This window comes from Anaerolineae bacterium (assembly GCA_013178015.1).
GTDB lineage: Bacteria > Chloroflexota > Anaerolineae > DRVO01 > DRVO01 > Ch71.
Map to the genome: position 1 here is coordinate 1 of JABLXR010000021.1, position 57,361 is coordinate 57,361.

General features: G+C 67.1%; 53 protein-coding genes and 1 pseudogene (1 of these 54 cut by a window edge). 25 read left to right on the forward strand and 29 right to left on the reverse strand.

Translation table 11 applies throughout. The annotated features are described in order from the left end of the window. The first annotated feature begins 57 nt into the window (after positions 1-57). A complete protein-coding gene (locus tag HPY83_09565) occupies positions 58-996 on the forward strand; it encodes a sugar phosphate isomerase/epimerase (GenBank protein NPV08191.1) in 939 nt (312 codons plus the stop codon). An 84-nt stretch (positions 997-1,080) separates the two neighbouring features. Here HPY83_09565 and HPY83_09570 read toward each other — a convergent pair whose 3' ends face one another. The 3 genes from HPY83_09570 to HPY83_09580 all read right to left on the reverse strand — a co-directional run bounded on the left by HPY83_09570 (position 1,081) and on the right by HPY83_09580 (position 5,228). Next, the gene (locus HPY83_09570; GenBank protein ID NPV08192.1) at positions 1,081-2,190 is read right to left on the reverse strand and encodes an NAD(P)-binding domain-containing protein; all 1,110 of its coding nucleotides are present in this window, start codon (positions 2,188-2,190) and stop codon (positions 1,081-1,083) included. A 104-nt stretch (positions 2,191-2,294) separates the two neighbouring features. Next, entirely contained in the window at positions 2,295-4,001 is a 1,707-nt protein-coding gene (locus HPY83_09575) for a methionine synthase (GenBank protein ID NPV08193.1), read from the reverse strand. A 483-nt stretch (positions 4,002-4,484) separates the two neighbouring features. Next, positions 4,485-5,228: an MBL fold metallo-hydrolase gene (locus tag HPY83_09580; GenBank protein ID NPV08194.1), complete on the reverse strand. Its 744-nt coding sequence runs from the start codon at positions 5,226-5,228 to the stop codon at positions 4,485-4,487. A 352-nt stretch (positions 5,229-5,580) separates the two neighbouring features. Here HPY83_09580 and HPY83_09585 point away from each other — a divergent pair, with 352 nt between their 5' ends. Together HPY83_09585 and HPY83_09590 are read left to right on the forward strand one after the other, a co-directional pair. Beyond that, positions 5,581-6,984, forward strand: coding sequence for an MATE family efflux transporter (locus HPY83_09585; GenBank protein NPV08195.1), 1,404 nt, complete (start codon positions 5,581-5,583; stop codon positions 6,982-6,984). A gap of 5 nt (positions 6,985-6,989) precedes the next feature. Further along, the gene (locus tag HPY83_09590; protein NPV08196.1) at positions 6,990-7,463 is read left to right on the forward strand and encodes an NUDIX domain-containing protein; all 474 of its coding nucleotides are present in this window, start codon (positions 6,990-6,992) and stop codon (positions 7,461-7,463) included. 133 nt (positions 7,464-7,596) lie between these two features. On the opposite strand, the gene HPY83_09595 is transcribed toward HPY83_09590, so the two are convergent. Beyond that, positions 7,597-8,676: a hypothetical protein gene (locus tag HPY83_09595; GenBank protein NPV08197.1), complete on the reverse strand. Its 1,080-nt coding sequence runs from the start codon at positions 8,674-8,676 to the stop codon at positions 7,597-7,599. Between the two features lie 173 nt (positions 8,677-8,849). Here HPY83_09595 and HPY83_09600 point away from each other — a divergent pair, with 173 nt between their 5' ends. Beyond that, entirely contained in the window at positions 8,850-10,109 is a 1,260-nt protein-coding gene (locus HPY83_09600; protein ID NPV08198.1) for an MFS transporter, read from the forward strand. Positions 10,110-10,266: 157 nt separating this feature from the next. Here the strand turns inward: HPY83_09600 and HPY83_09605 are convergent, their stop codons facing one another. From HPY83_09605 to HPY83_09615, 3 genes are all read right to left on the reverse strand, one after another. Further along, the gene (locus HPY83_09605) at positions 10,267-10,569 is read right to left on the reverse strand and encodes a nucleotidyltransferase domain-containing protein (GenBank protein NPV08199.1); all 303 of its coding nucleotides are present in this window, start codon (positions 10,567-10,569) and stop codon (positions 10,267-10,269) included. 109 nt (positions 10,570-10,678) lie between these two features. After that, the gene (locus tag HPY83_09610) at positions 10,679-12,064 is read right to left on the reverse strand and encodes a sulfatase-like hydrolase/transferase (protein ID NPV08200.1); all 1,386 of its coding nucleotides are present in this window, start codon (positions 12,062-12,064) and stop codon (positions 10,679-10,681) included. A 209-nt stretch (positions 12,065-12,273) separates the two neighbouring features. Next, positions 12,274-14,187, reverse strand: coding sequence for a DUF3604 domain-containing protein (locus tag HPY83_09615; GenBank protein ID NPV08201.1), 1,914 nt, complete (start codon positions 14,185-14,187; stop codon positions 12,274-12,276). A gap of 168 nt (positions 14,188-14,355) precedes the next feature. On the opposite strand from HPY83_09615, the gene HPY83_09620 reads away from it, so the two are divergent. The 8 genes from HPY83_09620 to HPY83_09655 all read left to right on the forward strand — a co-directional run bounded on the left by HPY83_09620 (position 14,356) and on the right by HPY83_09655 (position 22,080). After that, positions 14,356-16,071 carry a fused MFS/spermidine synthase gene (locus HPY83_09620; protein ID NPV08202.1) on the forward strand — a complete coding sequence of 572 codons (1,716 nt, stop codon included), beginning with the start codon at positions 14,356-14,358 and terminating at the stop codon, positions 16,069-16,071. Between the two features lie 49 nt (positions 16,072-16,120). Beyond that, entirely contained in the window at positions 16,121-16,732 is a 612-nt protein-coding gene (locus HPY83_09625; protein NPV08203.1) for a DNA ligase, read from the forward strand. A gap of 216 nt (positions 16,733-16,948) precedes the next feature. Next, a complete protein-coding gene (locus HPY83_09630; GenBank protein NPV08204.1) occupies positions 16,949-17,110 on the forward strand; it encodes a DUF1328 domain-containing protein in 162 nt (53 codons plus the stop codon). A 331-nt stretch (positions 17,111-17,441) separates the two neighbouring features. Continuing rightward, a complete protein-coding gene (locus tag HPY83_09635) occupies positions 17,442-18,419 on the forward strand; it encodes a Gfo/Idh/MocA family oxidoreductase (GenBank protein ID NPV08205.1) in 978 nt (325 codons plus the stop codon). A 271-nt stretch (positions 18,420-18,690) separates the two neighbouring features. Continuing rightward, positions 18,691-19,497: a class I SAM-dependent methyltransferase gene (locus tag HPY83_09640; GenBank protein ID NPV08206.1), complete on the forward strand. Its 807-nt coding sequence runs from the start codon at positions 18,691-18,693 to the stop codon at positions 19,495-19,497. Between the two features lie 3 nt (positions 19,498-19,500). After that, positions 19,501-20,670 (forward strand): putative sulfate exporter family transporter, encoded by a 1,170-nt coding sequence (locus HPY83_09645; GenBank protein NPV08207.1) that lies wholly within the window; start codon positions 19,501-19,503, stop codon positions 20,668-20,670. Positions 20,671-20,704: 34 nt separating this feature from the next. Continuing rightward, positions 20,705-21,859 (forward strand): aminotransferase class V-fold PLP-dependent enzyme, encoded by a 1,155-nt coding sequence (locus tag HPY83_09650; protein NPV08208.1) that lies wholly within the window; start codon positions 20,705-20,707, stop codon positions 21,857-21,859. Then, positions 21,856-22,080: a DUF3343 domain-containing protein gene (locus HPY83_09655; GenBank protein NPV08209.1), complete on the forward strand. Its 225-nt coding sequence runs from the start codon at positions 21,856-21,858 to the stop codon at positions 22,078-22,080. The genes HPY83_09650 and HPY83_09655 overlap by 4 nt, the downstream gene beginning before the upstream one ends. 433 nt (positions 22,081-22,513) lie before the next feature. Here HPY83_09655 and tnpA read toward each other — a convergent pair whose 3' ends face one another. The 3 genes from tnpA to HPY83_09670 all read right to left on the reverse strand — a co-directional run bounded on the left by tnpA (position 22,514) and on the right by HPY83_09670 (position 28,033). Beyond that, complete coding sequence (tnpA, locus tag HPY83_09660; protein ID NPV08210.1) at positions 22,514-22,927, reverse strand: IS200/IS605 family transposase; 414 nt, start codon at positions 22,925-22,927, stop codon at positions 22,514-22,516. A 227-nt stretch (positions 22,928-23,154) separates the two neighbouring features. Further along, positions 23,155-26,469 carry a DNA methyltransferase gene (locus HPY83_09665; GenBank protein ID NPV08211.1) on the reverse strand — a complete coding sequence of 1,105 codons (3,315 nt, stop codon included), beginning with the start codon at positions 26,467-26,469 and terminating at the stop codon, positions 23,155-23,157. A gap of 484 nt (positions 26,470-26,953) precedes the next feature. After that, complete coding sequence (locus HPY83_09670) at positions 26,954-28,033, reverse strand: hypothetical protein (protein NPV08212.1); 1,080 nt, start codon at positions 28,031-28,033, stop codon at positions 26,954-26,956. Positions 28,034-28,435: 402 nt separating this feature from the next. Here HPY83_09670 and HPY83_09675 point away from each other — a divergent pair, with 402 nt between their 5' ends. The 3 genes from HPY83_09675 to HPY83_09685 all read left to right on the forward strand — a co-directional run bounded on the left by HPY83_09675 (position 28,436) and on the right by HPY83_09685 (position 32,163). Next, positions 28,436-30,319 carry a hypothetical protein gene (locus HPY83_09675; protein ID NPV08213.1) on the forward strand — a complete coding sequence of 628 codons (1,884 nt, stop codon included), beginning with the start codon at positions 28,436-28,438 and terminating at the stop codon, positions 30,317-30,319. Positions 30,320-30,346: 27 nt separating this feature from the next. Then, positions 30,347-30,985 carry a beta-phosphoglucomutase gene (gene pgmB, locus HPY83_09680; GenBank protein ID NPV08214.1) on the forward strand — a complete coding sequence of 213 codons (639 nt, stop codon included), beginning with the start codon at positions 30,347-30,349 and terminating at the stop codon, positions 30,983-30,985. A gap of 74 nt (positions 30,986-31,059) precedes the next feature. Continuing rightward, complete coding sequence (locus tag HPY83_09685; protein ID NPV08215.1) at positions 31,060-32,163, forward strand: Gfo/Idh/MocA family oxidoreductase; 1,104 nt, start codon at positions 31,060-31,062, stop codon at positions 32,161-32,163. Between the two features lie 40 nt (positions 32,164-32,203). Here the strand turns inward: HPY83_09685 and HPY83_09690 are convergent, their stop codons facing one another. Both HPY83_09690 and HPY83_09695 read right to left on the reverse strand, forming a co-directional pair. After that, positions 32,204-32,566 (reverse strand): DUF5615 family PIN-like protein, encoded by a 363-nt coding sequence (locus HPY83_09690; protein NPV08216.1) that lies wholly within the window; start codon positions 32,564-32,566, stop codon positions 32,204-32,206. Continuing rightward, positions 32,554-32,961, reverse strand: coding sequence for a DUF433 domain-containing protein (locus tag HPY83_09695; protein NPV08217.1), 408 nt, complete (start codon positions 32,959-32,961; stop codon positions 32,554-32,556). Before HPY83_09695 ends, HPY83_09690 begins: the two co-directional genes overlap by 13 nt. 286 nt (positions 32,962-33,247) lie before the next feature. Here HPY83_09695 and HPY83_09700 point away from each other — a divergent pair, with 286 nt between their 5' ends. Both HPY83_09700 and HPY83_09705 read left to right on the forward strand, forming a co-directional pair. Continuing rightward, positions 33,248-33,664 carry a YccF domain-containing protein gene (locus tag HPY83_09700; protein ID NPV08218.1) on the forward strand — a complete coding sequence of 139 codons (417 nt, stop codon included), beginning with the start codon at positions 33,248-33,250 and terminating at the stop codon, positions 33,662-33,664. Between the two features lie 26 nt (positions 33,665-33,690). Further along, positions 33,691-34,677: a hypothetical protein gene (locus HPY83_09705; protein ID NPV08219.1), complete on the forward strand. Its 987-nt coding sequence runs from the start codon at positions 33,691-33,693 to the stop codon at positions 34,675-34,677. 68 nt (positions 34,678-34,745) lie between these two features. Here HPY83_09705 and HPY83_09710 read toward each other — a convergent pair whose 3' ends face one another. Further along, complete coding sequence (locus HPY83_09710; GenBank protein NPV08220.1) at positions 34,746-35,729, reverse strand: hypothetical protein; 984 nt, start codon at positions 35,727-35,729, stop codon at positions 34,746-34,748. A gap of 123 nt (positions 35,730-35,852) precedes the next feature. Further along, complete coding sequence (locus HPY83_09715; GenBank protein NPV08221.1) at positions 35,853-37,526, reverse strand: c-type cytochrome; 1,674 nt, start codon at positions 37,524-37,526, stop codon at positions 35,853-35,855. 506 nt (positions 37,527-38,032) lie between these two features. Here HPY83_09715 and HPY83_09720 point away from each other — a divergent pair. After that, positions 38,033-39,370 carry an FAD-dependent oxidoreductase gene (locus HPY83_09720; protein NPV08222.1) on the forward strand — a complete coding sequence of 446 codons (1,338 nt, stop codon included), beginning with the start codon at positions 38,033-38,035 and terminating at the stop codon, positions 39,368-39,370. Between the two features lie 99 nt (positions 39,371-39,469). Here HPY83_09720 and HPY83_09725 read toward each other — a convergent pair whose 3' ends face one another. The 4 genes from HPY83_09725 to HPY83_09740 form a co-directional block, all read right to left on the reverse strand. After that, positions 39,470-39,715, reverse strand: a complete 246-nt coding sequence (locus HPY83_09725) for a hypothetical protein (GenBank protein NPV08223.1) — start codon at positions 39,713-39,715, stop codon at positions 39,470-39,472. 49 nt (positions 39,716-39,764) lie between these two features. Beyond that, positions 39,765-40,697, reverse strand: a complete 933-nt coding sequence (locus HPY83_09730) for a cation transporter (protein ID NPV08224.1) — start codon at positions 40,695-40,697, stop codon at positions 39,765-39,767. 184 nt (positions 40,698-40,881) lie between these two features. Continuing rightward, positions 40,882-41,439 (reverse strand): hypothetical protein, encoded by a 558-nt coding sequence (locus HPY83_09735; protein NPV08225.1) that lies wholly within the window; start codon positions 41,437-41,439, stop codon positions 40,882-40,884. Positions 41,440-41,494: 55 nt separating this feature from the next. Beyond that, on the reverse strand, positions 41,495-42,916 hold the full coding sequence (locus HPY83_09740) for a B12-binding domain-containing radical SAM protein (protein NPV08226.1): 1,422 nt from the start codon (positions 42,914-42,916) through the stop codon (positions 41,495-41,497). A gap of 402 nt (positions 42,917-43,318) precedes the next feature. On the opposite strand from HPY83_09740, the gene HPY83_09745 reads away from it, so the two are divergent. From HPY83_09745 to HPY83_09765, 5 genes are all read left to right on the forward strand, one after another. Further along, a complete protein-coding gene (locus tag HPY83_09745; GenBank protein NPV08227.1) occupies positions 43,319-43,759 on the forward strand; it encodes a nucleotidyltransferase domain-containing protein in 441 nt (146 codons plus the stop codon). Continuing rightward, a complete protein-coding gene (locus HPY83_09750) occupies positions 43,752-44,168 on the forward strand; it encodes a DUF86 domain-containing protein (GenBank protein ID NPV08228.1) in 417 nt (138 codons plus the stop codon). Before HPY83_09745 ends, HPY83_09750 begins: the two co-directional genes overlap by 8 nt. 39 nt (positions 44,169-44,207) lie before the next feature. Next, a complete protein-coding gene (locus HPY83_09755; GenBank protein ID NPV08229.1) occupies positions 44,208-44,381 on the forward strand; it encodes a hypothetical protein in 174 nt (57 codons plus the stop codon). A 95-nt stretch (positions 44,382-44,476) separates the two neighbouring features. Further along, positions 44,477-44,752: an AbrB/MazE/SpoVT family DNA-binding domain-containing protein gene (locus HPY83_09760; protein NPV08230.1), complete on the forward strand. Its 276-nt coding sequence runs from the start codon at positions 44,477-44,479 to the stop codon at positions 44,750-44,752. Next, positions 44,745-45,200 (forward strand): PIN domain-containing protein, encoded by a 456-nt coding sequence (locus HPY83_09765; protein NPV08231.1) that lies wholly within the window; start codon positions 44,745-44,747, stop codon positions 45,198-45,200. The genes HPY83_09760 and HPY83_09765 overlap by 8 nt, the downstream gene beginning before the upstream one ends. A gap of 94 nt (positions 45,201-45,294) precedes the next feature. Here the strand turns inward: HPY83_09765 and HPY83_09770 are convergent, their stop codons facing one another. The 4 genes from HPY83_09770 to HPY83_09785 all read right to left on the reverse strand — a co-directional run bounded on the left by HPY83_09770 (position 45,295) and on the right by HPY83_09785 (position 48,369). Next, the gene (locus HPY83_09770) at positions 45,295-45,663 is read right to left on the reverse strand and encodes a hypothetical protein (GenBank protein ID NPV08232.1); all 369 of its coding nucleotides are present in this window, start codon (positions 45,661-45,663) and stop codon (positions 45,295-45,297) included. A gap of 120 nt (positions 45,664-45,783) precedes the next feature. Continuing rightward, on the reverse strand, positions 45,784-46,773 hold the full coding sequence (locus HPY83_09775) for a zinc-dependent alcohol dehydrogenase family protein (GenBank protein NPV08233.1): 990 nt from the start codon (positions 46,771-46,773) through the stop codon (positions 45,784-45,786). A gap of 151 nt (positions 46,774-46,924) precedes the next feature. Then, positions 46,925-47,095 (reverse strand): histidine kinase, encoded by a 171-nt coding sequence (locus HPY83_09780; protein ID NPV08234.1) that lies wholly within the window; start codon positions 47,093-47,095, stop codon positions 46,925-46,927. A 53-nt stretch (positions 47,096-47,148) separates the two neighbouring features. Continuing rightward, on the reverse strand, positions 47,149-48,369 hold the full coding sequence (locus tag HPY83_09785) for a methyltransferase (GenBank protein NPV08235.1): 1,221 nt from the start codon (positions 48,367-48,369) through the stop codon (positions 47,149-47,151). A 320-nt stretch (positions 48,370-48,689) separates the two neighbouring features. Between HPY83_09785 and HPY83_09790 the strand changes: the two genes are divergently transcribed. Next, the gene (locus tag HPY83_09790; protein ID NPV08236.1) at positions 48,690-49,814 is read left to right on the forward strand and encodes a DUF362 domain-containing protein; all 1,125 of its coding nucleotides are present in this window, start codon (positions 48,690-48,692) and stop codon (positions 49,812-49,814) included. A 281-nt stretch (positions 49,815-50,095) separates the two neighbouring features. Here HPY83_09790 and HPY83_09795 read toward each other — a convergent pair whose 3' ends face one another. From HPY83_09795 to HPY83_09820, 6 genes and pseudogenes are all read right to left on the reverse strand, one after another. Further along, positions 50,096-51,361, reverse strand: coding sequence for a DegT/DnrJ/EryC1/StrS family aminotransferase (locus HPY83_09795; GenBank protein NPV08237.1), 1,266 nt, complete (start codon positions 51,359-51,361; stop codon positions 50,096-50,098). Between the two features lie 32 nt (positions 51,362-51,393). Further along, positions 51,394-51,762 (reverse strand): annotated as a pseudogene (locus HPY83_09800) (DUF5615 family PIN-like protein). Next, positions 51,759-51,989: a DUF433 domain-containing protein gene (locus HPY83_09805; GenBank protein ID NPV08238.1), complete on the reverse strand. Its 231-nt coding sequence runs from the start codon at positions 51,987-51,989 to the stop codon at positions 51,759-51,761. Before HPY83_09805 ends, HPY83_09800 begins: the two are co-directional and overlap by 4 nt. Positions 51,990-52,250: 261 nt before the next feature. After that, complete coding sequence (locus HPY83_09810; GenBank protein NPV08239.1) at positions 52,251-53,093, reverse strand: carbohydrate ABC transporter permease; 843 nt, start codon at positions 53,091-53,093, stop codon at positions 52,251-52,253. Between the two features lie 105 nt (positions 53,094-53,198). Then, the gene (locus HPY83_09815) at positions 53,199-54,104 is read right to left on the reverse strand and encodes a sugar ABC transporter permease (protein ID NPV08240.1); all 906 of its coding nucleotides are present in this window, start codon (positions 54,102-54,104) and stop codon (positions 53,199-53,201) included. 112 nt (positions 54,105-54,216) lie between these two features. After that, positions 54,217-55,605 (reverse strand): extracellular solute-binding protein, encoded by a 1,389-nt coding sequence (locus HPY83_09820; GenBank protein NPV08241.1) that lies wholly within the window; start codon positions 55,603-55,605, stop codon positions 54,217-54,219. A gap of 220 nt (positions 55,606-55,825) precedes the next feature. Here HPY83_09820 and HPY83_09825 point away from each other — a divergent pair, with 220 nt between their 5' ends. Beyond that, complete coding sequence (locus HPY83_09825) at positions 55,826-56,998, forward strand: response regulator (protein NPV08242.1); 1,173 nt, start codon at positions 55,826-55,828, stop codon at positions 56,996-56,998. Here HPY83_09825 and HPY83_09830 read toward each other — a convergent pair. Next, on the reverse strand, positions 56,916-57,361 hold the 3' end of the coding sequence (locus HPY83_09830) for a hybrid sensor histidine kinase/response regulator (GenBank protein NPV08243.1). Its footprint extends 1,744 nt past the window's final position; 446 of the gene's 2,190 nt are visible here — the last part of the coding sequence; the start codon falls outside the window, past its right edge; its stop codon occupies positions 56,916-56,918. The two genes, HPY83_09825 and HPY83_09830, sit on opposite strands and share 83 nt — an antisense overlap.

The following is a 57,361-nucleotide window of genomic DNA, read 5'->3' on the forward strand; positions in this document are numbered from 1 at the left end:
TATCACGCATCACGTATCACGCATCACGACCCACTAGCGTCGGCTAAGGAGCACGGTATGGACATAGGCATGTCGCTGTTCGACCTGAACTACGAGCAGCTGGGCAGGGCTCTCTCGATCATCGCCGATTCGGGCGTCAGGGCCATCGAGGTAAGCTTCATCCCCTTCACCGCCACCGACGAGCAGCTGCGGCACCTTTCGCGCCGCTACGCTAATGCCGGCGCCCCCTGGCGCTCCATACACGCCCAGTTCGGAGAGGACGGCGACCTGGGGTCCACCATCGAGAGCTTGCGCCGGCACGGCGTCGAGGTCCACAAGGACCTCATCCGACGGGCGCACGTGGTGGACGCCCCCTACATAGTCGTGCATCCTGGGAGAGGTGTGCGGGACCTGACTCGCATTCCGGCGCAAGAGGTGAGCACCCGGCGCAGCCTGGAGGAGCTGGTGCCCCTGGCAGAAGAGGCCGGGGTGGTGCTGGCGCTGGAGAACATGCTGCCGCACCATTCTTACGAGCAGTCGGAGCGGATGCGGGCCCTGGTGGAGGAGTTCGACTCACCAGCACTTAGGACCTGCTTCGACAGCGGCCACGCTCACGTGGGCGAGGGAGTGCCGCACGTGGTGCAGGCTCTGGGGGAGACCATCGTGACCGTGCATCTGGCCGACAATGACACTTCCGGGGACCTGCACCTGCAACCGCCCTACGGCACCATCAACTGGGCTCAGGTCTTCCGAGGCCTGGCGGACGCCGGCTTCCAGGGGCCGATGACGGTGGAGACCCGCCCCTGGGGCGCCTCCAGACCTAGCCGCTTGGTTCTGGAGCTGCAGGCCCTGCACCACACGTCCACGGGCATAGAGGGTGCTCTGCCCCAGATTCGGCGCGACAATGGCACGGGCGCATGGCTGCGCTGCCCGCTGTGTGGGCACTACACGGTGGAGACACGCGAAGGCCTCTCCTGTGCCTGCGGTGAGGACAAGTTGGACTACCGGCAGATATAGGGCCCGGCGAGGCCTATCCGATCAAGGCGCGGGACACCTGGGGCGCATTCACGGCATCTCGCCTTCCCGTGGGCCCTCGCTCGTCTACTCCGGCCGCACGCCCTCGTTCACGAAGGCGGTTAGCTCTCCCACAGTCAGGTTCTCTAGGCCCAGCCTGTCCAGGGTGCGGCCGCGGCGCCAGTAGTCGGTGTGGTGGATCACCGACGCCAGCCGGATGATGGCGTCCATCATGCCGACGGCCACCCCGTAGCGCTGCCCCAGAGCGGCGATGGGCACCAGGCTCATGGGCACATCCTCGGTGATATAGCGATGGTTGAGGGATGAGGGTCCCTTGATGCCGTAGTACCCGGGCTGGTTGTGGATGGCCTCGTAGAGGTCGTCGCCCCGGGCGTCATAGGCCATCTGCAGCCACTCCTGAGCCGTCTGCGCCCGCACTCCTAGCGCCGCCGCTACCGTCACCCTCTCCCGGTCCAGGACGTCGAGGACGCGCGCCACCGAAGGGCTGGCGCCGTCTATGTAGAACTGGAAGTCCCCATGGGTGGCCTCGATCCAGCCGGCATTCAGGATGGTGAGGGCAGGGTGGAAGATGGCACCCATGTTGTCCAGACTGGTCTTGAGAACGTTGCCGCCGTCTATGAACTGGGGGTAAGCAGGGCGCAGGGCCTCCAGCACTCTCTGGGTGCGAGTGGCCGGGAGGGCCGCCAGGGGCACGGCCTCCTTGATACGGAAGATGCGGGCCTGAGCCGGGCCCTCGCTGCGGCTGGCGTAGATGAGGGTGGCGGCCTCGGCCACGGTGACGTCCTTCTGGCAGCCGGAGTCGCGCAGCATCTTCTCGAACTCGATGGCGCCGCAAGTGCGGCCCGGATTGAGCACCACCACCTGACCGTCGGCCAGATGAGGGGCGGCCTGGGTGGCGATCTCCCGGTGAGCCGTGGAAGGAGTGGCCACCATCACCACTTCGGCACCGTCGAGGGCCTCGGCGTAGTCCGAGGTCACGCCGGCCAGGCGGCCGAAACCCCCGCGTTCGCCGCCGTTGATCACCAGGTCTATCCCTCCCCGTTGGCGGATGGCGGCTACGCGCTCGGGGGTGCGGTTGAACAGGGTCGTAGGAAAGCCCATGAGGGCCAGGTGGGCGGCCATGGCTTTGCCCCCGTGGCCGGCTCCCAGAACGGTGAATCTGGTGTTGTTGCCCATGTTGAGTGCTGCTCCTTGTTTGGTGGTCCCCCACGAGTCCTGTCCTCACGCGAAGCCGCCAAGCTGCGCTCGTTGGGCGTCTTCGCGTGAGTTCTGCGGCGCTCTCAGCGACGACTGTCACCTCCGGCAGCGGCGGACCGGCGAGCCCGCTTCGCCCGTACGCGCACCGGCAGCAGATCCGCCAGACGCTCGCGCTCCCGGAGGGGCTGGCCCGATTCCGGGTGCACGGCCACGCAGGCGCCCCGCTCGTCTATGCGGCTGACGATGCGGCCGCAGGCATAGAGGTTGTTCTTCAGGTGGGGCGCATCCAGGATGCCCGCGGTCACCGCCCGCGTCAGTACCGCAGCGTCCGCCAGCGGGTCCCGCACCTCGGCAGCAGCCAGGGCCTTGATGGCCTCTAGAGTCACCCTCGCCTCCGCCACCAACTCCTCCTTGCGCTCGCGGACGCGGGGGTCCACGGTCATGTCGGGCTGGCCGCGGACGGCATTCTCAACTGCCCGGCGGGTGACCTTGCTAGCGGCGATGACGTCTTCGGCGGTGGCGGCGTGGTGAGCCTCCGTGTGCCCCACCACGTGGACGATGTGCGGGTTCACCGCCATCTGCAGGTAGGTTGCGGCACCGAGGTGGCCTCGAGCCGCCTCGTCATCCAGGGGGTGGCTGAGCAGGCCCACGCGAGTCTGCCGCCAGATGCGGAAGTCCGGTCCGGCCAGGGGCTCGATGATCTCCAGGCAGGCCAAGGCTTTGGCCAGGTCCATGGTGTCGGAGACGCCGGGCGGGCTGTTGAACATGAGCTGGGCGACGTAGTCCCGCACCCCGTAGGCCTTGGCGTTGTAGGCGGAGAGGTAGGCGGACACCACGTAGATCACGTCGGGGGCATCGCGCATGCCCCAGTGGTGGGGCTCGTTGAGCTCCACCGGAATGCCCCGCTCGCCGTACCAGGCGATCAGCTTCTGGTGCTCGTGGACCGACTGCTCCAGGCTGTGGGGCCCGCGTCCGTCCATGGCGTTGAACCAGTAGAGGGGCACGGCGGGCCAAGCGATGTTGATGGTATCCACGTACATCTCGGCCAGCCGGATGAGGTCGTCGGTGCCGGAGTAGGTGCGCATGAGGGGGTAGTTGCCCCGGCGCGAGGCCCGGTACAGGGCTCGGTAGTCGTCCGCACTGCGTACAGGCACGCCGCCGGCCCCGGCCCGGCCCGGGTCCTGGCGCTCGGGGTGGAAGAAATTGGCTTGTGCGTCCTGGTCTGTGCCCAGGGAGATGACATCCAGGGTGCGCGATTCGGCGATCTTCTCTATCCCCTCGACCGTCTCCTGCATGGTGGGCAGGCCGAAGTGATGCCGCAGTAAGGGGTAGGGCGCCTTCCAGGCGATGCGCTCCAGGAGCGTGTGAGGGAAGTCCTCCTCCAGGGTGGGCAGGCGACTACCCCGCACGTAGGCGAGCACCTCGTCCAGCGTCTGAGAGCCATCGAAGACCGCATCGAAGAAGTCGCCCAAAGCCCGAGCCTGGTCGGCCACGGGCGGCGTACCGCCGAAGGCGAAGCGCACGCCCCGCCCCCGCAGATCGGCCCCCGCCTCGGCCAGCTGCCGCAACAGCCTCTCGCCCGTCTCTGGGGTGAGCCGGTAGGAGACGCCCACCAGATCGGCGGCTTCGGCCCGAGCCACTTCGATGACCCGCTCCACGGGCACGGCTGGGCCCAGGAACACGGTCCGCCAGCCGGCCTGCTCGGCCAGCCGCAGGAAGTTCACCACACCGGCGACGTGGACGCACTCGCCCAGGGCCGCACCCACAACTACCTTCTGCTTTTCGTTCATGGTCTACACTCCACTAACTGAGATATGGCGAACACTCGGCGTCACAATCGAACCGGATCGGGGAAGGCAAGATGCCTCTGGCCCGAAGCCTGAGCCGGCCCAGCCGGGGCACGGCCAGATGCGGGGACCCTGGGGACGCTCTTCGGGCCCTGAGGCTCAATGGCGGGGCCACTTCCCCCGTTCTTCCGGCTGCCTACGAGGTTAGCTGACGGGTTCGGGCTGGAAGAGCTGCCCTACGCGCCTGCTCGGCGGGGATGGCACTTCCATCCCCGTACCTAAGCGCGACTCACCCCGGCTGGTTGGATCCCCCGCCTCCCACTCGGGAGTTCGGCGCCGGTAGTATACCACGAGCAGAGCCGCCGCGCGCGGCAAGTACCGCCGCCGGGGCAGCCCAGGTTGTGCCGAACCGGGCGGGGCCAGACCCCATCTTCGTGCAGACCGCGATAGCCCGTCACCCGGAGGGACAGGCCCTACATCCGCGACCTAATGGTAGCTCTCCGGCACCAGCAGCCGATCCATCCGGGCCAAGGCCGCCTGAAGGTGCCGGTACCCTTCCCTGAGGGCGGGCATGGTGTGGCCGGGCAGGAAGACTTCCACGTCCAGGGCGGCCAGGCGGCGCACCGTCTCCAGGTGGGCTTGCAGGTCGCAGTCGGGGATGTTCTGCAGCAGGATCTTCCCCCCGGCGAATACGTTGTCCCCCCCGAACAGGTGCAGCTTGCCATCGCGCCGGAAGGTGAAGGCGCAGTGGCCGGCGCAGTGACCGGGCGTCTCCAGCAGCTCGAAGGTGACGTCTCCCACCGTCAGGGCCTCACCGTCCTCCAGCACGCGGTCCACCGGGCAAGCGCGGAAGACGTAGTCGGGGTCGTAGAGGCCGGCGCGCTTGGCGGCGCCCATGCTGATCATCTCTTCGTCCCCCCGGCGCAGGGCCTCGGCCGTGTGGGACGTGGCCACCACCTGCACGCCCAGCCTCTCGTAGAAGTCCGCCGCCCCGCCGCTGTGGTCGGCGTGCTTGTGGGTGACGAGCAGGTGAGTCACCGCCTCCGGATCCAGTCCGTCGCCCCGCAGGTGACGCAAGATCAGGTCGGTGCCCTCGCCACCCACGCCGGCGTCCACCAGGGCAATGGGCCCGTCGCAGTCCACGGCGTAGACGGTGCAGTCGCTGCGGTGAGACAGGAACAGACCATTGGCGCCGCTTCCCACCAGGTACACACGATCGGTCAGGCGCATTAGGAGCCTCCTCGGGAACCTCATCTGCTCGCATTATACAGAGCTTTTGCCTGCCGGGAGCGCCCGGATCGCACCGCGGCGGGAACACCGAGGAGAACCGGGTAGAGCAGAGGCTCGCAGGGGGCTGGTGAGGAACTGGAGCAGATGTCCTTCCCTATCTGTCCTCTGCGATCTCCGCGGTCTCGGCGGTGAATCCCCCGTTCGGCTTTCCTACGCTAAGTATTGGATGTACAATACACTGAACTAGCGCCTCGCCGGTGACTTCCTGGTGAGCGTCTGGGGGCACGTCCGTGGCCCGGCCGCCATCACCAGCCAGCCCCCGCGCATCGGGCCTCATCTCGGGAGAGAGACAGTGACTTCCGAAGCAGAGATCATTGCTCCGGCCCGGCCGGCACGCGCCCGTCGAGCGGTGACCATCCCTCTGGACGACAAGTCCGTCGGCTCTGCCGTCAACAAGCTGGCCTGGCCCATCATTCTGGAGAACCTCTTCCAGACCGCCCTGGGAACCACCAACATGCTCATGGTCTCCCGGCTGGGGGCGGCCTCGGTGGCCGGCATTGGCAGCGCCACCCAGCTCCTCATGGTGATGCAGGCCGCCTTCGGAGCCATCACCACCGGCACCACCGTCATGGTGGCGCGGGCCGTCGGGGGCGGCGACTACCAGATGGCCAGCCGGGTGGCCAAGCAGTCGGTCAGCCTGGGGGTGATGGTCTCGGCCCTTATCGCCCTGGCGGGCCTGTTCTTCTCCGACCTGGCCGTTCGGGCCATGGGCACTGAGCCCGAGGTAGCCGCCCTGGGAGGCGCCTACCTGAGGGTGGTCACGGCTGCCTCTCTGGTGATGGTGATGATGTTCGTCGTGGGCGCTGCTCTGCGTGGAGCGGGCGACACGCGCACACCGATGAAGGTAACCGGCCTCATCAACCTCATCAACGTGGGTGTATCGTACGTTCTCATCTTCGGCAAGCTCGGCTTCCCCGCCCTGGGAGTAGTGGGTTCAGCCTGGGGTGCCACTGTGGCCCGCACCGTGGGTACAGCTATCCTCATGACGGTGCTCATTCGGGGCCGCGGGCCGGTGAGTATCCGCGGACGAGACGGGTGGCGGCCGGACCTCGGGATAGTGTCGCGGCTCTGGCACCTCGGCTTCCCCACCATGGTGGAGCAGTTCCTGCTCCGGGGCGGGGCGCTGCTCTACGGCGTCATCGCCATCAGCCTAGGGACAGTGGTGTACGCCACCCAGCGCATCACCTTCCAGGTGATATCCTTCTCCTTCATGCCGGGCATGGGGTTCGCCATGGCCGCCACTACCATGGTTGGTCAGTGCCTGGGTGCGGGCCGGCCCGACTTGGCGGAGCGTTCCTCTTGGTATGCAGTTCGGGTGGCCCTGGCGATCATGCTGGCGGCGGCCGTCGCCATGTCGGTGCTGGGTCGGTCCATCATGGCCCTCTTTACCGATGACCCCGAGATGATCGCCATCGGCTCCCAGGCACTGATTGTTATCGCCATGTCCCAGCCGTTCCAGGCTCTGGGGCAGGTGCTGGCCGGCAGCCTGCGGGGCGCAGGCGACACCCGATTCCCCATGATCGCCACTTTCACCGGCATCTGGCTCATCCGCCTGCCTCTGGGCTACCTGTTCGGGGTCATACTGGGTTGGGGACTGTCCGGAATCTACATTGCCAACGTACTGGACGCCGCCGGCAGGGCCACGGTGAACTACCTCCGCTACCGCACCGGGCGGTGGCGCAGTATCAGAGTCTGAATTCCATGAGCACTCCGGAAGCCCGCCGCGATGCGGAGCCGCACCTCTACACCGTCGCCGTCGAGGGCGCCGTGTTCCACCGAGGCCGCTATCTCTTTGTGGTACGCTCCCGTCGAGACCGGGTCTACCCCGGCGTCCTCACCCTCCCGGGCGGCAAGGTGGAGATCGAGGCCGAGGGCGAGTCCGTCCTGGAGCGAAGCGTCCGGCGCGAGGTGAGTGAAGAAGCCGGCGTGGAGGTGGAGGACGACGTCCACTACGTCGAAAGTAAGACCTTCCGCCTGGACGATGGGCGCCACGTGCTGGACGCGGTTTTCCTCTGCCGCTATCGGGCCGGCGTCGCCCGCCCCGATGCCCGAGAGACGGAAGCGGTGGTCTGGCTCTCTCCCGAGGAGCTCGCCCGGCGGCCGGACGCCCAAGACTGGCTCATCCGCAGCGTGGCCCTGGCCGAGGTCAAGCGCCGCGCCCTAGGCTGGCAGTAACCCAGAAGAGGGGGAGAGGGGGAGACAGGGAGACAGGGAGACGGGGAGGCGTGAGCAGCGTCTCCGTGTCTCCGCGTCTCCCCCTCTCCCCGTCTCCCCCTCTCCGCGTCTCCGCGTCTCCCCTGTCAGTCGTTCACGCTCGGTCGGCGCGGCCGTCCCACCAGAAGGTGCGGAAGCGCTCCAGAGCCTCGCATACGGCATCTACGTTTTCTGGCGGTGTGGGCGGGTAGATGCCGCAGATGAACTCCAGCCCCCCGGCCGGTGAACCCAGCTTCCGCACTTCCTCCTCGATGAGCTCGTGGATCTCCTGCCTCGTCCCCCAGGGCACTACGCTCTGTCGGTCCACATCCAGCCGGATGCACATGCGGCCCTTGACCTCGCGGGCCAGGTCATCAATCCCGTTGAGCAGGTCCTGAGGATTGATTATGTCCACTCCGGCCTTCACGAACTCGTCCATGAAGTCCATAATGTAGCCGTCGCTGTGGAGGGCGACTATGGCTCCTGCGTCGTGGATCAGGTCGATCAGGGTCTTGTAGGCGGGGGTAACATAGCGGCCGAATTTGGCCGGGCTAATGAGAGTGGCCTTCTGGGTACCTAGGTCGTCGCCGAAGTTCATCACGTCTATGCCCAGGCTCAGCCACTGCCGCAGGTAGCGCTGGTTCTGTTCCAGCAGCACGTCAATGAGCTTCTGCAGTCGGGGATCATCGGTGGCCACGTCCACCATGAAGTTCTCGAAGCCCCGCAGGTAGTAGAGACGCATGAAGAGGAACCCGTGAGGCAAGCTGCCTGCTGCCACCTTGCCGGCCGCTCTGGCCTCATCGACCTGCCGCCGGGCACCCTCCCAGTCCGCCGGACCTCGGTCCCACCGAACGAGGGGATCGGGCGGGGCGAACATCTCCAGCGCTTCCCAGTCGGCCAGGGGAGCGTTGATGACCACCCCTTCGATGCCGTCCATGTCGGTGCGCCAGATGCAGCCCCAGGCGTCGGTGAAGTCCTCGCCCGCACGGTGCCCGGGCCCGAAGTCGTAATTCTCGTAGTCTATCTGCCCCACCTGGAAATCGGGGAAGAGGGTCGGGTGCCGGGCCAGGACCTCCTCCAGCTCTCGGCCCAGCTGTACACGGGAGGCACCGGAGATAGAGACGGCCATAGGTATCCATTCCGGGCCCTGGAAGCGGGCGTTGCGCAGGTAGTTTTCACGTTCGGTGAGCGCCACGTTCCTCTCCTCGTGGGACTACAGGGATGCGCCCCGATTGTCTGCCGGGAGCCTCGGGCTGTCCAGCGAAGGCGAGGCATCCCGGTGCGGCTGGCCAGCCCCTCCCTATGTGCTGTACCCTGGCTACTGCCCGGCGCGGCCCCGACCGTCCGCCGCAGCGCAGGGGATGCCCAATGACAGCCACCCACCGCAAGCGCATAGTGTGGACCCTTGCCCTCTGCACGTCGCTGGCCCTCTTCGGCGATGCCACTCTGTACGCGGTGCTGCCCGCCCAGTACGGCCTCCTGGCTGTGAGCACGGCTCAGGTAGGCTGGCTCCTCAGCGTGAACCGCCTCGTCCGGCTCCCCCTCAACCTGGTGAGCGGCTGGCTGGCCGATCGGCTGGGGTGTAGGGGCCCGTACGTGATCGGCGTGGCCGTCGGGGCTCTGTCCACCGCTGCCTATGGCCTCCTGCGGGGGTTCTGGCCCCTCTTGATCTCGCGCGCCCTCTGGGGCTTGGCCTGGTCTCTGCTCACCGTGGCCGCCTATGGGATGATTCTAGATGCCAGCCGGGCGGACGATCGGGGGCGTCTCACCAGCATCTACGCCTCCTACTCCTACTTCGGCGGGTCGGTGGGCATGCTGCTGGGCGGCTTCCTGGTGGACTGGCTGCAGCTTCCCCGCGCCATGGTGGCGCTCAGCCTCTTCAGTGCCATCGGGGTGATGGGCGCGCTCACCCTGCCTCAGACGCCGCCGGCGCCCCGGAGGACCGTCGAGCCGGAGCGTCCCTCCCTGGGGGCGGCCGTCCGCGCCTCCTGGCAGGGGATGGTGGGCGCCGACCTGCGCCTCTGGGTTATCGCCGCGTTGAACTTCGCCCATCGCTTCTTCTTCGCCGGGGTGTTCTACTCCACGTTCGGGCTCTACCTCCGGCAAGCCGTGGGGGAAGAGGCTCACCTGGGCGCCTGGGTTATCGGTGTCGCTTCCCTCACCAGCCTCCTTCTGTTCGCCCGCAACGTCACCACCATCGTCACCTCCCCGGCCTTGGGACATCTGAGCGACAGGTTGGGGGATCGAGTGCGCGTCCTGGTACTGGGCGAGGTGCTGGGAGTAGCCGGGCTGGCCGCCTTCGCCGGCAGCACCGCGCCCGCCTACATCGGGGCGGGAGTGCTGCTGGCCGCGGTGGCGTATGGGGTAGTGCCGCCGCTACTGGTGGCCTGGCTGGGCGACCTGACCCGAGCCGGATCCCGCGGGCGACACGTGGGTGGTTACCAGACCGCAGGGGACCTCGGGTCCGGCCTCGGCCCCCTGGCGGCCTACGCCTTCCTGCCTCTGCTGGGCATTCGGTGGGTGTACGGACTCAGCGCCGCCTTCCTGGCTCTGACCGTCCCTCTCATCCTGTGGGCCAGAACCAGGGCCGCCCAGGCAGAGAAGCCCCTTGTTTCAGAGCCTGCGTGACCCGGTCAGGCGATCCCGTGGTAAGAGGGTCCGGGGGCTGAAGCCCCCGGCTACCTAGGCGAAGCCCGCCTTCGCGGGCTGACCGACCGGGTCGGCAGTGCCCACGAGACGGAGGCAGACCTAGAGCTGACGGAGCAAGTGACGATGACGGCATCGGTCATACGGGGTAAGCCCTGCCCGTCTCGCGAAACGCTGCCAGGATCTCTTTCCGCTCCTCATTCAGCTTCTGATAGAGCGAGAGCGTCAGCATCTCGAATTCGGGTACGCCGGTGGGGTCGGCGCAATAGAGGAGGCGACCGGCGCTGATGATCTCCTTCTGGAACACGGTCGAGACCTCACGGGCGTTCAGCAGATCCACCGGTCTGCGGAGGGCGTCTTCCAGCGCCAAATGAGAGGGGGTCAGCATCAGCGAGGGCTGCTGCCGGGACTGGTCAGGAGGTAACAGAACCGCGATGTCCACGTCGCTGTCGGGTCACTCATCCCGCGTCCCGTAAGTCCCAAATGGGCCGGCGAAGCGGCCGGAGAGGGCCGTGGCACCGGCCATCAAACGGCAGCGGCGCCTTGCTGCCCTACTTCGCCTCAGGCCCCCACCACTCCCGCCTCGGCAGAAGCCTGCGACCGTCGCTGAACCCGTCCCCGCGCTCGGCCAGCACTTGCACCAGACGCTCCCGCCAGCGCGCCACCTCATCTGCGTGACCGGGGTCCCCTGCCAGGTTCCTCAGCTCCTGCCGGTCGCTCTCCAAGTCGAAGAACTGCTCCTCGTCGGTGGCCGGGAACCAGATGTACTTGCGCTTGCCGTCGGTCAGGTAGTGCATGGCCGGCTCCAGGGCGTAGCAGGGGGAGTGCTCGCCGTGCAGGAACTCCCGCCAGGGCTCCCCGCGGGCCGCTGCCAGGGCGCTGCGGCCGGTCATCCCGGGAGGCGGTTCCACCTCGGCTACCTCTAGGATGGTGGGCATGACATCCTGCAGGCCCACCACCCGATCGCAGGTGCCCGTGGGCCCCTCGTATCCCTGGGGGTAGCCTATGACGAAGGGGATGCGAGCCGAGCCCTCGTAGGCGTAGGTCTTACGGTGGAGGTGATGGTCGCCGAGCATGTCCCCGTGATCGGCGGTGTAGACGAACAGCGTGTCCTGGGCGAGGCGACTACGGCGCCACTCCTCCAGCATGTAGCCGAACTGGAAGTCGATGTGAGTGATCAGCCCCATGTAGCCGATGCGCCCCCTCCGGGTCTGCTCCGGAGTAAGCCGACCGTGCCAAGCCGTCACAGGCAGGCCAGGCCCTGCCACGTCATACCTTTCTGCCCAGTCCCCCACAGGCACCGGCGGCTGCTCCCGATCGGCGTACATGTCCCAGATGGCCCCCGGCGGGTCGTAAGGCGAGTGAGGGGCGTGGTGAGAGACCCACAGGAAGAACGGTCGGGTGGGGTCTCGGCGGCGGAGCATGTCCATGGCCACCTCGGTGGTCCAGTTGGTGCGATGGTACTGCTCCTCCTTGTCCCAAGGCCGCGCCGTCCACCCGTTGGCGTCCACTCCATGGGAGCGCTCGTGAGCCCAGGGCCCCAGACGAGCCCTCAGCCATTCCCGATGGTCCAGTTCGCCTGGCGAGACCTCGTGGAAGCCGTAGAGCTTGCGGACTGGGTGCAGGTTGCGGAAGCCCACGTTGAAGCAGTGGTAACCGTTGTCGGCCAGGACGTGGGCCAGCGTGTTGGGCTCGTGCCACTCGGTGGCGGAGTAGCCCACCAGCCCGCAGTGGTAGTTGCCCTTGCCCGACAGCAGGATGCGCCGGGCCCCGGTGGTGGACGGGATCTCAGAGTAGGCGTTGGGGAAGTAGAGCCCGTGTTGCACCAGGCTATCCAGGTTGGGCGTCTCCACCAAGGGGTGCCCGGCCAGGCCGAAGAAGTCGCCCCGCTGCTGGTCGGTGGTGAACAGAACGATGTTGGGTCTCTTCACAGACATGAGATGCTCATCTCCTCAGGGCCTCGACCGAGGTCGGGGCTAGGGGGCCTGACGGCCGGATGTCCGCCTGCGCGGACACCGGTGCTGGTGAGCAGCTTGCCTCGGCACAGGCCGACGCTCGGCGGCAAGGCCCTACAGCCTCGAATTCCATTCGAGGGCCTGCTGCTCGAGTGCGTTGGCGTCGTCACCGACTTCGGTACCCTTCAGGGTCATGACACCCACACCGGGCTAGACCAGGCCTGGTGCCGGTCCGGCTGGCGCACGCGCACGTAGTAGTAGCTCACCGGCTCAGCGTTGGTCTCCTGCCCTCCCTTGGGCTCGCGATCGTTCCACTCCAGCCAGTGCTCGTACCCAGTGGCTCCCACCGAGTGGACCACCGAGCCGTTCCGGATCACGTCCACCTCGAAGTCGGGCACTGTCCCCACCACGTGAGCCGAGACCCGGACCTCGTCGGCCTCGATCTCGCTCCCCATGAACGCTCCGTTGACTTCCATGCGAAGCAGGATGCGCGCTCCCGTGGTGGCGTAGCAGCGCCGATCGTGGAGAGCGTCCCACAGGGCCTCACGGGTGAGCTCGGGGACGTACACCCCCGCCAGCCCACCTCCCTCGCCGAAGAAATGGGGCGGCCGGCCAGGCTGCCCGAAGTGGGTGTCGGTGCCTCCCACGAACCCCAGCCGGTGCCCCATCGCCAGAGCTGCCCGCACACTGTGCGGCCCCGACGCCTCCGAGATGCCCCAGGCAGAACAGATCTCCACCAGGCGCTGGAATTTGTCGTTGCGGAAGCTCCAGTCGGTGGGTCCGCAGAACTTGGGGTGGTGGGGGATGGTGAGAGCACGGTAGCCTTCCTCATCCAGGCGCCCCCACAGCTCGTCCGGCGTCAGCCCGTCCTGTCCCCTGATGTAGATGCCACTGTCCCCCCGGTAGTAGACGTTCTTGTGCCCATAGCGGCCTACCCCGCACTCGAAGGACACCAGGGTGACGAACTCGCCCGGGGCGTAGTAGCGGTTGCTCTTGGCCACGTCATCCGCCCACAGGGCGTGCAGTGCCTCATGCCGCTCGGTCTCCCAGTCGGGGAGATTGTCGAAGTCCATCCGCCCACCGTAGTGGTTGGCCGGGGCGCAGAAGTCCAGCCGCTCCACTTCCCGCGCCCAGGTGTAGTATTCGTCCAGAGTGCCGGTGCCGATGCTGACGTAGACTTGACCGTGGAGGTCGCCGAAAAGGATGCGCTGCCCTGGGTCGCAGAAGCCTACCCCGATCGGGTTGCTGCGGCCCGACAGCGCCTTCTGCCGATCGAAGGCGCGAATGATCGCCACGCCGGCCTCCCGGGCCTTGGCGGGAATGCGCTTCTGCGAGCCATCCTGCGGGAGAAGATCAACCTTGTCCGACACCTCCTCCATCGGCCCGGAGGTCTCCAGTTCCACCTGGCCCTGGTACCTCGCCGCCAGGTTCGCTCCGTACTGGTCTATAGCCTGGACCGTCAGCGGGAACCGCTCCCCTGGCTGAACGGTAGCGGGGGCGATGGCTCGCAGGGCCGCCGCCCCCGCCCCGGTGACGGTTACCGTCGGAGGGGGTGACACCGGCAGGTAGACGCCGTCACCGTTGAAGTCTATCCCCATAGCCAGGGGCGAGTCCTGAGCGAACCAGGGGCACCGCAGTTGAGAGCCGTCCTCGGTGCCGATGTAGATGCGCACCTGTCGACCTGGGGGGACCTCACCCTCCACCAGCACCGCGTCCAGCACCTGGAACCGGGTGCAGTCCGACACCGATAGCTCAAACCGCGTCCCCTGGCCCCCCTCCACCCGAGCCCAGGCAGAGTAGCCCGGATTGACCACCCCTGCGGGAACCAGAATCTGGCGGCCGCCATGCAGGGGCCGGCCCAGGTGAGGCGTCCACCCCGCCGGAATCTCGATGGCCAGGTGGCTGCCGGGGCGCAAGGGCTCGTCGCCCGCCGCGTACGTGACCACCCAGTGATGGCCGCTGTAGGCCTCGGCCACCGAGGGTTCGATAGAAGCCGAGCCCGGCGCCGCCGGCGAGGTGCGCCAGAGGCTATTCTGCACGTACCACTCGTTCTGGGTCCAGGACCGAGGTCGGCCCTGCCCAGCGTGCTGAGCTCCGGATGCCATGCTCATCCTCCACGACGTAGGGGGATAGAACGCTGATGACGCTGATAGGCCGCAGATTCGCGCCGATCTGCCTCTTAATATCCTCCCCCTCGATCGGCGTCAATCAGCGCAGCATCAGCGTCATCAGCGTTCCGCTCGCTCTGGCTCGGACCGAGCCCGGAGGGTAGAATGTCAGCACTGGGACCGGTGCGCGGCGCCCAGGTCGGACGAGCCGTCCGTCTATCGTGTCGGATGAGTGCCATGAGTGCCGAGAGCACCTCGATCCAGGCCCCGACCACTCCTGCCCCTGGGGAAGCCGCCCCTACTCGCGCCCGCGCCGAGGCCAGACCTTGGATCTGGCGGCCCAACCTGCTCGTCTTCCTCTCCAATGCCTGCGTGATGATCCTGGAGCTGGTGGCAGGCCGCATCATCGCACCCTACGTGGGCGTCTCTCTGTACACCTGGACCAGCGTCATCGGGGTGATCTTGGCCGGCATCAGTCTGGGCAACTACCTGGGCGGCCGCCTGGCGGACCGCTGGGCCTCCCTCCGCCTGCTGGGCGGGGTCTACCTCCTGGGTGGGCTCTCGTCCTTCATCATCCTCACCGTGGATCTGATGGCGGACTGGGTGCCCTATCAGTGGTCCATCGTCTGGCGCATCTTGGCCCTGACCGCTGCTCTCTTCGTGCTTCCCAGCGCCGTGCTCGGCTGCATCTCGCCCATAGTGGCCAAGCTGGCGGTGCAGGACCTGGCCCGTACCGGCCGTACGGTGGGCATGATCTATGCCTCCGGGGCGGCGGGCAGCATCGTGGGTACTTTCGCCACCGGCTTCTTTCTCATCTCCTGGTTCGGCACCTATGCCATCGTCCTGGGTGTAGCAGTGGTGCTTCTGGGCCTGGGCTTCGCCCTGCTCCTGACGGGAAAACCCCGGGCGCTGGGCGCCTCATTCATGGGATCGCTAGCCCTGGCCGGGGTGATCTGGTGGCCCACCCACTCGCTCTCCCCTTGCACCCTGGAGACCGACTACTTCTGCATCAAAGTGCGGGAGGAGAATCGCCACGGCGATATCGTCCGGCTTCTCATCCTCGACCGACTGGTCCACAGCTACTCCTCCCTCTCCGATCCCACCAGGCTGGTGTACGGCTACGAGCAGGTATACGCCGAGGCCACTCAGTACCAGGCCCAGAGGAACGCCACGCTCAGCGCCCTCTTCATCGGAGGCGGCGGCTACACCTTTCCCCGCTACATGGAGAACGTGTACCCCGGCAGCCGGCTGGACGTCATCGAGATAGACCCGGCCGTCACCCGAGTCGCCTACGAGTACATGGGCCTGCCCGCCGATTCCACCGTCACCAGCTTCAACCAGGACGCCCGCCTGTTCCTGGAGCGTGAGCCCGACCACCACTACAACCTGATCATGGGCGACGCCTTCAACGACTACTCGGTGCCCTACCACCTCACCACGCACGAGTTCAACCAGAGGGTGCGCGCCTGGCTGGCTGACCACGGGCTGTACCTGGTGAACATCATTGACGGAGCCGGCGGCGATTTCCTTCGCGCCTACACCCACACCCTGAGGCAGAGCTTCGAGCACGTCTACGTCATCCCCACCACCGAGAACTGGCGCTGGTCGGTGCGCACCACCTACGTGCTGGTGGCGGGGCGCCACCCCCTGGATCTCGAAGCCTTCAAGGACATAGACGGCGGCGATGGCAGCGCCCTCCTGGCCCACCGTGTCCTTAGCCAGGAAGAGCTGGATGAGGTGCTGGCCGGCGGGCGCACCATCACCCTCACGGACCGGTACGCGCCGGTGGACCAGCTTCTCGCCGCCGTGGTGAGGGATGAGTTGCCCGAAGGAGTGCAGCCACCCACCCCTACACCCGAGTTCTGGGACCAATTGCCCTGACCAGGGGGCCCCGGCGCGTCTGCCCGATGGGCCCAGGGAGGAGAGTGCCATGAGCCAGGCCGATGCACTCAAGACCTATCGTGAGAAGCGCGACTTCTCCCGCACTCCTGAGCCAGCCGGAGAGGCACGTCCGGCCGGCGAGAAGCCCATCTTCGTGGTGCAGAAGCATGCCGCCTCCACCCTGCACTACGACTTCCGTCTCGAGGTGGCCGGAGTGCTCAAGTCCTGGGCGGTGCCCAAGGGTCCTTCGCCCAACCCCAAGGACAAGCGCCTGGCCGTCCCCACCGAGGACCACCCTATGGAGTATGCCGATTTCGAGGGCAACATTCCTCAGGGCGAATACGGGGGTGGCACCGTTATCGTGTGGGATATGGGCACCTATCGCAACCTGGCCCGCGACGACGACCGCCCGGTCCCGATGGAAGAGGCACTGGAGCGGGGTCGCGTCAGCGTCTGGCTGGAGGGGCATAAGCTCCGGGGAGGCTATGCCCTCATCCGCACCGGCAAGGGTGAGGACGCCCGCTGGCTCCTCATCAAGATGGATGACGACGAGGCCGATCCGGGGCGTGACCTGGTTCGGGACCGGCCGGAATCCGTCCTCAGCGGCCGCACCGTCGAGGAGGTCGCCGCCCAGGCTGAGGACGAGTCCGAGCCAGAATAGCGGTGGAGCCGCGCCGCCGATGCACCCCTAGGGGTGCCACAGCAACCGTGCGGCACTGGCAATGGTGCGCGCTGATTGGCATGTGCTCCTCAAGCGTCGCGTCCATTCAGCCCCAGCCCTCGAATGCGCTTGCATCCCCATCGGGCAGCGATGATAATACCCGCGTGTATGCTCTACTCGACGGTCCATCTACCCTGTTAGCTTGAGGAGGCTGTAATGTTACGGTGGGCTCTGATCTTCCTCGTCATCGCGCTGATTCTCGCCCTACTCGGTTTTACCACCATTGCCGGGGCCGCCATCGAGATCGCGAAGATACTCTTCTACCTCTTCTTGGCCATCTTCGTGATCACTCTCATCTTGGGGCTGTTCCGCCGCTAGACACCTTCATCTCCGTAGAGGGACAGGAGTATGCTCTTGTCCCTCCGGCCTTCCTTCTCGGGCCGGGCGGCCTATGCCGGCAGGAGACAGAGGGAAGGCTGGCGGCTGAAGGCACCTGCTGAGGGCCCGCGGCCGGGTACCAGGCCCCTTCCCCTCGAGCGTCCTCCCTGGGCAGGCACGGTGGCCTGCCCCTACCAGGTCGCGGGTATCGTTCACGGGCGGACCACTACGTCCGCCCTGTGGACACCTCCTCGCTGGGTGGTAGAATGCCGGCCAGTCACGCCGGGGCGCCCTACACGCACGCCCCGAGCGGGGGGGAGGTTCCACGAGAATGGACACCGTGAAAGTGGGCTTCATCGGCCTTGGCGGCATGGGCCAGCATCACCTGCAATCCCTACGCAGCATCCCCGAGGCGCGGGTGGTAGCCGTCTGCGACATCAACCCCGAACTGGCCACCTCAGTAGGGACCGAGTACCGAGCCCGCTCCTACACCGACCATCACGAACTGCTCGACAAGGAAGAGCTGGATGCCCTTTACGTGGTGATCCCGCCCTTCGCCCACACCGACGCTGAGCTGATCGCCGCCCGCAAAGGCATACACCTATTCGTGGAGAAGCCCGTCGCCTTGAGTCTGGACAAGGCGAGGGAGATATGGCAAGCCTGCCGCAGCGCCGGCATCATCACCAGCGTCGGCTACACCCTGCGGTACTTCGGCTACGCCACTCGGTTGCGCCGCTTCCTGGCCGATCGGACTGTGGCCATGATAGTCATCAACCGCTGGGGCGGGATGGCCGACCTGCCCTGGTGGCGCCAGATGAACCGCTCCGGCGGGCAGCTGGTGGAGCAGACCACCCATCAGGTGGACATGGTCCGCTACGTCACCGGCAAAGAGATCACCTCGGTGTACGCCGATTACGCCCTCCGCGTCATGGGAGACTGGGAGTACGTGGACATACCGGACGTCTATTCCGTGGCCATGAGGCTGGAGGACGGTACCCCAGTGAGCCTGACCACTTCCTGCCAGATGCACAAGGGCGGCGGCGACTCCAGCATGCACTTCCTGCTCGACGGCAGCCGGATCGAGCTCAGGGGAGCCAGGCTACGCACCCTGCCCGAAGAGAACCCCGACTTGGACGGCGAGCACGGACAGGAGGTCAACGTAGATCGCGCCTTCGTGGACGCCATCTTGCAGAAGGACCCGTCCCTCGTGCGCAGCCCTTACGACGACGCCATGAAGACCCTGGCCGTCACCCTGGCGGCCAACGAGTCGGCCCGTAAGGGCATACCAGTAAGGCCGAGCCTGAGCTAGCACGGCGGGCTTGGCCCGGGGCATCTTACCGCAGAGAGCGCCGAGACCGCTGGAAAGACGCAAAGACAAGGTACGAAGACGCGGAGCCGGCTAACCGACAGTGGGTAACGTGCTCGCCCACGGGCCTCTCAGGCGTCCTCGACCTACGTTTTCCTTCTCTCCGCCTCAGCGGTCTCCGCGCGCTCCGCGGTGGAATCCCCAGGCGGCGTCGCATGGTGCGCCCCGCCGTGGCTGTGCTATCCTCCCTGTCGCCACACCCTAAGGAGGCACCGTGGACACGGCCGGCTTCTGTGACGAGTATGCCAGTACGGCTGAGATCTACGACCTGTTCCCGCCTTACCGGGATCGGGCCGACGTAGGCTTCTTCGTCGAGGAGGCTCTTAAGGCCGACGGCCCGGTGCTCGAGATCGGGTGCGGTACCGGTCGCGTGCTCATCCCCACTGCCAGGGTGGGCAAGGAGATCACGGGGCTTGACCGGTCGGCCGCCATGCTCTCCATCTGCCGCCGTAAGCTGGCCCAGGAGCCCGAGGAGGTCCGAGGCCGGGTCACCCTGGTGGAGGAGGACATGCGGCACTTCGACCTGGGCCGTCGGTACGGCCTGGCCACCATCCCTTTCCGCCCGTTTCAGCACCTGATCACCATCGAGGACCAGATCTCGTGTCTCCTCACCATACGGCGCCATCTCCTCCCCGACGGCAAGCTGGTGCTCGACCTGTTCAACCCCTCCATCCCTCTCTTGGCGACCCCTGTGAGCCCGGGCGAGCAGGCGGCAGAAGACTGGTTTGACCTCCCGGACGGCAGAAAGGCCCGCCGCTTCGACCGTGTCGTCTCCCGGGACCACTTCCGCCAGGTCCAGGATATCGAACTACTCTACCACGTCCGCCACCTGGACGGCCGGGAGGAGCGGCTCGTATGCGGCTTCCCCATGCGCTACCTTTTCCGCTTTGAGGCCGAGCACCTCCTTGCCCGCTGCGGCTTCCAGGTGGAGGCGCTCTACTCCGACTACGACCGCAGCCCTTACGGGGCCACCTACCCGGGCGAGCTTATCTTCGTGGCCGTCAAAGCTGCCGAGGACTAGACCATGGCTTCATCTGTTGCCGGCAAGACGCCCTCCCAGCTGGAGCGCATGACCCTGGGCGTGCCCCTGCGTCAGGTCCCGTCCCTGGTGCCCGGGCTGATCGCCTCGGGCCTGGTGGCCTGGGTGGGCCTGACTCTGGCAGATTGGATCGGCGTCCGCCTGTTGGGCTTCCGGCAGAACCCCATCTCCCCCATCATGGTGGCCATCGTAGTGGGCCTGGCCGTCTCTAACCTGACGCGCACACCCAGAGTGCTGCAGCCGGGGGTCCGCTTCAGCGTCCGCAAGCTCCTTCGCCTGGGCATCATCCTCCTGGGCATCCGCCTGAGCCTGCTGGACGTAGCCCGCGTGGGGGCCTATGGCGTGCCGGTGGTGGCGCTGTGCATCGCGGCCGGCCTGGTCTTTACCGGGCTCCTGGTCCGGCGGCTGCGGCTGCCCGAGCGGCTGGGCACCCTGATCGCCGTGGGCACCGGCATCTGCGGCCTCTCGGCCATCGTGGCTACCGCACCCTGCATCGAGGCTGAGGACGAGGAAGTGGCCTACGCCGCCGCCAACATCACCATCTTCGGTGCCCTGGCCACGTTCCTCTACCCCTACCTGGCCCAGGCCCTGTTCGGGCTGGACGCGGCCCGGGTGGGCCTGTTCCTGGGCACGTCGGTGCACGACACCTCCCAGGTGGTGGCCTCCAGCCTCATCTTCGATCAGGTCTTCCTGCCGGACGGTCCGGCCTCAGCAGCCGACGTGGCGGTGGTGATCAAGATGGTGCGCAACGTGTTCATGGCTGCCGTCGTTCCCCTGATGGCCTACCGTTACGCCCGTGGCCGGGCCCGCCGAGCCGGCGGGCGGGTGGAAGTGCTCGGGCTGCTGCCTCTGTTCGTGGTGGGGTTCCTGGCCGTGGCAGCGCTGAGGAGCATCGGCGACGCCGGGCTGGCCCGGGGGGGCCTGGCCCTCGGCCTCTGGAACCGCGAAGGCTGGGGCAACCTGATCGGGAGCGTCAAGGGAGTGGCGGAGAACCTGCTCCTGGCGGCACTGGCCGCCGTGGGGCTGAGCACCGACTTCGGCTTCCTCCGCCGGCTGGGACCGCGCCCCTTCCTGGTTGGCTTCGCCGCCGCCCTTATGGTAGGCGTGGTGAGCGCCGCCCTGGCCGTGGCCTTCGGACCGCTCATCCGTCTGTGACTGCCGAGACCGCCGTGGCAGTGCGACCGGTGCGGTGCCGGTGATCTACCTGGACAACGCTGCCACCTCCTGGCCCAAGCCGCCCGAGGTGACTCGGGCCATGTGCGATTTCCTGGAGCGCACCGGGGGGAACCCGGGCCGCTCCGGCCACAGCCTGTCCATTGCGGCGGGCCGGGTGCTCTACGGGGTGCGCGAGCAGGTGGCGGAGCTCTTCGGCGTCTCCGACCCCCTACGAGTCATTTTCACCCTCAACGCCACCCACGCCCTCAACCTGGCCCTCAAGGGGCTACTCCACCCGGGCGATGGCGTGGTCACCACCGGCATGGAGCACAACGCCGTTATGCGCCCCCTGCGGCGGCTGGAGGGCGAGGGGGTGCACCTCACCGTGGTACCCTGCCGCCGGGACGGCACCCTGGACCCGGCGGCGGTCGAGGAGGCTCTCCGCCCGGACACGAAGCTGATCGCCATGAACCATGCCAGCAACGTAGTGGGCACGCTGCTGCCGGTGGGCGAGGTGGCCGCCATCGCCCACTGCCACGGTCTGCCGCTGCTGGTGGACGCGGCTCAGACCGGCGGGGCTCTGCCCCTGGACATGGGGGCTCTGGGCATAGACCTGCTGGCCTTCACCGGCCACAAGAGCCTCCTGGGGCCCCCGGGCACCGGAGGCCTGGTCCTGGGCCCCCACGTGGACCCGGATGCCCTCGCCCCCCTGTACGAGGGGGGCACCGGAAGCCGCTCCGAGTCTCAGCGTCAGCCGCCGGACCTGCCGGACCGGTACGAGAGCGGCACCCCCAACGGCGTGGGCATCGCCGGCCTGGGAGCGGGCATAGCCTGGGTGCAACAGAGGGGAGTGGAGGCCATCCGGCAGCACGAGCAGACGCTGACCAAGGGGCTGATCGAGGGCCTGAGTGCCATCCCCGGGGTGACGGTGTACGGCACCCTGGACCCGGCCCGCTCCGTGGCGGTGGTCTCCTTCACCGCCGAGGGACAGCAGGTGTCCGAGATCGGGCTGAGGCTGGACGAGGAGCACGGGGTCCTGTGCCGGGTGGGCCTGCACTGCGCCCCGGCCGCCCACCGGACCATCGGCACCTTCCCTTCGGGCACGGTGCGGCTGGCGCCGGGGCCCTTCACCTTCCCGGAGGACGTGGAGAGGGCGGTGGAGGCGGTGGCGCAGGTGGTGCGGTCTTGACCGGCCTGGGCGTGGTCCTGTTTCACACTACGTCTTCGGCCCTGCGGGCGGAGAAGGTCCTCCTGGGGGCCGGCCTGCGGGTGAAGCTCATCCCCACTCCGCGGCAGTTCTCCAGCGATTGCGGCCTGGCCCTGCGCTTCGACTGGGAACAGGTGGAGGCGGTGAGGGGGCGCCTGGAGGAGGCGGGGGCGGAGTACGCCGAGGTTCGGGCGCTGGAGTAGACGGCGGGTGAGGCGGGGCACACCGGACGATGGACGTCCCCCGGAGGGTGGAGCGGCCTGGCGAAGACCTACCGGAGGGTGAACCCTCCGGCTACCTAGGCCAAGCCCGCCCTCCGGCGGGCTCATGTGTCAGCCGGCGAAGGCCGGCTTCGCAATGTCTAGCACGCGGGTTTACCCCGTGCGGTGTCTGGCGGGCACACCCGTCCGCATTGCTGAAGTCAGTGGGGAGTTCACCGGAGGGTGAACCTGGCGGCTACCTAGGCCAAGCCCGCCCTCCGGCGGGCTCATGTGTCAGCCGGCGAAGGCCGGCTTCGCAAGATCTAGCACGCGGGTTTACCCCGTGCGGTGTCTGGCAGCCACACCTGCACCACACGGTTTTGCCCCTTTCGATGTCCGGCGTCCACGTGCCTGTCGCGTGCCCGCCGTCGAGCTTTCACTCGGCCTGACACCGCTCCACCGCTGGCAGCGTAGCGCCGTCGCGGTGATGCGCCTTCTGTCCCAGGACGTACTCGCTTACCGCTGCAACCGACCCCTTCGACACCGAGAATACCCCGTAGCTGCCCTGCCATCGGAAGCCGCCGCCCAGGATCTCGTGGTTCACCAGGTGAGACGAAGCCCCCTTGAGCTGTCCTACCAGGGTGGACACCGCTACCTGAGGGGCCAGCCGCACCAGCAGGTGGACGTGGTCCTCGGTTCCCCCTACAGCCAGGCAGAGACAGCCGAGCTCGGCGCACTTGGCCACCAACGCCCCATACAGACGGTCCTCGACCGGCGTCGTGATCATCGGTAAGCGATCCCACGTTGCCCACACTAGGTGAAGGTATACCTCGGAGTACGGAGTTGGCATCGAACCTCTTCCCTTGCCACTGGCTATCCATGCTCAGACCCACCGGAGGGTCAACCCCCCGGCTACCTAGGCCAAGCCCGCCCTCGGGCGGACTCACACCTCTCCCAGCCGGCGAAGGCCGGCTTCGCAAGATCCAGCACGCGGGTTTACCCCGTGTGGACGGCCCGGCGGCCACATCCACGTCTGCACCACGCGGGTCTACCCCGTGCGCCGCGCCCACGCCCCCCTCACCCGATGGGCCACTCAGGGATGGCCGCGTCTACCTCCTCCATCAGCCGGACCGTCTCCCCCAGGGCCATGATCACCTTCTGGTAGTGCTGCAGGTCCTCGAACGAGAGCCTGCGGCCCCGCCGGTCCTTGAGCCACTTCTCGCACACCCGGTACCCGCCCACGTGGAACTCCCACACCTCCGGCGGCACGTCCCGGAAGTACTGGTCCGGGTTGATGTAGACCCGACCCCGCTCCAGGGGACGGCCGCTGCCGGGCTCGGGCTCGCCCGGGGCCAGGTACCGGGGGTAGCCGCGGGCCACCTCGTTGGTGCCGGGCACGGGGAAGGTGGTGAAGGGATGGGCCAGCGCCCCCGCCTCCAGCAGGTGCAGCCCCACCAGCTCCGCCCCCAGCCGGCACAGCTGCCGGAAGAGGTCGGCGTCCGAGGTGAGGGGGATGCGGGGGAAGTCTATCTTGAGGAACTCGGCGTAGCGGTCGCGGTAGGTGGGGGAGTGGAGGACGGCATAGACGTAGTGGAACACGTCCTCCGGGCCGAAGGTGGCCACCAGGTCGCCGCTGCCGTCGGGGACGAAGGAGAGGCCCACGCCCGTTTCCAGGTCGGCCACGAAGCGGGGGTCGAGGTTGGGGGTGCGGCCGCCGGGGCCGGCGGGCCAGGGGGAGTCATTCAAGGACATCTGGTGCTGGCTAGGGGATGTGTGCGAGGGAGGGTACAAGTACAGAGCGAACACACTGGAGCCATCCTTGACTTCCACGCATACTGCCGGCGCCGGGACACGCGACACCAGGGCGTGTCGCCAGCACTGCGCCCGAGTCTGTCGGACCGTGTTCAAGCACAGGTTATCCCTGCCGAACACGTGATCCAGCAACTCGCGGCGAGGGCGGTCCATCACCGCAGCGCTGAAGTAGCCGGTTCGCCAGTCGAAAGGGCGGTACATGCATATGCCTACCCAACGTTGCCAGGACTGATCCGCACGAAGCTGCGCCCGCGCCCGGGACAGCACCCAAGTGGAGCTGTCTTCCAGGTGGTATCTCTGGCTTAGTTCGTCGTCCGTGTAGTCCTCGTTGCGCAGGTCAGAGATGCGGTGGCGCATCTCCTCTTCGTCGAACGCGATGGCAAAGTGATCGCGGTGCGTCTGGAAGCCCAGAACGTTCACCGGCATCGCCTCGGTCAGCTTCCACCCGGCCTGATACTCCCCCAGCAGGTCAATGTCCTGGGGCGTGAACAGGTAGTAGGGCGACTGCGGCTGCAACTGCCGCCACTCCGTAGTCGCGGCCTCGTTCTCCCACAGAGCGGCGTACTTGCCCTCGCGCGTGCCCCACAGCTCCGCGTGGTGCACCGTCGCCGGCCCCTCGCGCCCGGGCTCCTTGACGAAGATGCCGATGGCCACTCCCTGCTGGATGTCGAAGACATTGTGATCGGGCGAGCCGTCGGGCGAGACCTCGCGCTTCTTGGCGTTGCCGTGCAGGTCCAGGACGTAGATGTCGCTGAAGGTGCCCATGAGGCACTGGCGCATGCCCCGGAAGGTGGGGTTGTCCAGGTAGCCGTGGTTGCTGATGAAGGCCAGCACCCCGGCGCCCGTCTGCTCGATGCGCCACTGGGCCCAGCGGATGAACTTGACGTAGTCGTCCTGCAGCCACTTGGGGTTGCGCTCCCCCAGCGGCTGGCCGTCCACCTGGTAGTAGCTGGGCACTTCCGTCCCGTCGGGCAGGCGGCCCTTGAGCAGGCCGTCTATCCAGTCCCCCTTGTTGGCCGAGTGGCCGGAGTAGGGCGGGTTGCCGATGATGACCATGATGGGCAGGTCGCGCTTGACCTCGGCGGCGGCGTTGGCCTCGTCGCTGATGGCGCGGTAGGGCCCGAACAGGCTCTCCACCTGCCGCTCCGCCTCCTCCAGGGTGTTGGTCAGGTACACCCCCAGCCGCTCCTCGCTGCCGAAGTCGTAGGCCCACTCCGCCCGCAGGGGCTCGGGCAGGTCCTGCCCCGCCAACTGCATCCCCAGCTTGAGGTGGGCCACGGCGTAGGGGGCCATGAGCAGCTCGAAGCCGAACAGCCGGCGCAGGAGCTGCTCCCGCACGTAGCCCGACCACATGCCGGCGTTGCCCCGCTCCATGTACCGTTCCCGGATCAGGTCCACCGCGGCGTAGAGGAAGGTGCCCGTGCCGCAGGCCGGGTCCAGCACCAGCACCTTGGGGGCGCTCCGGCGCACGGTGCGGGGCTCGCCGTTCTCGGTGACCTGGTGGTCGTACTGCACCGGGGCCGTGTCGGCCAGGCCGTCGGGGAGCCCGAAGCGCTCCTTGAGCAGGTGGTCCACCGAGCGGACGATGTAGGAGACCACCGGCTCGGGGGTGTAGTAGACGCCCCGCATCTCCCGCAGGCGGGGGTCGTAGGCGGCCAGGAAGGTCTCGTAGAAGTGGACCACGGGGTCCTCCTGGCGGGTGCGGCGGCCGAAGTGGGCCAGGATGCGGTCCATGTGGGCCTGGTCCAGCAGGTGAGCCAGGTCGTCCACGAAGGGGACGTAGGGCTCCTCGTCCATGTCCACCCCGGTGATGGCGTCGAAGAGGCGGCGCAGGAAGGGGTTGGTGCGGGGGATCTCCCGGGCGGCGTGGTAGCGGTGGAAGGGCTCCGGCCCCTGGTGGTTGACCCGGGCGGCGAAGAGGCCGTAGGCCACCGTCTGGGCGTACATGTCGGCGAACTGGGAGACGTTCTCCGGCCGATCCAGGTCAGGGAGGAGGGTGCGGGCGAAGGCCCGGCGCAGCCCGCGCAGCATGTCGGACGGCTGGCCCCGCTCGAAGGCCTCGATAACCGTGTCGCGGATGATGTGGGTGAGGCGGGCCATACGCTGGGCCAGCTCGGCGGGGGACTCCACCGGCTCGGGGGCGTGGGCGAGGAAGTCGTGCAGCAGGGCCTCGACCTCGGCCGTCCCCTGCCGGTCCCGCCGCAGGCCGTCGCCGGCGGTGAGTCGGGCCAGCCGGGCGGTGCGCCGGTGCTCGCCGTCCACGTACCAGCGGAACTCGAGGAAGTTGGTGAGCACCAGGTTCGCCAGGGAGCGGAGGTAGCGCCGGAGCTGCTCGGTGCGCTCGGCCTCGTCCAGGGAAGCGTCCAGGTCCTTAGCTTCCAGGTAGCCGGCGGTGGCCCCGGCGCCCACCACCACGAAGTCGGGCGCTCCGGCCTGGATGCGGGAGGGCTCGATGGTGGCGGCGATGCCCATGCCCTGGGCCTCCAGGAGGGCCTTGAGGGCGGGGTAGAAGGTGCGCTCGGTGGCGCGGCCCGAGCGCCACTCGCGCTCGATCTCGCTGAGGTAGGCGGAGCAGGACATGAGCTGACTACCTCCCGGTGGAGAGCCACAGGTGCCGCCCTACAACCACACCGCATCCCGTCGTAGGGGCAGGTCACCGCGCCTGCCCCCAGGACGGCCACGGGTGCCGGCCCCACAACATGTGGCGCGTAGTGGTGAGTTCGGTTGCTGAAATGTGAGTCAGTGTAGTATCGGGCGGGAGGGATGTCCAGAAGGGGTGGCGAGGCAGGCGATGACGGCGTGGTGCGGGGTATGGGCGCAGGCCGTCCGCACGGGGTAAACCCGCGTGGCGCAGGGTATGGGCGCAGGCCGTCCGCATGGGGTAAACCCGCGTGCTAGATCCTGCGAAGCCGGCCTTCGCCGGCTGGGAGACGTGTCAGCCCTCCGGCGGGCGGGCATGGCCTGGGTAGCCGGAGGGTTCACCCTCCGGTGAGCTCCCGCCCTCCGGTGGGACCCCCACCCCCCGGTGGACGCCCCACCCTCCAGCGGGCTCTCTCCCCCGGGCTCAGCCAGTCGCCACCAGGGGCACGTACGTCGTGCGCACCTCGGGCGCGACGTGGACGGTGACCGACAGAGTGCGTTCGGCGGGTGTCAGGGCGGCGTCGGCGCGCACGACCACGGCGGCGGTGTAGGTGCCGTAGGGCAACCCGGCCGGATCGACGGTAACCTGGAACGCCTCCCCTCGGGCGCCGGCCCGGGGCGCGACCTCCAGCCATTGCTCGCTCGGGGCCGCCACCGTCCAGCTGAAGGACAGCCCCAGGCCGTCCACCATGACGGCATGCGGTCCCAAGGCGGGACTTCCCGGAGTCACTACGGCCGCCAGCGAGTCCAGCCCCAGCGTCAGGCTAGGGAGGCCGGCATGGGCGGCCTGGTGCACCTCGAGGCTGTCCCGTTCCTGCACGAACGCCAGCCCCTCGATCCGGGCCAAGTCCGCCTCGGCGGCCAAGGCGGGACAGGTGTAAGCTATGGTCCGCGATCCGCGGGGAGCCAGCGGTCCCACGGACAGGGCCGGGCTGAGGTGCCGCAACAGGCGGTGGGTGCGGCCTACTTGGGCCCGTTCGTAGAGGGCGAAGTAGAGATCGGCGGAATCGAGCGGCCGTTCGGACACGTTGGTCAGGCGGGCCTCGAAAGCCACTTGCCGCCCCTCGACGTGCCTGGCTACGGCCAGGCGTAGCGGACTGGGCGCCGCCAGCTCCTGCTCCACAGCATCGCGGTACCAGCCGTAGCTCTCCTCGGCGTCGTTGTTGGAGCCATAGATGCCCAGGCGGCTGCCGTCGAAGAAGGCGAAGGGGACGTGGGTCCCCGGAGGCACGTAGAGATGGAAGCGTCGCTCGAACAGCTCGCGGTCCAGGTCGAGGTTGTACTCCAGGACCAGGACCTGCTCCGGGCCGTACTCGTCGGCGACGCGGTCCAGGGCGTCCGCGGCCGTCGCCGCCCACTGGCAGCCCTGGGTGCAGAAGAACTCGACCAGGACGGTCCGCTGGGCGCCGCCGCCCTCCGCTCCGGCGGGCAGGGCGATGACGGCGAGCAGCAGAGAGAACGCCAGCAGTACAGCCCGCGCCACTCGCTTGGTGAACCTTCCCACGGAAGTCGCTCCCGATGAACATCGTTGCTGATACGTGAGTGTAGTCTCGGCGCCGGTCGGGGTCCAGACAGGCGGGCGAGCGTAACGCCGCGGGCTGCCCGGGGTAAGCGGCGTGGCGCGGGGTATGGGCGCAGGCCGTCCGCACGTCGTGACGGCACGCGGGCGCAACGTGGCCGCCGGCGCGCCGCACGGGGTAAGCGCCGTGACGCGGGGTATGGGCGCAGGCCGTCCGCACGGGGTAAACCCGCGTGCTAGATCCTGCGAAGCCGGCCCTCCAGGCCGGAACCCTCCCCGCCCTTGGCGCGTCTCTACACTGCGAGCCCGCCGGATGGCGTTGCCGTCCGGCGGGGACCCCGGTACAATGGCCGAAAGCGTTTCGGCCGGCCAGAAGAGGTGAACGCCATGAGACGACTCTATGACCTGGTACTGCCTGTGCTGCTGGTGGCCACACTGGCGACGCTGGTGGGAGGCTGCGCCACCCCGGCGCCGACGGCGACCAGCGCCCCCACCCAGCCGCCCATCCCTACGGACACGGCGACGCCGGAGGCTGCCGCCACGCCGGTCTCGCCTCTGCCCACCCCCGGCCCCACGGAGCCGGTCGCGGGCATGGCCACCTTCACCGACCCGGAGGCGGGCTACTCCATTGACTACCCGGAGGGCTGGTACATCTACCCCACTTACGGCGGAGTGACCATCATCACCACCCTCGACCCCGGCGCTCCGGGCCGGGGCGGAGTGCCCTCGGACCAGACCAAGATAGACGTGGTGCCCAACCCGGCCGGTAGGCCCGAGACGCTGGAGGAGATGGTGCAGCGTATCCGGACCGAGACCCAGGTGCTGGCCGAGGAGGAGATCGAGCTGGCCGCCGGCATCCCGGCCGTGCGGGTGGAGTTCACCGGCAACATCGGGGGCCGGATGGCGGCCGTGCTGGCCGTCATCGAGGGCACCAGCATCCAGGTCCAGGCCTACGGCGACCTGGAGCCTCTGGACGCCATCGCCTCAACCCTCCGCCCCGCCGACGAGGATGCTATGCTGCCGCCGCCCTCGTCCGCCGGCTGCATCAACACCGCTCCCTTCTCCGAAGGCTGCCGCCAGTACCAGCCGCCCGAAGCGCTCACGGAGGAAGCCGGCCTCCTGGGCGTCCTGCCCACCGCCGGCATCGGCACCCTGGCTTGGAGCCCCGATGGCCGGAAGCTGGCCTATGCCGTGAGCAGCCAGGAGGCCGGCTTCCCCCGGCTGGAGGTGCGCCGGTTGCCTGACTTCGCCGTGACCGACCGCTGGCACGTGGAGGGCATCGGCGACGTGGCCTGGACGCCCGACGGCGAGGGGTTGGTCTTCACCTTCCCCAAAGAGGATTTCGCCATCGGGATCGCCCTGGCCCGGCTGGGAGAAGCCGACTGGGCGGACCTCATGCCCGGCACGGGGCGGCTGAGCGTGAGCGACGCCAAGCAGTTCGTGGCCTGGCTCGGCGATACCACGGTGGCCTTCACGCTGCACTGCGGCACCGCCTGCGAGTCGCTCTACTCCCTGGACGTGGAGACGGGCGAGCTTGCGCCCCTGGTGAACCTGCCCGGCGGCGAGGCGCCTTACGCCGAGGTGTTCGCCACCGTGTACCACTTCAGCCCCGACCAGGAGTGGCTGGCCGCCACCAGTTGGGGTCGAGGGCTGGGCGAGGCGGTGGTCCTGCCCTGGCCGGGCCCGGAGGATCCGCTAGCCCTGGCGGACCTGGCGGGGGCGGAGTGGACGCAGGCACTCGGTTGGGCTGCAGATGAGGTGCTCTTCGTCGCCTACTCAGGCGATCCTTCAGAGTGGGAGGGACTGCCGAAGCCTCTGTTCCATGCCTGGCAGCCCGGTGCCGAAGTGACCTCGATCGTCGCCGAGGGCGGCTACAGCGCCGCCGCCTCCCCCGAGGGGAACCGGCTGGCGGTGGTGTTCCTGGGGGAGCCAGTGGCGCTTGGGCAGGGACGGCTCACTTCCGAGGGCAACGTGCCGTACGCGGCCATCCTGGCCTGGCCGGAGTTGGGGCTACTGGGATGGGCTCCCCTGGGCGAGGTGCCAGTGACCAACACCAACGACCTGTTCGGCCAGGTGCCCCCCGTGTGGTCGCCCGACGGGCGTTGGGCCGTGTTTTTCTCGCCTGAGGGCGGGGCATTGGCGCTGGACGCCGAGGGACAGGCGCGGGAGCTACTCCGGCCGGGCGTAGCGGTGATGCAGGCCGCCTGGGGCGACGAGGGTCACCTGGCGCTGTTGGTCGAGGGGCAGGTGTGGCTGCTGCGGTTCGACTGAGTCTCGACTCGCCAAGGGAGTTCGGACATGCGGAGAGGCTTCATCTTCGACCTGGACGGAGTCATCACCGACACGGCCGAGTTCCACTTCCGGGCCTGGAAACGGCTGGCCGATGAGGAGGGCATCCCCTTCACCCGGGAGGACAACGAGGCCCTGCGGGGCGTCTCCCGGCGGGAGAGTCTGCGGCGGATGCTCAAGGGCCGGACCATTCCTGAGGAGACGGCCCAGGAGTGGATGGAGCGCAAGAACCGCTACTACCGCCGCCACCTGGAGGACATCACTCCGGCCGACACCCTGCCGGGAGCGAGGGACTTCCTGCAGCGGTCTCGGGAGGCAGGGGTGAAGGTGGGCCTGGCATCGGCCAGTCGCAACGCCCGCACGGTGGTGGAGCGTCTGGAGATCGGTCACCTGCTGGACGCCCTGGGGGATGGGCACTCGGTGGTGAACACCAAGCCAGCGCCCGACCTCTTCGTGTGGGTGGCCGGGGCCCTGCATCTGCCAGTGGATCGCTGCGTGGTGTTCGAGGACGCCGAAGCAGGGGTGGAGGCCGCCCTGGCGGGCGGCATGAAGTGCGTAGGGATCGGGCCCGAGGAACGGGTGGGCCGGGCTCACCTGGTGTGCTCGGGGCTGCACGAGATCAGCGTGGAGCAAGTGCTGGCCCTGTAGGGCCGTGACTTGGGGGACGAACTCGGCAGAGGACGCGTGTAAGCCTCTGCCGGAAGCAGGCAGGAGGTGCCGGCGTGGCCGATGACATCAAAGTCGCCTTTGTGGGCGTGCACCGCGCCCGCTCGTTCTTCTCCGCCTTTCAGGCCCATCCCGACACACGGGTGGTGGCCCTCTGCGACGTGAAAGAGACGTCGCTGGCCGAGGCCGGCGAGGCCATGGGCGTCGCCCATCGGTACACGTCCTACGAGCGCATGCTCGATGAGGCCCGGCCGGATGTGGTGGTGGTGGCCACCCCCATGCAACACCACGTCTCCCAGAGCATCGCCGCCCTGCAGCGGGACGTGAGCGTGCTCTCCGAGGTCACCGCCGCCGTAACCCTGGACGAGGCTCGCTGGCTGGTGGAGGCGTGCCGGCGCAGCCGGGGCGTGTACATGATGGCGGAGAACTGCACCTACATGAAGCCCAACGTCCTGGTGCGGGCCCTGGTGCAGGCGGGGCTCTTCGGGGAGACGTACTACGCCGAAGGGGAGTACCTGCACGAGCTATCCGCTCTCCACCACGGTCCCGATGGTCGGCCCACGTGGCGCTACTACTGGCAGGTGGGCGTCAACGGCGCCACCTACGCCACGCACAGCCTGGGGCCGTGCCTGCAGTGGATCGGGGAGAGGGTGGCCCGGGTATGCTGCATCGGCACCGGCCGCTGGACGGATCCGGAGCACGCTCTGGAGGACACGGTGCTGATGCTGGGCAAGACGGCCACGGGCAAGCTCATACGGGTGCGGCTGGACATGCTCTCCCGGCGGCCGCACGCCATGACCAACTACACCTTGCAGGGCACCAAGGGCGCCTACGAGAGCGCTCGCAGGCCGGGCGAAGGCAACTGGATCTGGCTGGCGGACCTCGCCGAGGACCCCAATCGCTGGATGCCGCTGGAGTCGCTGGAGGAGGAGTTCTTGCCGGAGCCCTGGCGCGATCCTCCCGAGGCCGCCCTTCGGGCCGGCCACGGCGGCGGGGACTACTTCGAGGTCATGGACTTCGTGGCGGCGGTGAAGGGGGAGCGCCCGCCGGCGATCGGGATTGACGAGGCCATGGACATGACCCTGCCCGGCCTGGTCAGCCAGGAATCCATCCGACGGGGAGGGGAGTGGCTGGAGGTGCCGGACTCGCGGGAGTGGTGAGGAAGCGGGATGTACCTCCCTGCCACACCGTGGGTCGGAGTCAGCCGCGGCGCCATTGGTTGAGCCAGCACACGCGCCCTCTCAGCCCGTTCGGCTCCACGTTGGCCAGCAAGTGATCCAGCGCCAGCACGAGTGTCCCTACATCGCGCCAGCGCCTCTGCGCCGCAACGATGATGCCCGCGTGTCCAGGGTACTCCCGCGACAATAGCACGAAGTCGCGCACGTTATAGGTGAAGATGGCGCGGCCGTGAGCAGTAGCCCCAAGCAGCTGCTCTCGATCGCTGGCCTCTAGCGGCATCCACCCGTTGGGGGTGCGCGTGACGTCGTGGCCGCGCACGAGTAATTGCTGGTATACGGCGTCATCCGAGGCGTCGGCGTCCAGATGCAGCTTCAGTCTGGGCACGCCGCTGTCTCTAGCTCGACCTCCTCAGCTATGGCCGCCTCGATCTCCTGGCGATGCGCTTGAGCGAATGCGAGGGCCTGCTCGACTTGCTCCGCCGTCAGGAATCCGTAGCTTTCAGCGACCTCGGCCGGAGAGCGCCCCCAGTGAGTCACAGCCAGGTGGAGCGTCTGCACGCGTACGCCCGTTCCCGAGACGACGGGTGTGGGGATGCCCGAGGCGCCCAAGCGATAGGAGATGAGCGGGAAGCGAGTGTCCGCGGCCTCGCCGCTCAGTTCAGCAACCCTATCGGCCACGGCCTTGAGGATGAACTGGTTGAGGGAGATGCCCTGACGCCTGGCTGTCTCCTGAGCATGCCGCTTCAGCTTCTCGGGCAGGTATAGGGGATAGCGTGTCATGCCTGACTACCTCCTCGCTCTGGGATATCATAAGCAGTAGCTTAGGCTCGGGGCAAGGCAGCGCCAGGAAGTGCGCTGCGTGGAGTTCCCGGTTAGAATCTGTGGATAAGTAGCGGCAAACCTGTCAACATCGGGCAATAATTGTTGATAAGTCCTTAACGCAGAAGGTCGGCCACGGGCCCAGGGCTTACCGGTTCGGTTCGCCTCCTGGCCCTCAGGCGGCGGCGCGCCTATAGTGGTGGCGCTCGGCGGAGGACGCCTATCCACGACGGAGGGAGGCGAGGCGGTGGCGAGCGCGAGCCGGAACCCCGGCTGTCTCATACAGCTTCTGTGGTTCGCTCTGATCGGCTGGTGGGCGGGCCAGGCCTGGATCGCGGTGGCCTGGTTCCTGATGGTCACCATCGTGGGCATTCCCCTGGGCATCGCCATGCTCAATCACCTGCCCAAGGTGATCGCCCTGCGGGACCCCAGCGCCGTCGGTGTGACCATCACCTACGCGGGGGACCGCGTCTACGTGTCTGGGGTGCACGGCGTGCCCCAACGCAACTTTCTTTTGCGGGCCGTCTACTTTGTGCTCATCGGCTGGTGGCTGACCGCCCTGTGGATGGAGGCCGCCTACGCCATCTCGCTGACCATCATCGGGCTGCCCCTGGGCTTCTGGATGTTCGACCGAGTGCCGGCTCTGCTCACCCTCAAGCGCTAGATACTCGTCCGTTGGAGGTGACCACCGTGGCTCAGAGCTACGAGACGCTGGAGATCCGACCGTATCAGGCTATGTGCATCGTCTGCCGTCTGGCAGCGGGGGAGAGGGATGCCGGGGGCGGCCGCCTGGGGGAAATCCTCCGCGCGGTACGGGAGAAGCCCTACCGCCCGGTCACCCTTCGCGCCCAGGTCAGCAGCGTCTATGCCTTCCAGAATCCGGGCCGGGCCGAGGACACCCCCGAAGGCGAGCTGTACAACACCAAGCGCGACCTGGACCTGCTCCAGCGCCTGGGGCTGACGCCGGGGACGGTGATGCCGGCCATAGACCTGTTCGACCTGCTCCTGCGCCTAGTCCCCTCGGCACAAGGTATCTGCGGCTACGGCGAGGTCACGTCGGAGGCCTGGCGCGGCTGCCCACGGGCCGAGAGCGGTGACTACGAACGCGGGCGGGAGAAGGGTCTGTCCTTCGTCATCCCGGGAAGGACGACGGAGGAGATGGCCCGAGCCAAGGAGGAGTCGGCCCGAGCCATCTACGAAGCAGAACACCTCTACATTCGTCCCCACCACGTGATGTGCATGACCTGCTTCTATGGGGGGCATCTGGACAACCTGGCCCCCATCGAGGAGGACAACCTCTACGAGGCCATCGTCGCCATCCAGCGCCGCCCGGAGATCCCTATCACTCTCATCGCCGGGCCCTGCATGATCTGCCCCCCCTGCCATATGTACGACCCGGAGACGAACTGGTGCTACCTGAGCGTGGGCATCGGGCTGCGGGACGAGAAGAAGGACCTGGACGTGCTCCAGCGCCTGGGGCTCAGCTACGGTGACACGCTGCCGGCGCGGGAGTACCTGAAGCTGCTCTACGAGCGGATACCCTCCACTCGACTCATCTGCGCCTACGGCGACGGCATCCAGCGGGCCTACTCCTGGCGTGTCTGCGATGACCCCGAGGGCAGCGAGCGCTACCGCAAGGGCCGTGAGGCCGGGCTGGGAGTGACCCGTGATGCGTGAGGCGTGACTCGTGACACCTGACGCGTGGGGAGCGCTGTGCGATAGCCTCACGCATCGCCGGTCATGCTTCACCTGCCGCCAGCTGGTGGCGTGGGAATCCCGGAGCCCGCCCCGCTGAGCGACTTGAGGTACTCCACGATGGCATCCAGCTCACCGGGCTGTATGCGGCCGGAGTAGTCTGGCATGAGCGCGGGCGGAAAGCCCTCGCGCACCTCCTGGTGTGCCTCCAGGATAGATCGGCGCAGGTAATCCTCGTTCGCCATGACCACTGTGCCATCCATGAGAGTGACGTTGCTGCCGTAGAGCCCGAAGAAGGTCGGAGCCAGCGACGCGCTGCCGTCCACCGTGTGACACAGCAGGCAGCCAAAGCGCTCCACCGACGCAGCTCCCGCGGCTGCCAGTGGATCCAGGGCCGGCTCCGGCGTGGCAGGAGCGATACTGGCTGCCCACCCCGGATTGGGCAGCGAGGGGTTGAGCACCGCCACAGGGAAGGAGTACACGTAGTCGTTGGACCACACCCCGCCGTGGCAGGCGATGCAGCCCGGCACTCTCCCGGCGACCTGCACCGCGCCATCGGGGCCGTACTCGGCCCAGAACCAGTCGTTGTGGCCGGGGTTGTAGTCCGGCTGCTTCTGCATCACCGAGACAAAGCGGAGAGTGCGGTCGGCTCCGTAGTTCTCCAGCACGATGGTGGCGGCATTGGGCAGATGCCCCGGTCGGAGTTGAATCTCCTCTACTAGGTCCGGGCTGAGGTAGGCGGTCAGCCACTCTCCATGTGGGCTCTGGCCGCGGTAGAAGACGCCCTTACCCGGGATGGTGTCCCACTGCTGGCGGTAGTTGGCGTTCTGCAGTTCCACCCAGAGCCGCGTGGCCACTGCCTCGTTGAGGGGCGCCTCCAGCACCGAGGGCAACGCGGGGGTAGGGGTCAGGCCGCCCTGCGCCGCCACCCCTACGGACCATCGGCCTTCACGGCCCGGCGACAGGGCCAGGAGCGCCAACAGGCCGGTGCAGGCGACGAGGATCACTAGCCGGATGTGTTGCCGGTCTCCCACTTCATTACCTCCTTCGCTGCGGCGGTGGACACAAGGTCCGGCAGGCAATGGCCACCGCCTGCCGGACCGATTCGGCTGTCCTGAGCGTAGCGACGGGAGGATTCCTGCCCCTCGTCCCGTCTGCTAGCTAAGGCTTCTGATGTAGGCGATCAGAACTTCGACTTCTTGATCGTCGAGCAGGCCGGCGTAGTTGGGCATCAGTTGCCCCGGGAACCCTTCCACCGTCTGCTGGTGAGCGCCGAGTATGGAGCGCCGTAGGTACTCCTCATCCGCCACCACCTGCTCGCCCGTGTCCAGGGTCACGGTGCTGCCGTACAGGCCCTGGAAGGTAGGACCGATAAGGATCTGTCCGGTGGACGTGTGACAGGTGAAGCAGCCCATCTGCAGCGCCACCAGCCGGCCCTCCTCGGCCAGAGCCGGCGGCACAGTGGCCGCCGCCTCCGGAGTGGCGGCCGGCGCTTCCGCTTCGCCCAGAGTGCGCAGGTAGGCCACCATGGCCTCTATCTGCTCCGGTGTGGTGAGCGTGGAGTAATCGGGCATGATGCCGCCAGGGAAGCCCTCCACCACCTGGGCGTGGGCGGCGATGATGGACCGGCGCAGGTACTCCTCATCCGCCACCACCTGCTCACCCGTATCCAGGGTCACACTGCTACCATAGAGCCCCAGGAAGGTAGGACCGATGAGAGGAGTGCCCGTAGTAGTGTGGCAGGTCAGGCAACCGAGTTGCTGCACGTACTGACGGCCTGCCTGCGCCAGCGAGGTCTCCGCCGGCACCGTGACCGTAGGTGCGGGGGTGGCCATGGCGGCGCCCGGGTTGGGGACCGACGGGTTTATCGGAGCGATGGGAGCAGAGAAGATGTAGTCGTTAGACCAAACCGAGCCGTGGCAGGAGATGCAGCCGGGCACCGCCCCCGCAATGTCGAGGGCGCCTCCAGGGCCGTACTTGGCCCAGAACCAGTCATTGTGGCCGGGGTTGTACCCCTCCCGCTTCCACATGACGGTGTAGGCATCGAGGGTGCGGTCCTCGAGGTAGTTCTCCTTGACGATGATGGCCCCGTCAGGCATGGAGCCGGACTGGCTCGCTACGGCCAGGGCCGCCTCTGGGTTCAGGTAGGTGGAAAGCAGCATGCCGTGGGGGAACTGGCCAGTGTAGAAGGTGCCCTTGCCGGGGATGGTGGACCAGTTGTCCTGATAATCCGCCTGCTGCAGTATCTGCCAGAGCTCTTGGGCCAGCTGTTGATCCTCGGCGGCCCGGTCTGCTGTCGGAGTGGCAGCGGGCGCGGCGGCCGCTACCGGGGCGGCGAGGGCCTCTAAGAAGGCCATCAGAGCATCCATCTGCTCGCCGGTGATGGCCCCAGAGTAGTCCGGCATCACAAGGCCGGGGAAGCCCTCCACCGGCCGGTCGTGGAAGCTGACGATGGCACGCCTCAGATAGGCGTCCGTGGCCTCGACGATGAAGCCGCCCTCCAGCCGGAGCATGCTGCCGTACAGGCCTCTGAACGAGGGCCCGATGAGCCGCCTCTCGGTCAGGCTGTGACAGGAGAGGCAACCGAGACGGCGGGCGTACTCCCGGCCCGCCTGTATGAGGGCGATCTGCATGGGGGAGGCGCCCTCGGGGATGGGCACCAGGGCGGCAGGAGCGGGCGGCAGGGCCGTAGCGCCGGTCACGGCGCCGGGGGCCTGGGCCGCCACCGCGGCAGGTGAAGCCGGAGACGCTAGCGACAGAGCCGCCAGCAAGACCACCGCCACGACCGCGACCGCCCACCAGAGGGTTTTCGACTTGGTGCTCAGACTCATCACTGGACCTCCTACGATACCGCTAACACCATGGCGTAGTGCACCGAGGAAGGAGGGGCAGGTGCTCCTTCCGCCGCCAACGACACGACTGGTGGCACCGCCGGGCTCGGGCGAGCGCGACAGCACACCTGTCAGGTACACTATTACAGCGGGCTGACCGGGCTGTCAACCCGGATAGCCATGCCGGTCTTCATCCCGAGTGCCGCGTGTCGCGGCGTGGCAAGTTCCGACGCAGCGACGCCAGATCCCCTGCGGGCGATCCTGGGCAATCGCCCCAGGCCCGCGAACGTCCGCACAGGGCCCCTCGCGGTTGAGAGGTAGCCGGCATGTCATGTCCGTCTCCCGCTAGCCGGGGACGGCTGAGGCGTATCGGGCCTCGGAATGACACCGGGCAGCCAGTTCCTCACGATGCCGTGGCCCAGTCCAGCGATCCAGGCCGATGGTGTACAATGCCTCTCACCGCCCGTTGGGCCGGCGGCATTCTGAATGCTGGTTGGAGGGTTAGCATGAGAGAAGTGGACGTCCTCATCGTAGGCGGCAGCGTGGCAGGCAGCATCGCCGCCGTCACCGCCCGCAGGAACTACCCCGAGGCCAGCATCCTGGTGGTGCGGCCCGAGCCTCGCACCGTGGTTCCCTGCGGCATTCCCTACCTTTTCGGCACCCTGGGTTCCTGCGAGCTCAACCTCACGCCGGCAGACCGGCTGCCCTCGCACCGAGTGGACCTGCTCGTCGACCGGGTCAGCAGCATAGACCGTACCGGTCACCAGGCCACCACCGAGGGGGGCGAGACGATCGCCTGGCGCCGCCTGATCCTGGCCACAGGCTCCACCCCCATCGTGCCCCCCATCCCCGGATCGGACCTGCCGGGCGTGTTCCGGGTGGTCAAGCAGGTGGAATACTTGGAGCAGATGCTGGAGGCCATGCGCCAGGCCAGGGACGTGGTCTTCGTGGGCTGCGGCCTCATCGGGCTGGAGCTGGCGGACGAGTTTCGCAAGCAGGGACTCAACGTGACCGTGGTGGAGATGATGTCCCGCTGCCTGGAGTTGGTGTTCGACGAGGAGGTCTCCCGCGTGGCCGAGGAGGAGATCCAGAAGCGCGGCATCGGCCTGCGCACCGCCACCCGGCTCACCGCGGTCGAGGGCCAGGAACGGGCGGAGGCGGTCGTGCTCAGCAGCGGCGAGCGCCTCCCTGCCGACCTGGTGGTCTTCGGCATCGGCGTGCACCCCAACGTGGAGCTGGCCCAGGCCGCCGGCCTCCATCTGGTGGAGGGGGCCGGGGTATGGGTGGATCGGTTCATGCGCACCAGCGACCCTAGCATCTTCGCCGCGGGCGACTGTGCCGCCAAGTCCACCTACCTGACCGGGGCTCTCTCGGGGGTGAAGCTGGCCTCGGTGGCCTCTGCCGAGGCGCGGGTGGCCGGAGCGAACCTCTTCGACCTGCGCCGGGAGTTCCCGGGTGTGGTGGGGGCCTACTCCACCAAGATCGGCGACGTAGCCATGGGGCTGGCAGGAGTAGACGAGAAGGGCGCCCGCGCCCTGGCGATAGACTGCGTCACTGGCTCGGCTCAGGCGACGGACAAGCACCCGGGAGCCATGCCCGGGGCCACCATGACCAGGGTGAAGCTAGTGTTCCGGCGACACGACGGTCTCCTCATCGGGGGGCAGGTCGTGGGCGGCGACACTACTGGGGAGATGGTCAATACCATTGCGGTGATGATCCAGAGCCGGATGACGGCTCATCAGGTGGCCTCCATTCAGGTGGGCACCCACCCGGCCCTGACGGCCTCGCCCGGACACTACCAGCTCTTCAATGCTGCCGAGATGGCTCTCATGCGGATGGGGTAGGAGAGGAGACAGGGGAGGGCAGGAGACCGAACAGTGGCGGCCACTATCTGCTGCCTGCTGTCTCCTTCCCTCCTGTCTACTGTCTCCTGTTTCCTCCCCTCAGATCTCCGAGAGGCCGAACTCGCTCTCGATGAGGGCCACGCCGGCCGGTGTCAGGCTGAAGAGGCCGGTGGGAAGGCGCCGGATGAGGCCGCGGGCTTCCAACAAGTCGACCGCCTCCGCAGTCTGCTCGTCGGCTAGACCGTGCAGGTCGCCCAGGGCGCGGAGGTCGGCCTGGGCCTCCGTATTGCCTCCAGTGACCTTGTAGAAGCGCTGGAGCAGGTGATGTGCTTCTCGCTCTCGCATGGCGTCTCACTCTTACGTTAGGGGTCATGGGAGAAACGGCCCGGTTGGCTTACGGGACGCCGCGAACCATGTCCAGGGGCGGGTGTCGGGCGTACTCCTCAGCGGGGTGATAGTGGACGTACACCCGGCGCAACAGGTCTATTCTGTCATAGAGCCGTCTCTCCACCTGAGACGCGATCCGGTCCCCTTCGGCCACGGTCAGGTCACCGTCCACGCCTATGGTCAAGGCGACCACCAAGTACGGGCCGAACCGGTGAGCCCGCACATCCTCCACTCGATCCACCCCCGGCAGCCCCGCCAGGGCCTCTTCGATCTGGCGGGAAAGGGACCTGCCGGGAATGGTGTCCATGAGATCGGCGGAGGACTCTCGCAGGATCTCGATTCCGGTTCGAAGGATGACCAGCGCCACCAGGGCGCCGACCAGCGGGTCTACCCAGGCGTAACCCCGCCTGCCAAAGAAGATGCCGATGGCCGCAGCACCGGCGGAGAAGATGTCATTGCGGTGGTCGTAAGCTAGCGCCAGCACGGCGGGGATCTCCGTTCGCCGGCCGACCCGCTGGGTGTAGACGGTGAGCCCGATCTTGAGGAGGACAGTGCCCAGGGCCACCCACAAGGCAACAGCCGCGGCGCCTCCGAAGGACGTCTCGCCGGTCAGCACGTCGTAGACGCTGTTGACGGCGCTCCAGAAGATAGACACGGCGGTAGTGATGACGAAGGCGCCCACCACTACAGCAGCGACGCTCTCCAACTGGGTATGGCCATAGGGGTGCTCGGGGTCGGCGGGCTTACGAGCCAGCCCCACAAACACGCGCACCACCATCAGGTAGGCGACGTCAGAGGTGGAGTTGATTCCATCGGCCAGCAGCGCCGGGCTATGGCCGATGACGCCGATAGCGGTCTTCGCCGCCGCCAGCACCACGTTGGCGACCAGGCCCAGGTTTATGGCCAGTATGTTCTGTTGGTGTCGGCTAGGGGCGGGCATCGGCTCCTCTGAACCAGGCACGTGCACTCATAGTACCTGCTCAGGCCACCTACAGGCCAAGTCGGTCCCCGATGCCGGCCGCCGGAAAGGTGTGGGCACTGGAGCAGGGGCCCGCTTGCTCGTGGGCTCATCCCGCGCCTGTCCCCACGCGAGAGCAGCAGCATGGCCGAGAGTGGCCCCCACGTCAGTCGGCGACGAGGTAGGCGAAGGCGGCCTCGGTGGCGTCTAGCGGTCCGTCGGAGCAGTCGAAGTACTTCAGACCAAGGGAGGCGCACTCCGCCTGTAGATACCGGCTGAATCGGACCATGTCGGCGATGAAGGCGAGCGCCTCGGCGTCCGAGTAGCCCGCGAGCCAGTTAGCCTCGCCGGCGCGGACTTCACGGAGCTTGGCCTCAGGAGTGGCGGCGGCGTACCCGATGAAGCAGGCTTTCACTCGACCACGATAGTCCTGCATCAACCGCGCCACCGGCCGGGGCAGGAGCGTGTCGCCCTCGATGAGATACATGGGGTGAATGTATTCCTCCTCCAGCAGGTTCACCGCCATGGCCCGCAGGATGGGCCACAGCTTCTCCCCTCTCACCTCGGAAGGGTCGTCCGGGTCTAGGCCGAACTCGGGCAGCCCGCGGGCGAGCCCCATCATGAGCACGTCTACCGAGAAGTAAGGTATGCCCCGGCGCGTGAGGAGATGCCGTGCCAGCGTGGACCTGCCCGCCCTCGAAGCACCACCCACCAGGTACAGCACGCGCCGGAGTCCCTCCTACGGAGTCGGTCGGCCCTGCCGGGCCGGTACCACCGCGCTAGTCGAAGCGCATGAAGCGCCGCCCGGTCTCCACGAACTCGGCCAGCGAGGGGTGATAGGGGTGGATGCGCTTCTTGATGGCGTAGCCCTTGAAGAGCTTATAGGCCAGCCGGTAGGCCGGGTTGCGCGGCAGCCGGATGAGACGCTTGATCAGCGGCACCGCCCAGGGCCACTCCACCGCCAGGGCGAACAGGTGGTTGAGGTTCTCCAGCTGCCGCTTGGTGGCCGGATCGAAGCTGAGGATGGTGCTGTCCCAGGCAGAGGAAGCGATGTCGTCCAGGCTGCCGGCCATCAGCCCCTGCTCGCGGGTGAAGTCCCCCAGAGCGGTGCGGGGGTAGGGCTGATAGAGGAAGGAATTGGCGTACCCGGGCCGACAAGCCACGTTGAGCTCCAGCGTGGCCCAATCCGACTCCAGAGTGCCCGTGGGCAGGCCCAGCATGTTGGTGGTGATGATGCTGATGCCGGCCGAGTATAGCAGGCGGCTGGCCTCCAGGATCTGCTCTCGGGTCAGGTTCCGCCTGAGCACCTGATTGCGCAGGCGATCGTCGCCCGACTCCAATCCCATGCCCACGCTGACGCACCCGGCGTCTCTGAGAAGACGGGCCACGTCTTCGTCTACCAGGTTGGGCCGGACGTTGCAGAAGAAGGGCAGCCCGATCTCCTCCGGGTAGCGGGCGCAGAACTCGTCCAGCCAGGGCCGCGGCCAGATGAAAGTGTCGTCCAGGAAGACCACGAACTCGAGCGGGTAGCCTGCCCTCACCCACTTGAGCTCGGCCAGGACGTTGCTCACGCTCCGGCGACGCACCACCGACCCCTTGCCCCGATACAGCTCGTGGTAGGCCTGGTTGTAGCAGTAGGCGCAATTGTAGGGGCAGCCCCGACCGGTGATGAAGTGCTTCAGTCGGCTCTTGCGGATGAAGGGATCCTTATCGAAGACAAGCTTGCGGTCGGGCGGCGGCAGGGCATCCAGATCCGGAGTGGGCGGGCGCACCGGGTTCCGGTGGATACGGCCGTCCGCGGACTTGATCCACCAGTTGGGGATCGAGGTAGGGTCATCGCCGCGGGCCAGGGCGTTGGCCAGGTCCACCAATGCTTCCTCTCCTTCACCCAAGCAGACGCCATCCACGCCCTCCGCCTCGATCATCTCGGGAAAGAAGGTGGGGTGAGGACCGCCGAAGACGGAGAAGGCGTCCACCTGGGCCCGCAGGCGCCGATTCAGGTCCAGGTAGTAGCTTTGGGAACCAGTGGTGACGCTGTAGCCCAGCACGTGGGGACGGTACTCCTGGGCGAAGCGGACCGGGTCCTCGGTGGCGGCCACCGTCAGAGCCACGTCGTGGCCGGCCCGCTTGAGGGCGCTACTCAGGTGCAGGATGCCCTGAGGTTCGTAGTCTATCTGCTTGATGGCGAACAGGATCCGCAAGGCGACACTCCAGCTAGAGCATACACGCAACTGTGATGGAATAGCACGTGCAGTGGTCAGGGGCAAGGAGCGCCTGACCATGCCTGGGCAGAGGCACATCCTCCCCCTAGTTCTGGGCTATCAGTGCCCAACACCGGCTATCCGGCGAGGAGAGCGGTTCTCGCCCCCAATGCGAGCCGCCCCTGCGAGAGGATGACTCTCCGGGGGCGGAAGCCTATCGCCAGGGGGCAGATGGCTGGAGCCCCGTCCCGCTCGGCATGGAACGGTGACGCAGGGGCTTTAGCGGCCACGTCCCCGATCGCGAGGTCTCACGCCGCCGTTGCCGGCCTCCGCCTGCTGGCCTAGACTGGATCCAGGTGCTCAACCGCTGCGAGGCGAACCGTGGCAGATGGAACGGAATGCATGAAGGCATCGGAATCGTTGGTGTCCAGGCTCCGCCAGGGGCTGCCGGATATCCTGGCGGATGAGCCGGTGGCGGCAGCGTACCTGTACGGCTCCAGCGTCACCGGCCTGACGACGCCCTTCAGTGACGTGGACGTGGGATTGGTAGTTGGCCGCGAGATTGACCCCCTGCCGCGGCTGAAGCTGATGCTGAGGGTTCAGCTGGCGCTAGAGGACCGCTGCGGCATCCGGAACGCGGACGTGCGGGTGATAGACGATGCGCCGATAGTCTTCCGAGGACGAGTAGTGACCGAAGGGATTCTAGTCTACTCCAGAGACGAAGAAGCTCGCGTCGAGTTCGAGACTACCACCCGCATGCGATACTTCGACTACTTGCCCATACACAACGAGCTACGAGACCAGTTCTTCCGGCGCATTCGGGAGCGGGGGCTGCATGGTTGATCCAGAGAAGCTGCGCGGCCTCATTGAACGCCTTCGGCAGTACACGGGTTACCTGCGCGAGATCGTCCAGCAGGACGAGGTGGCCTATCTGAACGATCCTAGGTCGGTAGGCAGTGCCCGCTACTATCTCCAGGTTTCTGTCGAGACCTGCATCAACATAGCCAATCACATCATTGCCTCTGAGGGGCTCCGATCCCCGCACGACTACAAGGACAGCTTCACGGTTCTGAACGAGGCTGGGGTGCTGCCCAATGACCTTACGCGGCGCCTGCGGGACTTGGCCGGTCTGCGCAATCTACTCGTACACGTCTACTGGGAAGTGGACGACCGCATGGTCTACAGAGGCATCCGAGCCGAACTGGGCGACTTCGATGCCTTCATCGGCTGGATAGCTAGACTCCTCCAGTAGCCGGCCGGGCCGCCACTTTCCCACACCCGAGGCGGTCACATGCCGGAAGCGCCGGTCGTGGCCTGTCACTTCTACCTCGGTCGTATCAGCGGAGATAGGCGCCGCATCAGCGTCATCAGCGTTCTCTCCCATCACGGCGCCGGCTCGGGCGGCACCGCCACGTGGGCGCTCGGGTCGCCGGCGCCGAAGGGCAACCTGTGGGCTTCCAGCTAGCACCGCCGCTCCGGGGTGGTGCGGCACCTTGTCCCGCCGGAAGGGCCATGGTATCCTAGCCATAAACTCATAGTTTACTAGTCAGAGGAGCTAAGGTGCCCAAAGCTTATACCCTGCAAGAGAATGGCCAAGTGACTCTGCCTGCAGAATGGAGGGAGAAGCACGGGCTCAAGAAGGGCGACCTGATCACGTTCATTGAGACTGAGGAGGGTCTCCTGGTGCAGCCACGCGAGGTGGTGGCCATGCGCCTGCTTGACAAGATCGGTCAGGCCCTGAAAGAGAGGGGGATCGAGCTGGATGAGCTCATCGAGGACGGCCGCGACATCCGCGAGGAGCTAATCCGGGAGAGACGCGCCGACAAGGATGCTTAGGCTCTTCCTCGACGCCAGCGCCATCTTCGCTGCTGCCTACTCCCCCACCGGCGCGGCTCGAGAGCTTTTCGCCCTGGCGCTGAGAGGACAGGTGCAGCTCCTGGTCAACCGCGGCGTGCTTGCTGAGGTGGAGCGCAACCTAAGCCGTAAGGCACCCGAGGCCTTGACTCACTTCCAGCTCCTGATGGAACTGATCGAGCCGGAGATCTTGCCCGATCCAGAGCCACAGGTGCTGAGGGAGATAATGGCCTTCGTCGTGGCGAAAGACGCCATCGTCATCGCCGGGGCAGTCTCGGGCAAGGCCGACTATCTCGTTACCTTCGACCGCAGACACCTCATCGACCCACCCGGAATTCAGGAGCGTGCCGGACTGCCCATCGTCCTCCCCGAGGTGGCTCTGTGCGCGGTGCGACAAGAGCAGGCAGGAGAGGATGGCAAGCGGGCGTGAGCTGCCGGGCGGCCGCCTTGCCTATCCGGCATGACCCCTGTAGCTTCATCAGAGGAGATCAGCGCCGCATCAGCGTCATCAGCGTTCTGTCCCATCACGGCGCCGGCTGGGGCGGCACCGCCACGTGGGCGCTCGGGTCGCCGGCGAGGAAGGGCAAGCGGCGCAGGGTCAGGTAGTCGTCGCCCAGCAGGCGTAGCTGCACCATCCAGTTGCGCCAGGGCAGGTCCGTGCCCTCCTTCATCCCGTCCCGGTCGAACTCCTGGTGATACTCGAACACGGCCACCTGGAACCGCTGCGTCCTCCGCTCCACCAGGATCACCGGGTCTCCCCCGACGACGAGCTTCTCATCGCGAGCGTCGGTGTTGCAGGTGGCCTGGGCCAGGGTCAGGTGAAGGGCCCTGTCCGCTCCCCGAAGGAGGCGCTGGCTGCGGCCATGCTTGTCCGTCACCGTGGCCGTGGGCACGCATGAGGGCACCGGTGCCGGAGTATGGCGGGGGCTTCCAGTTATGTCACGCCAGGAGGTGTCAGGGACTCCCCCTGCATTCCGCCCCCAAGCCCATCATCCAGCCAGGCCGAGCGGCATCTACTCCATCACCAGCACCGCCGCTCCCTCGACCCGGCCCTGGCGCAGGGCAGCGAGAGCCTCGTTGGCTCGTTCCAGGGGGAAGGTAGTGACGGTAGTGCGGACGGGCACCTCGGGCGCCACCCGGAGGAACTCCTCGCCGTCGCGTCGGGTGAGGTTCGCCACCGACCGTACCACCCGCTCCTCCCAGAGGATGCGGTAGGGGAAGGAAGGGATGTCGCTCATGTGGATGCCGGCACACACCACGGTGGCCGCCTTGTCCGAGGAGCGCAGGGCTGCCGGCACCAGTGGCCCCACCGGAGCGTAGATGATGGCGGCGTTGAGCCTCTCCGGAGGCATCTCGTCCGAGCCTCCGGCCCAGACCGCCCCCAGGCGTCGGGCGAACTCCTGCGTCTCTACGTCGCCCGGGCGGGTGAAGGCGTAGATCCTCTTTCCCTGGTAAACGGCCACCTGGGCGATGATGTGGGCTGCTGCCCCGAATCCGTAGAGCCCCAGCTTCCCCACGTGTTCGCCCGCCATGCGGTAGGAGCGATAGCCGATGAAGCCAGCACACAAGAGAGGGGCAGCCTCGGCGTGGCCGTACGATGGGGGCAGGGGGAAGCAGTAGCGCTCGTCGGCGACGGTGTACTGGGCGTAGCCACCGTCCACAGTGTAGCCGGTGAAGAGGGCGTTCTGGCATAGGTTCTCCCGCTCCCTCTGGCAGTAGGGGCAGGTCTGGTCAGTCCAGGCGAGCCAGGGTACCCCCACCCTCTCGCCCAGCGGGAACCGCTCCGCCTCCTTGCCTCGCCGCACCACCGTCCCCACGATCTCGTGACCGGGGATGAGGGGCAGCTTGGGGTGGGGGAGCTCCCCGTCCACGATGTGCAGGTCAGTGCGGCACACGCCGCAAGCGTGCACCTGGAGGAGCACCTGGCGCCGCCCCGGCTCAGGCACCGGCACCTCCCGGCAATGGAGCGGCTCGCCCGGCCGGTCCAGGACCATCGCGTGCATGGTATCCGGTATGCTCATGTCCATCGTTGACTCCCACGGAGCAGTCGGCGTCGCCCGTACGCGCCCACAGACCTCTCACGCTAAGCTGCCAGGGCGCTGAGTCTCTTCCCTCTAGCCCCTCTGCGCGAGACCCTCCTGCCGCGGCGAGCCGCTACGGCTGGCTTTGGTCGGGAGCAGAGGCCGCGCGCTTTAGCCGCTCCAGCTCCTCCTCCAGATCCTCCAGTTCCCGGATCATGCCCGGCGGGGCCGAATGCGCCGGCAGACGCGCCTCCAGGTCGGCAATCAGACGCCTAAGTTCCGCCATACGATCCTCGTCAGCCATATGGTCCGGACCTTGCCCTCTTGGCGCCTTTGCGTCCTTGCGTGATATACCCATCACCCCAATCGCCGAGCCTCGTCCAGCATGGCCTCCACGTTCTCCACCGGCACGTTCTGCTGGATGTTGTGCACCTGAGTGAAGACGAACCCGCCTCCCCGTCCCAGCACCTCGATGTTGTGCCGGACGTGCTCCCGCACCTCATCCGGCGTCCCCAGCGGCAGGACCCTCTGGGTGTCACAGCCGCCACCCCAGAACACGATCCGCTCGCCGAACTCGGCCTTGAGCCGCTCGGGCTCCATGTTGGCCGCCGAGATTTGCACCGGATTGAGGATGTCCACGCCGGCCTCGATCCAGTGAGGGATGTAGTGGTAGATGGAGCCGCAGGAGTGGAGGAAGGTCTTCCAGGGGGTGTGGGCGTGCACCCAGGCGCACAGCCGGGCATAGTGGGGTACGATCATCTCGGCGAAGAGCTCGGGCGCGATTAGCTCTCCCCGCTGGGTGCCGGCGTCGTCCGAGGCGATCCCCCAGGCCAGAGCCCGGTCGCCCACGGCCTGGTGGTAGAGCTCGAGGCAAGAGATGACCGCGTCCACGTAGCGGGCCATCATCTCGTGGGCGGTGTCCTTCTCCACCATGAGCATGCACAGCCAGTCGTCCAGCGAGCCCTGGGTGATGTTGTCCGATAGCAGCCAGCTCAGGCCCATGAGGCTGATGCTGGCCCCCCACCCCAGGATGGCCTTGTCGGTGCTCTCGTAGAGGTACTTCGCCCGCTTCTCCAGCGCCCGCAGGTCCTCGTCGGGAACGGTATCTTTGGGCCGGAAGGCGTCGGGGTCAATGTGCCCCCTCATGGTGGGGCGGAGGAAGTCGAAGTAGTAGCCGTCTTTGGGCATGCGGGCATAGGGCTCGCCGTCGGGCCGGCATAGTACCCAACTGCCGTCCCGCTCCTCCCGAATGTCGGTCCCGGGGGGAAAGTACACCCTCTGGCCGCAGAAGAGGTCACAGGCTACGCCCTGGGAGGCGTCCTGCTCCGCCCAGCGGGCAGTGGCTGCCTCCAGGGGTACCACGTCTATCTCCAGCCGCTCTAGCACCTCCGGCTCGACCTCCGCCAGGATCTGCATGGAGTCTACCAGCTTGGTGGGCGTATCCAGCCCCATCCGCTCCTTCAGCCGAGCGTAGACCACGGCGTTGATGCCCGAGGCCCGCGTCCCGCCCAGGTCGAGCGGTGGCCTGTCCGCCTCCTGCCACTCCAGTGCTCGTCGCACCCGCTCTCTTGAGTTCATCCCTGGTCCCTCCGCCCAAGGTCGGTTGCCTCAATTGTACCCGACCCAGCGCTGGAGGGGCAGGGGGAAAGGGATGCCGACGTAGATCTGGCGGCTTGACCAACCGGCCGGGGGCTGCCCTGGGCGTCGGTCTCTTCGTGTAGAGCCCATGCGGCCTGGCCCCGGCAGGGGTACTCCGACCTCGGAGTGAGCCGGGAAGGCAGCCCTGTCCACCCAAGTTGACAATCCGCCCCTGGGTGCGTCAGTCTTGGGACGTTGCCGGTCGCCGTCTAGACCCGGCCAGGAGAGAGGTCAACTCATTTGTCGGCTCTTACCGCCTCATGAGTCACGTCAGCATTCGCCCCTGCCCGTCCTACGCCCGCGCTGAAGTCGAGGCGGCCGTCGCCCGCGCCGTGGGGGACCTGGGCGGCTTCCGCTCGTTCATCCGGCCCGGCGAGACGGTGCTGGTCAAGCCCAACCTGCTGGTGGCTTCCTCGCCGGAGAAGGGGGTCACCACCCACCCCGAGGTAGTGCGGGCCGTCGTAGTCGGTTGCCAGGAAGCCGGCGCCGAGGTGTGGGTGGGCGACAGCCCGGGCTTCGGGAGCGCCGTCCGAGTGGCGGAGCGCTGCGGCATCATGGACGTCTGTCGGGAGACCGGCGCCCGCTTCGTGCCCTTCACTGGCGGGAAACCTGCCCCCCACGCCGAAGGGAGGGTGGCCAAGAGCTTCGTGCTGGCCCAGCCGGTGCTCCGGGCCGATAAGGTCATCTCTGTGGCCAAGCTCAAGACTCACGGGCTGATGCTCTACACCGGCGCGGTGAAGAACCTCTACGGCACCATCGCCGGCATCGAGAAGGCGCGCCTGCACGTGACCTATCAGTCGCCAGCCGCCTTCGGCCGCATGCTGGTAGATCTCTACCATGCTGTCAGCCCGGCACTCTCCGTCGTGGACGCGGTGGTGGGCATGGAGGGGGCAGGGCCGCGGAACGGCGACCTCCGCGACGTAGGCTTGATCCTGGCGGGCGCCGATGGTCTCGCTGTGGACCTGGCTGCCGCCGCCGTGATAGGCGCGGACCCGGAACGCATCCCATACCTAGCGGCCGCCGCTGAACTCGACCCCGATGCCCTGCGGCTCGATCGGCTGCAGGTGTCGGGCTTGTCCTTGGAGCAGGCTGCGGTCCCAGGCTTTCGCCTGCCGGAGACGCTGCGCCGCACCAACTTCCCTCGCTGGATGGAAGACCTGGCCCGCCGGTGGACCACGGCCAGGCCGGTGGTCATCCCCGACCTGTGCGTCGCCTGCGGGGTGTGCCGCGAGAGCTGCCCGCCGGGGGCCATAGAGATCGAGGAGGGCCTGGCCCGCATAGATGATGGGCGCTGCATCCGCTGCTACTGCTGCCAGGAGATGTGCCCCCAGGGCGCCATCGAGCTGCGCCACAATCCCCTGGCCCGTCTCCTGCCCTGGCGCTGATCTCCAGAAGGGTGAGCCCGATGCGAGGAGTTCGCGCGCCCACGCGCGAGCGGACCCGGGCAGACGGTACCCCCGCGTCTGGGGGACGCTCACTCCTCGGTGAGGGACACGCGCGCCACAGCCAACCGCCTGTCCCGCCGAGGACACGACCGCCCTACGAGGCCACGCCCTGACACGACCCTCGAGGAGTTCGCGCGCCCACGCGCTAAATGGCCCCCACAGACGGCACCCCTCCCTTCTCAGCGAGGGGCCGGGGGGAGAGGTTCCTGCCCGAGGTAGATCTACCTCAGCTCGTCTAGGTTCTCCTTGATCTTGCCGATGGCCTCCAGCACCCGATCCACGTGCTCCCTCTGCATGAGGAAATCCTTGCCCAGCGCCACCACTTCGGTGTCGTAGACGCGCTCGGCCTCCGGGCAGCGGACCTTCGAGTAGTCCGGTGGCTCCCCGTGGTGGGGACAGAGCACCGGGCATCCCGTCCGGCCGAAGCTCATTTGGGCGAACACGGGATTCTTGTAGAGGGGCTGGTTATGGGCGGTGCCGCAGTGTATGCCTTCTGCGTTCATCGCCTGCACGAACCGGTCCCGGGACACCCCGCCCCACTGCTCCGGCTGGTAGCGCAGGAAGTAGAAGTAGTAACCACGTTTGGTGATGCGGGGATCGCCCCGCTTGAGGGCAGGGATGCCACCGATGCGGTCCAGCTCACGAGCGAAGTATTCCCCGTTCTCGTAGCGGGTCTGCGTCTGGGCATCCAGCCGGGACAGGGCGGTGAGCAGGAGCGCCCCCTGGAACTCAGTCATGCGGTTGTTACCTGCCGGGATGTAGTGCTCGTACTTGGCTCCCCCCGGGATGCGCCCCAGGTCGCCGTAGGAGTAACAGTTGCGGGCGAAGTCCTCGTCACTGGTGGTGATGCTGCCCCCCTCACCCGCGGCCAGGGGCTTGCCCATCTGATGGCTGAAGCCGCCCAGGTGCCCCAGCGATCCTACCCGCTTGCCCCGCCACTCCGACCCGTGGGCCTCGGCGCAGTCCTCCAGCACCACCAGGTCGTGCTTGCTGGCGATCTCCATGATGCGGTCCATGTCGGCCGGGTAGCCCCCGTAGTGGACGGGCATTATGGCTCGAGTGTGCGAGGTCATGAGGCTCTCGACATGGTCGGGATCGATCTGGTAGGTATCCGGGACGATGTCGGCGAAGATGGGGATGGCGTTGGCCAAGACTACGGCGGTGGCGGAGGCGATGAAGGTGACTGCGGGGACGATCACCTCGTCGCCGGCCTCGATCCCGGCGGCCCGGAGGGCCAGGGTGAGGGCTGCCGTGCCGTTGGCCACGGCCACGGCGTGCTTGGTGCCCACCCACTCGGCCCAGGCCTTCTCGAATTGGGCCACCTTGGAGTCGAGAGGGTGTTCGTAGTAGAACCCGGCGCTGCACCACTTGCCGCTCTCCAGGACTTCGATCACGGCAGCACGGTCGCTGTCGTCAATGATGGGCCACTGCGTCTTGAGGCCGCCGGGTACGACCGGCGCGCCACCGTTGATAGCCAGCTTGGGCATGGTGCCCCCTCCTCAGTGTAGTTGCTAGAGAGTCAGTCCCGCAGAGGGAGTATGCGAGCTCGGGCTCTGCTTTCGGCTACGCTTGCCAGCGCTCCCGTTTCGAGAAGAGAGCGATACTGGCATAACGCGGCTAGGACTACCGGAGCCAGGTGCTGCGGGGCAACATCCTGCGTCCGGACCTGAATCACGCTTGGCCCCTCGGCACGGGTGACAGCCAGAATGGCCCCGAAATCGAGATCGTGAGTCAGGACGACATACTCCCTGCTGCGCGCCCACTCCATGATAGCCTAATCCGTGGAAGCGGGGTTGCCCATGCTGGACCAATGAACCGCACACCATCCACCCTGTTCCAGCACGGGCACCCACTTCGGCGAGAGGTTCATGTCTACCAGGATCCTCATGCCTCGGCCAGGGGCATCTCGCTCTCCTCGACGCGCCAGGCGGTGTGGGCCAGCGCCTCGGAGATGTCCTCCGGTTCTAGATAGGGGTAGAGCTCAAGAATCTCGGCTGTGGAGTAACCTGACGCTACCAGTCCTACCACGGTACCAACCGTGACGCGGAGCCCGCGAATGACCGGCTTGCCCCCCATCACCTGTGGGTCGCGCGTGATGCGTGTCAGCGGCTTCATATTGCCTTGCTCCTCGCCAGCTTGACCGGGCGGGACTGCCATGGACCCTCACCTGGTGAGGAGCCACATCGGCCGGCTTCCAGTATACAGCATCATGCCGGAGGCGCCGTTCACGGCCATAGCCACTGCGCCAGTGTATGCCGAGGCGGCTCCCAAGAGCCACTGACTGCCCCCTACCACCGCAACAGTTCCCAGGTGCGGTTGCGCAGTCGGGCCAGGCGAGCGAGAGCCTTGCCCCCGGTCTGTCGTGGTCAGCGAAGCTCAGCCCTTGATTCCGGTCAAAGCGATACCCTGAACGAAGTAGCGCTGGGCCAGCAGGAACAGAGTCACGGTCGGGGCCGTGGCCAGGGTCGTACCGGCCATGAGCACGCCCCACTCCACGTTGTGTTGAGACCGGAACAGGGTGAGGCCCAGTTGGATGGTGCGCATGCGGTCGCTCTGGATAATGACCAGGGGCCACAGGAAGTCGTTCCAGGACGCCTGGAAGGTGAAGATCGAGACTACAGCCAGCACCGGCTTGGACAGAGGCATGATGATCTGGCTATAGATGCGGTACTCGCTGCAGCCGTCCACCCGAGCCGCATCCTCCAGCTCCCGGGGCAAGGTGCTGAAGAACTGCCGCACCAGGAAGACGCTGAACCCGCCTCCGACTGCTGGGAAGATTAGCCCTGGGTACGAGTCGAGCCAGCCGACGCCGCCACGGCCCAGTATATCGTTCCCTCCCGCCAGGGGAGTGTACTTTACGATGAGGAAGGTAGGTATGAGCGCAATGAGACCGGGAAGCATGGCAGTGGCGAGCACCACCATGAACACAGCGTCCCGTCCCCGCCAGTGCAGCCGAGCGAAGGCATAACCAGCCATGCTCACCAACAGCAGCGTGATCAATGTGGTGAAGCCGGAGACGATGAAGCTGTTCTTGAAATAGATGTCGAAGTTGCCCTTGGTCACTGCAACGACGTAGTGCTCGACAGTGTACTCGGTGGTCCAGATCACGGGCGGCATCTGGAAGATGACGTGTCGGGGCTTGAAGGAGGTGAAGATCATCCAGATGAAAGGTATGAGCATGGACAAGGCAGCAGTGCCGAGCGCCAGGTATCCCAGCAGGCGCGATGCGGTCCGAAGCCATCTAGCCGGCGCGGCCACCCGGTCCTGAGACACGATCGCGCCGGCTCTGGTGACGTCCGTTGTCATGCGCGCACCCATATCGCGTTAGTCGGAGACGAAGCCATAGACCTGAAGCCGCAGGTTCACTATGGACAGCCCCAGAAGGATAACGAACAGCACCCAGGACTGGGCGGCAGCGTACCCCATGTTGAAGTAGCGGAAACCGTTGATGTAGATCTGGTGCACGATGGTCGTGGTGGCGAAGGCGGGGCCCCCATCGGTCATGGCGTAGATGGGACCGAATATCTGGAACGAGCCGATGATGCTGGTCACCAGCAGATACAGGGTCACAGGCTGAAGGCTGGGGATGGTGACGAAGCGAAAGCACTGCCAGCGGCCAGCGCCGTCCACTCTGGCCGCCTCGTACAGGCTCTCGGGGATGCCCTGTAACCCTGCCAGGTAGATGATCATCGTTCCGCCCACCCCGCCCCAGACGCTCATGAGCACAATGGAGGGCATGGCCTGACTGGTGCTCTGGAGCCACTGCTGGGCCGGGATGCCAATGACGCGGAGGAGGGCATTGATAAGACCAAAGTGCGGGTCTAGCAGCCATAGCCAGACCATGGACAGGGCTATGCTGGACGTGACCATGGGCAGGTAGAACACCACACGGAACATATGGCGCATGCGGATGGCTGAGTTGACAGTGATGGCCAACAACAAGCCGATGCCGATGGAGAAGGGGATGTTGCCCAGGGTGAAGTACGCCGAATTCTTCAGGGAGCGCCAGAAGAGCACGTCTCCCGTCAGCCGACTGAAGTTGGTGACCCCCACCCACTTGGTGGCGAGGACCACGCTGTAGTTCGTCAGGCTGAAGTAGAGGGACGAGAGCGCCGGGGCGATCCAGTACACGGTGAGGAAGAAGAGCAGGGGAGCGACGAAGACAATGGCAGCCTTCTCCTGCTGCGTCAGTCCCACCCGCTTCTTCCGCGACCCCATTGCTGCTGCCACTGTACCTTCCTGTGCCATGTACACACCGGTGCTTGCCAGCATGCACCCAGAATCGAGACGAACGCCCCCCTTCGGCTCGGCCGGAGAGAGGCGTTCCGGACACAACGCTTCATCAGGCGCCGGTGGCTTCCACCAGCTCAGCGATCTTGCGTCGCGTGTCTTCTGCCGCCTTCGCCAGAGCTTCCTCTACCGTCATCTCCAGGCGCAGAGCCGCCTGGACGTAATGGCCGATGTTCTCCAGGGTAGGCCACTCGGTCGCCTGCGGGGTGGTGGTACCCCAGCCATTCTCGGGGATGGCCTGGAACGCCTTCAGCAGCGGATCCTGCATGTACTCAGCTTCAGCGGCGATAGATCGCCGCGGGGGTGTGTAATTCTCTGGTGAGAGCATGCCTGTGATGGTTTCCTTGGACACAATGTGCTTCAGAAGCTTCCAGGCACCCTCGGCGTCTTTGGTATTGACGCCGATGCAGTGCACGTTGGGGCAGGCGTAGTGCTTGCGCTCCTTCTTCATTGTCGGCTTGCCCACGCCCAGGAACTCCAGCCTGTCGGGGGCATAGCGCTTGAAGTTGCCTACAACGGCGGAACCATTGGCCGACATTCCCGTGATCCCCTCCGCGAGCGCGTTCAGGTCCGGGTTCTGCGTGGTCATGCCGGTGACGGGACAGACCCTGTGCTTGTTGATCAGGTCCACCAGGAACTGTAGCGCCTCGTGCGACTCCGGCGAGTCCACCTTGACGTCGTTCGGATCCCAGCTACCCCAGGGGACAACCACGTCCGTCCCGTTCTGCACCAGCAGGTACCAGTACTCAAATGTCGCGTGCGTGGGGTCACCGGCTGCCATGAGATAGCCCGCCCGCTTGATGTTGTCGCCATCATACTGGACAAGCTTGGTGGCATATTCAACCAAGTCGTCCCAGGTGTCAGGCCCCTCTTCCGGGTCGAGTCCGACCTCCTCGAAATAGTCCTTGCGATAGCAGAGCGTCCGGATGTCCAGAATATGTGGTAACCCCATGAGGCTGCCCTTGTAGCGGGAGATGTCCACCATGTCCGCGTAGAAGTCTTCGATCTCATCCTGATAATCGGAGGCGATCATGTCGTCAAGGGGCAGAAACTGCTTCCGTGCGGCGTAGGGCCCTACCCAGTCACTACCCGTCTCCACGAGGTCTACTGGCAGTCCGCCGGCGAAGCTGGTCATGAGCTTCTCACCTAAGTGATCCCAGTCGCTCATGTCAACCGTGACCTTGTAGCCCGGGTTGGCCTCATGGAACGAGGGTATGGCAGTCTCGGTGAAGTAGACTTCCACATCCCGGTCCATGGCCAGCTTGATGTAACGCAGTTCGACCTGCTCACCGGCCGCCGGCGGTGCCGCTTTGACCTCCTCGGCCCCGGGTGCCGCCTCGCCGCTCGGGGCCGGCGTGGCGCCGGCGCAGGCGGCCAGTGCGCCCGCTAGGGCAGCGCCTCCTGTCAGCTGCAGCACGTGCCTTCTGGTCAGACGTCTCATTTCCCTTCCTCCTTAGGTGGCTAGGCAGGAACCGACCGCCGGGAGGCCGGATGCGGGCCGGGTCTGACAGCGCTGAAGGGCCGCTCAGGCCCGCAACCGTGCTCCCGCCAGCCTTGCAGCGAGACACCGATCGTGATTCTATTGTAGAGCACGCCACAACGATGTGGCGGCCGAGATGCGGCCAACCGCCGGCCATGCCGGGCGCCCCCAGGGAGATGATGTGAACGTCGTGTCAGAGGAACAGGTCCACGACCTCCTGTCGCACCTGAACGACAGCACCTACCTGCACGGCCACCCCCTCGCCAGCCTGGCAGCTACAGAAGGTCTACAGCGGGGCGAGGCACTGCGGCAACTGCTGCTGGACGAGATCGGCCACCTCAAGCCGCCCGACGCCACTCCTCCCGACGATCCGGCCTGGCGCCCGTGGCAGGCACTCTGGCTGCGCTTCGTAGAGCAGCGAACTCCCGTCCAGGTGCAGGACCACATGGGCCTGAGCGAGAGGCAGGTCCGCCGCGAGCAGAGCCGCGGCATCGCCGCCCTCGCCGCCCTGCTGAGCGACAGGCTAGGACAGCCCGACGACGGGCAGGGCGCCGACGCTTTCCGCCGCGCCGCCGATGCCCTCGAGGTCTCCCCCACGGAGCTGGACGCCCGACAGGTGTTGTACCAGCTGGCCCTCATCCTCCGTCAGCGCTATCGAGACTGCGAGGCCGCCCTGCAACTCCCGGAGCACTCCCTGCCCGTCTACGCCGACCGCGTGACTCTGCGACAGGTGCTGGCCCGCATTCTGAGCGAGTTGGCCCCCCTGGGCACGGGCACCGCCGTCCGGGCGGAGCTGACGTCCGTGGGAGACGAGGTGATCTTCCGCTTCACCGTGCAAGGCAGAGAAGCCCTCCCGCTCGATGCCGACCTGCTGCAGGAGTGCAACTACCTGGCGGAGCTAAGCCTAGGACGGGTAGAGGCAGCCGGCCGAGGCTCGGTCGTATGCGCCTTCCCCGCCCGGCGTCCCTCGCTCCTCCTGCTCATAGACGACGAACCGCTGGCCAACCAGTTGCTGCGCCGGTGCGTCCAGGGCCACGCGGTGAAGGTGATCGCGGTACATGACGCAGCCCGCGCCGTCGAAGAGGCCAGCCAGATCCGTCCCGACGTGATCGTGCTGGACGTGCTCATGCCCGGCGTGGACGGCTGGGAAGTGCTCCAGCAGTTGCAGTCCACCCCCGAGACCCGTCCCATCCCCGTCATCGTCTGTTCGGTATGGAAGGACCCGGAGCTGGCCCTCACCCTCGGGGCCCGGGAGTTCATCCGCAAGCCCGTCACCCGCCCCCGCCTGCTGCAGGCTCTGGCTCGAGTTCTTCCCAGTGCCGACGCGGGGGGATCTCGTCCAAGCTGGTCCTGAGAAGCTGCATCACCTGTGGCTTGCCCAGCCGCCGCTTGCAGGACACGGCGAACGTCTCCCTGCTTTCGCTCAGGTCCTCACCCGGGTTCACCACGGCCGATACGGTGATCACTGGCACCTGTTTCAGGGCTCCGTCCCGGCGCAGTAGCCGCAGCAGGTCCGTGCCGTCCATGTCCGGGAGGCGAAGGTCGAGCAGGATGACGTGGGTGCTACCCAGGCGCACCCTCTGCAGGGCCTCGGCAGCCGAGCCCACCGCGTACACCCGGTAACGCCGGTCGGCCGACTCGAGGGTGGCCCTGATGAAGCGCTGCATGCGGGGATCGTCGTCTACCACCAGCACTTCTTCGGCCCCGGGGCAGACCC

Coding starts and splice junctions, on each gene's coding strand:
- HPY83_09565 (NPV08191.1), top strand. CDS start 58: ATGGACATAGGCATGTCGCTGTTCGACCTGAACTACGAGCAGCTGGGC.
- HPY83_09570 (NPV08192.1), bottom strand. CDS start 2,190: ATGGGCAACAACACCAGATTCACCGTTCTGGGAGCCGGCCACGGGGGC.
- HPY83_09575 (NPV08193.1), bottom strand. CDS start 4,001: ATGAACGAAAAGCAGAAGGTAGTTGTGGGTGCGGCCCTGGGCGAGTGC.
- HPY83_09580 (NPV08194.1), bottom strand. CDS start 5,228: ATGCGCCTGACCGATCGTGTGTACCTGGTGGGAAGCGGCGCCAATGGT.
- HPY83_09590 (NPV08196.1), top strand. CDS start 6,990: ATGAGCACTCCGGAAGCCCGCCGCGATGCGGAGCCGCACCTCTACACC.
- HPY83_09600 (NPV08198.1), top strand. CDS start 8,850: ATGACAGCCACCCACCGCAAGCGCATAGTGTGGACCCTTGCCCTCTGC.
- HPY83_09610 (NPV08200.1), bottom strand. CDS start 12,064: ATGTCTGTGAAGAGACCCAACATCGTTCTGTTCACCACCGACCAGCAG.
- HPY83_09615 (NPV08201.1), bottom strand. CDS start 14,187: ATGGCATCCGGAGCTCAGCACGCTGGGCAGGGCCGACCTCGGTCCTGG.
- HPY83_09620 (NPV08202.1), top strand. CDS start 14,356: ATGTCAGCACTGGGACCGGTGCGCGGCGCCCAGGTCGGACGAGCCGTC.
- HPY83_09625 (NPV08203.1), top strand. CDS start 16,121: ATGAGCCAGGCCGATGCACTCAAGACCTATCGTGAGAAGCGCGACTTC.
- HPY83_09630 (NPV08204.1), top strand. CDS start 16,949: ATGTTACGGTGGGCTCTGATCTTCCTCGTCATCGCGCTGATTCTCGCC.
- HPY83_09635 (NPV08205.1), top strand. CDS start 17,442: ATGGACACCGTGAAAGTGGGCTTCATCGGCCTTGGCGGCATGGGCCAG.
- HPY83_09645 (NPV08207.1), top strand. CDS start 19,501: ATGGCTTCATCTGTTGCCGGCAAGACGCCCTCCCAGCTGGAGCGCATG.
- tnpA (NPV08210.1), bottom strand. CDS start 22,927: ATGCCAACTCCGTACTCCGAGGTATACCTTCACCTAGTGTGGGCAACG.
- HPY83_09665 (NPV08211.1), bottom strand. CDS start 26,469: ATGTCCTGCTCCGCCTACCTCAGCGAGATCGAGCGCGAGTGGCGCTCG.
- HPY83_09675 (NPV08213.1), top strand. CDS start 28,436: ATGAGACGACTCTATGACCTGGTACTGCCTGTGCTGCTGGTGGCCACA.
- pgmB (NPV08214.1), top strand. CDS start 30,347: ATGCGGAGAGGCTTCATCTTCGACCTGGACGGAGTCATCACCGACACG.
- HPY83_09695 (NPV08217.1), bottom strand. CDS start 32,961: ATGACACGCTATCCCCTATACCTGCCCGAGAAGCTGAAGCGGCATGCT.
- HPY83_09715 (NPV08221.1), bottom strand. CDS start 37,526: ATGAGTCTGAGCACCAAGTCGAAAACCCTCTGGTGGGCGGTCGCGGTC.
- HPY83_09720 (NPV08222.1), top strand. CDS start 38,033: ATGAGAGAAGTGGACGTCCTCATCGTAGGCGGCAGCGTGGCAGGCAGC.
- HPY83_09725 (NPV08223.1), bottom strand. CDS start 39,715: ATGCGAGAGCGAGAAGCACATCACCTGCTCCAGCGCTTCTACAAGGTC.
- HPY83_09730 (NPV08224.1), bottom strand. CDS start 40,697: ATGCCCGCCCCTAGCCGACACCAACAGAACATACTGGCCATAAACCTG.
- HPY83_09745 (NPV08227.1), top strand. CDS start 43,319: ATGAAGGCATCGGAATCGTTGGTGTCCAGGCTCCGCCAGGGGCTGCCG.
- HPY83_09750 (NPV08228.1), top strand. CDS start 43,752: ATGGTTGATCCAGAGAAGCTGCGCGGCCTCATTGAACGCCTTCGGCAG.
- HPY83_09755 (NPV08229.1), top strand. CDS start 44,208: ATGCCGGAAGCGCCGGTCGTGGCCTGTCACTTCTACCTCGGTCGTATC.
- HPY83_09765 (NPV08231.1), top strand. CDS start 44,745: ATGCTTAGGCTCTTCCTCGACGCCAGCGCCATCTTCGCTGCTGCCTAC.
- HPY83_09775 (NPV08233.1), bottom strand. CDS start 46,773: ATGCACGCGATGGTCCTGGACCGGCCGGGCGAGCCGCTCCATTGCCGG.
- HPY83_09780 (NPV08234.1), bottom strand. CDS start 47,095: ATGGCTGACGAGGATCGTATGGCGGAACTTAGGCGTCTGATTGCCGAC.
- HPY83_09785 (NPV08235.1), bottom strand. CDS start 48,369: ATGAACTCAAGAGAGCGGGTGCGACGAGCACTGGAGTGGCAGGAGGCG.
- HPY83_09790 (NPV08236.1), top strand. CDS start 48,690: ATGAGTCACGTCAGCATTCGCCCCTGCCCGTCCTACGCCCGCGCTGAA.
- HPY83_09795 (NPV08237.1), bottom strand. CDS start 51,361: ATGCCCAAGCTGGCTATCAACGGTGGCGCGCCGGTCGTACCCGGCGGC.
- HPY83_09805 (NPV08238.1), bottom strand. CDS start 51,989: ATGAAGCCGCTGACACGCATCACGCGCGACCCACAGGTGATGGGGGGC.
- HPY83_09820 (NPV08241.1), bottom strand. CDS start 55,605: ATGAGACGTCTGACCAGAAGGCACGTGCTGCAGCTGACAGGAGGCGCT.